Genomic DNA, 57,671 nt, shown 5'->3' with positions numbered 1-57,671 from the left:
ATAGGAAATGAATTTTATAAAGGACAATGGAATCTCAATACTTCTCTAAGACCGGATGTTTATGATGCTTATGTTACCGGCACCAGCACACCAGTAACCTTCATAAGCGACCGCGATTCGATTAGGTTTGACGTAAAACCTGGCCATTCATATCCCTTTGTTTTTGTAATAAATGGCAAAGACAGCGCTTTCACAGAGATTAAAGGTATCAAACTGGTACCACGTGCGGTTTTTTCGAATGAATATAAGAAAACGCATTTTGGTAAAACCTCCGTGGAAATTCCAATGGTGTATGAATTGCTAAACATTGTATTTGCTATCACTGAAACGGGTAAAAAGGACAATGGGCTTATATACAAAGACATGCCCTATTATCAGGAAGTCTTAAAATGGTTTGAACCGTTTGCAAAAGAACCGGTTGTGCAGAGGATTAATGCTGAACTTACAAACCCGGATGACATGTATCACGCATTAAAAATGGATGGGTATTCGTTTGAGTTTTCTAATCAGGGAAAAATAGAAAAAAGTAAGATTTACAATAGGATTGGCAGGGCCAACGTCAATTTTCTGGAACCTTTCATTGACGATCTGCAAACCTTTGCCACTAAGACTAATTTCAAGAAATTCTATCAGGATCATTCTCCTGTATATAAAAAGCAAATAGAAATTTATCGCGATTCAGTGGGTGTGCCTGTTATGCAAAAGTGGTTGACGCGTAATTTTCCATCGACCAGTTATGAATCGTTTAAGATTATCTTCTCTCCGTTAGTAGCTGGAAACCAGTCGGCAAGCTGGTTTGAGAATAATGATTTTCATGAAGCGCAGGCACATGTCAATTTTCCTTATGGAATTCATAATAGTCAGAAAAAGTGGTCAAAAGAGGCGTCATTTGTAATGGCAGGTAGCATTTTGTTTACAGAACTCAATCATGCATTTATTGGCCCGGAAGCAGATAAGCCACAATATCGCAGCAGAATTACCAAGGCATTTTCTGATTTAAACATTTGGAATGAAAAAGGAAAGCCTGCCGAATTGGGTTATAATGATCCGTCGTCGTCCTTTGATGAATACATGAATTGGGGTTTGGTAAGTTTGAGATATCTGGATTATGCACCAAAATCGGAGCAGGAAAAACTTATTGCGGGAATTGAAAAAATGATGGTGGAAGGACGCGGTTTCAAAAGGTTTGCGGAGTATAATCAGTTTTTGGTACAACTATATAAAAACAAAAAACAGGAACAAACCGTGGCCGATCTGTATCCTGAAATTGTAAGTTGGTTTGAAAACAGTGCTACCAGGTAAGCTTGATCAGCGAAACCGAGTGACGGGGTAAAAGTATGTTTTGATTAAAGTGAAAGCGTAACAATTATTGTAAAAGTGAGACGAGATATTCCTGGATTCATAAGCGATTTTGATACAGCGCACAAAGAGTTTTGTATACGCAATTACTTGGTTTTTCGCACCTTTGCGCCCGAAAACATTAATACGTTGAATGAACTCAACGTATTTAGCTAAATTCATTGAATGAACTCAGTGAATTAACAAAAAACCGTTATTTCTCCTCCTTCATCCAATAACTCAACCCTTCAAAATTGTTCTTATTCAGCAGTTTTAAAGCCATTAAACTTCTCAGTCCGCTACGACAGTAAAAAACAACTGTTTTATCGGCGGGCATGGTTGTAAGTTTCTCAGGCAAATCGGGAAGTGGGATGTTGATACCGCCGATAAAATCTTCTTCAAATTCATATTCCTCACGCACATCCACTAAAAAAATATCGTCCGGATCAGCTTCTATCATTTTTTCAAAGTCAGGGAATAATAACTGTTTCGGATCGACTTTTATAACTTCCACCATCGGCAGATCGTCTTCCTTTATTGTTATTTGAGAATCAAAATTTCTGTTGAAATGGAAAATGTTGGTTTGATTCGTCAGTGTATTAATGACCAGTAACTGACCAGATAATGTCTCGCCGATTCCACAAATTACCTTAATTGCCTCATTAGCCATGTAGCTCCCGATGATGCCTGGTAAAATTCCAATCACGCCAGCAACTTCACAATTATCGCCTTCTTCTGCTTCCGGAAATAAACAGCGGTAGGTAGGGCCGCCTTTGTAATTGAATACTGAAACCTGACCTTCAAAACGAAGTATGGAACCGAATATCAACGGTTTATTTAGTGCAACACAAACATCATTGGCAAGGTATCGGGTAGGGAAGTTGTCCGACCCATCTATGACCAGATCAAAACCGGAAATGATTTCAGCTGCGTTTTCTTCTGTCAGTCTCACGGGGAAAGGGATGTGACTGACAAATGGATTCATGATTGACAACTTTCCGGCGGCTGTGATTGCTTTTCCTTTGCCGACATCTGCGGTCGAATACAAAATCTGGCGATGCAGATTGGTTACATCCACAGTGTCATCATCCACAATACCAATTGTGCCTACGCCTGCTGCGGTTAGGTATTGCAAAACAGGACAGCCCAAACCGCCTGCACCAATTACCAAAACCTTTGCAGCCTTAAGTTTTTCCTGACCTGCCAATCCCATTTCAGGTAGCGTAATCTGGCGTATGTATCTTTTTCGTTCTTGTGGTTCCATAAAGTTTACGCAGAGTTACACGGAGTTTTAAGGAAGAGAGCCACAGAGTTTTTTAATTAACTCAGCACTTCATTTTCGTCTCCATGTAACCTAATAAAATATTCTATCCAATCTCCCCCCACAGGTTCATTTTTTCACTGTAGTTTAAAGAGAGTCACAGCGTTTTTTAAATTATCTCTGTGTAACTCTTTTTTCTCCGTGAATCTCTGTGTCACCTAACTAAATACCCTATCCCAGTCTTTCCAAACGGGTTCATATCCTTTTGATCTGATCATTTCTGCAATCGTCTCCGGACTTCTTTCGTCCGAAATTTCGAACTGTTCCAAAGATTCTTGCTCGACAGCATATCCACCCGGATTTGTTTTGGAACCTGCACTGATGGATGTAATTCCAAGCTGCACACAATGATTCCTGAATTTTTCCGATTCGCGCGTCGACAGAGAAATCTCTACTTCTTCATTGAACAAACGATAAGCACAAATGAGTTGCACAAGTTCGCGATCATTCATCTCCACCTTTGGTTCCAGTCCACCCGAAAATGGACGAAGCCTTGGGAATGACAAACTGTAACGGGTTTGCCAGTATGTTTTTTCGAGATAATTGAGATGTAAGGCAGTGAAAAAACTATCCGTTCGCCAGTCTTCCAACCCGATTAAAACACCCAAACCCATTTTGTGAATACCACCCTGTCCCAAGCGATCCGGTGTCTCCAACCTGTAATTAAAGTTAGATTTTTTTCCTTTGGGGTGATGCTTTTTATAGTCTTCTTTATGGTACGTTTCCTGATAAACCAAAACGGAAGTTAGTCCCAACGGAATCAATTCAGCGTATTCATCCGTATCCAATGGTTGTACTTCCATGGAAACCTGAGCAAAATGAGGACGGATCAGTTTGAGTACTTTTTTGAAATACTCGACGTGCACCGTTTGGTTGGCTTCTCCGGTTACCAGCAGCACATGTTCATAACCCAGTGATTTTATCACAGCGACTTCCTGCAAAATCTCAGCTTCAGTAAGGGTTTTTCTCCGCACTTTATTATCCAGACTGAATCCGCAATAAGTGCAAATGTTCGTGCATTCATTGGAAAGATACAACGGTATGTAAAGTTGAATAATCTTTCCAAAACGCTTTTGAGTCAGTTGCTGGCTTAGCTGCGCCATGGGTTCAAGATAAGCAGCGGCTGTGGGAGAAACCAGTGCCTTGAAATCTTCCAAAGTTCTTCTGGAAGCGTTCAGAGCATGTTCCACATCAGTTTTTGTTTTGGAATAAATGCTTTCCCTGACTTCATCCCAGCTGTGTGACTCGAATGTATCTTTAAAACTAGTCATCTAAAAACGCGGTTAACGGGCTGCTGGCAACAGCAAAGTTTCCATGTTTGGCAAGCCTCGCCTGATACGCCATTCTTCCGGCTTCCACAGCCATTTTGAAGGCAATCGCCATTTGAACCGGATCTCCTGCCACGGCAATGGCTGTATTCACCAATACCGCATCAGCCCCGATCTCCATCGCTTTTGCTGCGTCCGAGGGAGCACCAATTCCGGCATCGACAATCACCGGAATATTGCTTTGCTCAATAATAATTTCTAGAAAATCGATGGTTTTTAAACCTTTATTACTTCCAATGGGAGAACCCAAAGGCATTACTGCGGAAGCACCTGCATTTTCCAGTCGTTTACACAGAACCGGATCGGCATGAATGTATGGTAAAATGATAAATCCCAGTTTTGCCAGTTCTTCCGTTGCGAGCAACGTCTCAATAGGGTCGGGCATCAGGTATTTTGGATCGGGATGAATTTCCAGTTTGAGCCAGTTCGTTTCAAGCGCTTCTCTTGCCAGTTGCGCTGCGAAAATCGCTTCTTTGGCAGTTCTGACCCCAGATGTGTTGGGAAGTAAATTGATTCGGGGATGTTTGAGATGCAATAAAATGTCGTCGTCAACGCTGTGCATATCCACCCTGCGAAGGGCAACTGTTACGAGTTCGGAGCCTGAAGCGATCAGCGACTCTTCCATAACTTTCGATGAACTAAACTTCCCGGTCCCTGTGAAAAGCCGTGATGAAAATGCCTTATCTGCTATTTTTAACATAAGATTTGATTGATTAGAGAAACCAGGCTTTTGGGATTTTCCGAACGAATGATTGAGCCGGAAATGGCTACCCCGTGAATGCCTGTTTCGGTTATTTCAGCAATATCGGGGAGTGTAATTCCCCCAATCGCAATAACAGGAATGGATTGGCCTAGCTGCCTTAGTGTATACATAATTGCCTGGTATCCTTCCAACCCGACAATAGGGCTCAGGTTCTGCTTGGTTGATGTATATTGAAAAGGTCCCAAACCCACATAGTCTGCTCCTTCTTTGATTCGGTCCAAAATGTTTTCCAGCGTATTTGCTGTTCCACCAATGATGGTGTCTGGGGCAACAATTTTTCTTGCCTCACTAATCGACATGTCGGACAGTCCAAGGTGCAGTCCGTATGCTCCAACTTCTTTCGCAACATGCGGAAAATCGTTTATAATCAGTTTTGCCTGATATTCATCGCAAAGCAGTTTCGCTTCATTTGCCTTTTCTAATACATATTCATCTGGCTGATCTTTTATGCGAAGCTGAATCCAGCGGCATCCTGCATCCAAAGCAATTTGAATGCTTTCGAGATGGCTTAATCCGTTGGTCTGGTTTGATATGAATTGTAGCTTGTCGATCATGCTAATTTTTTGTCATAATGGTCCAATTATAATTGATCCCAGGGTAACAACCCTGGGGTAAGAGGTGTAGCCCTTTCAGAGCAAGGATCTTGATATTCACGCAACATTCTAAAAACCTCCAACGCCCTCGCCGGTTCCCGCCACAAAACTCCCAAAACCGCTGCTCCATCTAAATTCATATTTCTCACTTTTTGAATATTCGAAATATCAATCCCCCCAAGACCAATCACTGGTATTCTTTTAGATTTTTCTTGCATGAAAAAATCCACAGGCACAGCACTTTTATACCCCGATTTCGAAATGCTATCAAACACAGGACCGAAAAAGGTATAGCTGAAAGCGGTTGAAATATTCTTCAAATCAGTTAAATTATGGATGGAGGTACTCAGCATAAATCCATTTTCACATAACTTTTTCAGTTGCTCATCGGAAGTCGTTCTTCTATTATTTTCCGTAAAATGAAGTCTCCATATCCCGAATTTTGCAGCCAGTTCATGGTGCTGATGAATGGCGATTCTATCAAGAAAAACAGGCTCAATCTCGGATAGTAAACTGGCAAAATCCTCCGTTTTACTTTCAGGCTTCCTGATGTGCATACATTCCAATCCATCCCTGAAAAGACCGTTTATGATTACGGTCTCTCCGGGGATAAATTCAGGACTGGATATGGCTAATAGTTTCATTAGAGATAAATTTCGCTGCCTTTGTCTGCAAACTCCCTTGCTTTTTCCTGCATGCCTTCTTCGATAGCGGCGGTTTCCATTAAGCCATTTTCTTCTGCATAATCACGCACATCCTGTGTTATTTTCATGGAGCAGAAATTTGGTCCGCACATCGAGCAAAAATGAGCGATTTTGGCACCTTCGGCTGGCAGCGTTTCGTCATGAAATTCTTTGGCTGTGTCGGGATCCAGAGAGAGGTTGAACTGATCTTCCCAACGGAATTCAAACCTCGCTTTGCTCAATGCATTATCACGATATTGCGCTCCCGGATGACCTTTGGCAAGATCGGCAGCATGGGCAGCGATTTTATAAGTGATCACACCATCTTTTACATCCTTTTTGTTTGGCAATCCCAGGTGTTCTTTCGGCGTAACATAACAAAGCATCGCCGTTCCAAACCAGCCGATCATGGCGGCACCAATGGCTGAGGTAATGTGGTCGTAACCAGGCGCTATATCGGTGGTAAGTGGTCCCAAAGTGTAAAACGGAGCTTCACTGCAATGTGCCAATTGCTTCTCCATGTTCTCTTTGATCAAGTGCATCGGAACATGTCCCGGGCCTTCGATGATGGTTTGTACATCGTGTTTCCAGGCAATTTTTGTCAGCTCGCCTAATGTTTCCAGTTCAGAGAATTGAGCGGCGTCATTTGCATCGGCCATACAGCCCGGTCGTAGTCCGTCGCCCAGAGAGAAAGCAACATCATACGCTTTCATGATCTCACAAATCTCCTCAAAATGTGTGTAAAGGAAGTTTTCTTTGTGATGGGCAAGGCACCATTTGGCCATGATCGATCCGCCACGCGAAACAATTCCAGTGATACGTTTTGCTGTGAGCGGTATATATCTGAGCAATACACCTGCATGAATTGTAAAATAATCCACACCTTGCTCGGCCTGTTCAATTAAAGTGTCACGAAACAATTCCCAGGTAAGGTCTTCTGCTTTTCCATTCACTTTTTCCAATGCCTGGTATATGGGAACCGTACCGATTGGAACCGGTGAATTGCGGATAATCCACTCCCGTGTTTCATGAATATTTTTACCTGTCGAAAGATCCATAATCGTATCTGCTCCCCAGCGACAAGCCCAAACGGCCTTTTCCACTTCTTCCTCAATGCTGGAAGTCACGGCCGAATTACCAATGTTCGCATTGATCTTAACCAAAAAATTTCTTCCGATAATCATCGGCTCGCTTTCCGGGTGATTGATATTGACCGGAATGACAGCGCGGCCCGCTGCTACTTCCGAGCGGACAAATTCCGGCGTGATCAGGTTTTTCGGCGTGTTCGCTCCAAAACTATGTCCTGCGTGCTGATGGCAAAGCGGGTTGATTCTGCCATTCAACTCTTTGATCTGTTCCTCAATGCGTTGGTTTTCACGTATGGCGATGTACTCCATTTCAGCGGTGATAATTCCCTTTTTTGCATAATGAAGTTGGGAAACATTTTGTCCCGCTTTGGCGCGGAAAGGTTTGCTGATGTGCGCAAAACGAAGTATGTCCAGGCTTTTATCATTTTTACGCTGCATACCGTATTCCGACGAAATAGAATCCAGCTGTTCGACATCGCCACGGTTCATTATCCACGAAGCCCGGAGCGGAGCCAGTCCTTTTTTTACGTCAATATCAATCTCAGGATCAGTGAATGGTCCACTGGTATCGTAAACCGTAACAGAAGGATTTTTTTCTACCAACCCATTTTTTCCATGAACTCTGGTATCAGTAAGTGATATCTCGCGCATGGCCACAGAAATGTCATGTATTTCTCCTTTTACATAAATCTTACTTGACTTTGGAAAAGGGGTACGGGTGATAACTTCCGTATTCGGTGTTTTTTCGATTTTCATGTTGATAGCTTTTAGCCAATAATGGGTAAATTGTTGAGTGTTGTCTTATTAATTCCCCTCTTTGGAGGGACGGTCCGCCGTGCGGTGCCGAAGGCGGGGTGGGTGTAAGTGCCTTAGACTATCCGCCCTGAGTGGCTTTGATCAGGGTGATTTTATCATTTGGCGAGATGATATGCGCTGCCCATTTGGATTTGGGGACGACAGTTTGGTTAATGGCGACAGCTATTCCTCTTGAGGAATCGGCAAAAAGCGAAGCCAAAAGTTCTTCGACCGAAGAGCGCTCGGGAATTTCTGTAATTGACTGATTGATGGTGATTTCCATTCTGAATAACGTTTTGTAAATAAAACTTCAGGAATGGACCTTGCGAAAGATTCATTAAGATACGATAGCAGTATCTCTTACTTTTCCCTATCGGCAGTACGAACTGCATCAGGTTCAAAGGGTATTATCTCAGTCCGCATACGGGACACCCCTAAAGTTTCGACAAAGCTATTGGAAAAATTGGTGAATGGAAAATAAATTCTACAAACTTGAATGTGTGGACGAACGAATAATTTGAGTTTTAGTAATTTGGGCTAACTTTGGCTTATTAACATCACTTTTCTAAATCGACAGAGTTTTTTAATGGATATTATTATAAGAAACGCCACTCCAAGAGATTTACCTGTAATACTAGAAATTATCAACCAGGCTATTCTTACTACCACGGCCATATATGATTACGAAATACGGACCCTCGAAGAGCAGACTGCCTGGTTTGAGAAAATGATAGAGGATGGCATGCCTGTAATTGTAGCTGAACACGACAAAAAAGTGATTGGATACGGATCTTACAACATTTTTAAACCAAAAATAGGATACAGGTTTAGTGTAGAACATTCCATTTATCTGAATGAAAAATCCAGAGGTTTGGGCGTTGGTGGAAAGTTACTGAAAAGTCTCATTCAGCGTGCTGGAGAGTCCGGTCTGCATACCATGATCGGTGTGATAGACGCGTCAAATCGGGGCAGTATTGAATTTCATAAAAAATTCGGTTTCATTGAAAAAGGATATTTGCGTGAAGTTGGCTACAAGTTTGATCAGTGGCTTGATGTGGTTTTTATGCAATTGATTTTGGAGGAGGATTAAGGTTGTAAATAGATTAATTCCAGTACGTCTCTGCATTATACGGTGTTAAAATAGTTACAAGCCTGGGCTATTCTTCCACGATTTTCGGCAAGAAATACGATTCATTTGCTTGGAACGATTCTTTGAAATTATGTCGCAATTGATTGTTAATTAACTTTAAACAACAAATGTTATGGCACGTCAAAGAGGAGAACCAGCGATATTAGAGAGAAGCAAGGCTATTGGTGAACCGCCAGTGTTTCCGGATATACCGACGAATACGCAGCCGACTCGAAAACCTGCAGATGATCCGGATCTGATGAGGAATCAGAAAACGGATTCGGAAGATGAAAAAGAAGACGATGATATTGATTAAGTGAGATAAGAAATATACTTTATTGTAGTAAAAGCCTTTCGGATTAGTACCGGGAGGCTTTTTTTGTTGGCTGCCATGAGTATTGAACCATACATTATGCCTTATCCTGCTAAATAGGAAAATAGAAGTAACTTTCTGTATCCTGACAACATCTCAATCCCCCAATCCTGATAGAAATTTTACCAATGAGTTCAGACAAAAACAGTGCTACACAGAGTATTACCCAGGTTATTGCGGCATCGTCGCTGGGAACATTAATTGAATGGTACGATTTCTATATTTTCGGTAGCCTCGCCGTCATCATCGGGCAGCAGCTTTTTCCCAGCGATGCCGGGGCTTCGGCGCTCATTAATACACTTGCCATCTTTGCCGCGGGTTTCATTGTGCGTCCTTTCGGGGCTTTGGTTTTTGGTCGACTAGGAGATATTGTTGGTCGAAAATATACCTTTTTACTCACGCTTGTTTTAATGGGAGGCTCCACCTTTCTGATCGGGCTTATTCCTTCCTATTCAAGTATTGGTTACGCAGCGCCTATTCTGGTGCTTATACTGAGACTCGTGCAGGGACTTGCTCTTGGGGGTGAATATGGTGGAGCGGCAACCTACGTTGCAGAACATGCACCTGTGGGACGCAGAGGATTTTTTACGAGCTGGATACAGACGACAGCGACCATGGGATTGTTTCTTTCTCTGGGCATCATCGTTTTGACCAAGAACATGCTCGGCGCAGAAAAGTTTGCAGACTGGGGGTGGCGAATTCCTTTTCTTGTCTCCATTCTGTTGGTTGGTGTTTCGATATACATCAGGCTGAAAATGCACGAATCTCCCGTTTTTACGAAATTGAAGGCGGATGGCAAAGTTTCGTCCAATCCGCTCAAAGATAGTTTTCAGAAAAAGGCCAATTTTAAAATGGTGTTGCTGGCCTTATTTGGCGCTACGATGGGGCAGGGGGTGATCTGGTACACTGGTCAGTTTTATGCACAATCGTTCCTGGAAAATACCTGTAAACTGGATTTTAATGAATCCCGCTATATTTTACTATGGGCCATTCTACTGGCTACTCCGTTTTTTGTGATATTCGGATCATGGAGTGACAAGGTAGGGCGGAAGTGGATTATGCTAACGGGTATGTTACTTGGGATTATTTTTTACCGACCCATATACCAGTATTTTATTGATGCTACCAATGTGAAAGAGTTCCAGAAAACAGAGCTGAAAACATCGTCAGAGCCGGTTATCACCCGTGTTTTGATTGAAGGAAGCAAAGACTCTCTCATTACCATAAGCACATTGAAAACGCTGAACGACGGGATGACATTCAGAGAATCTGAGATCACAACCATTACCGACGATGTGTTGGCACCGCTTGAAAAGAAAACGGTTATTTCGGAGGTGACTTTATCCAGCCAGACTTATGTAATCATCATCCTTCTTGTATTTTTCCAGGTACTGCTTGTAACGATGGTTTATGGGCCCATTGCTGCTTTTCTGGTAGAGTTGTTTCCAACGCAAATCAGGTACACATCCATGTCGCTGCCCTACCACATTGGGAATGGGGTATTTGGCGGACTTGTTCCGTTTATTGCTACGCTGGTCGCCTCTTTCCCTGGCTCTACACCACTTTCCGGACTTTGGTATCCGATCGGAATTGCGGCATTGTCTTTTGTCATAGGAGCGGTTTATATCAATAACAGAGGTGATGAAAATGTGATGGACTAATTGTAGTTCTATAACATATCATCATTTATTAACTATAAAAAATACAGAAATGAACGCTTTAAAAAAGATATTGGGTATTGTCTGGATCGTACTTGGTCCGGTTATCATATTGTTTTTGTTTTCTCAGGCTTTCGAAAAAATTGCAGCGGCAGCGCAGGGGATAGACCGCACCAATACAACATTGCAGTGGTCAATCATTATCCTCATTTTTATTCCGATCTGTGCAGGTCTGGTGATCTTTGGCTTTTACAGTTTTAAAGGAGAGTATGACCGTTTACCGGGAAGTTCCGATGATCTCTAGCTGTTATTAGTTTAAGAATACCGTTGGTTAGGGTGATAGATTGAGAATACTTTCTATTTTTGAAGCCGTATATCATCAAACCTGAAACCATGAAAGACGACGTTTTTATCGTATCAGCCAACAGAACACCTATCGGGAGTTTTGGAGGAAACCTTGCCTCAGTTCATGCCTGTAAGCTGGGAGCGGCTGCAATAAAGGGCGCTGTTTCGAAAGCAGGAGTTGAGGCAGGAGCCGTTACAGAAGTGTTTATGGGTAATGTAATTTCCGCCAACCTTGGCCAGGCTCCTGCACGTCAGGCGGCAATTTATGCGGGTTTGAAGCCGGAAGTAATCTGCACCACGGTCAATAAAGTTTGTGCTTCTGGAATGAAAGCCGTGGTATTCGGAGCGCAGTCTATTCAGTTGGGTGATGCCGACGTGGTGGTTGCCGGAGGAATGGAAAATATGTCTCAAATCCCCTTTTATCTTCCCAAGGCGAGATATGGATACGGATATGGGAATGGAGAAATCCTGGACGGGCTTGTAAAGGACGGACTCACTGATGTTTACGATCAGGTTGGTATGGGTGTTTGCGGAGATAATACTGCCTCAAAATACAATATTTCACGTGAGCAGCAGGACGCATTCGCTATACAGTCGTATCAGAGAAGTGCTTCTGCTACTGAAAACGGATATTTCAAAAATGAGATTGTTCCGGTCGAAATTCCTTCTGCAAAAGGCGGAGATTCTGTACTGGTTGATTCAGACGAAGAATTTAAACGTGTGAAGTTTGATAAAATTCCAACGCTTAAACCCGTCTTTTCAAAAGATGGCACTGTAACGGCAGCAAATGCTTCCACCATCAATGACGGAGCGGCTGCGCTTCTTCTGGCCGGAGCCGATTTTGTTACTCAGAACAATTTAAAGCCTGTTGCTCGTATTGTCGCCTATGCAGATGCGGAACAGGAACCAGCCTGGTTTACCACCACACCAATTCTTGCAACCAAAAAGGTTTTGAAAAAGGCAGGTTTATCGCTTTCAGATATTGACTATTTTGAAGTGAATGAAGCATTTGCTGTGGTTGCCCTCGCTTACATTCAGGAACTTGGACTGGACAATGACCAAGTAAATGTATTTGGCGGTGCCGTTTCGCTAGGACATCCTTTGGGAGCGTCCGGAGCCAGAATTATCACCACGCTATTATCTGTTTTGGAACAAAAAAACGGGCGATATGGACTAGCCTCCATTTGTAACGGTGGAGGAGGAGCATCAGCAATAATTGTTGAACGATTGTAAAATCTAGCGGATCAGAACTTTCAGCCTGTTATAAAAACCGGTGCTTTTGAAAGTGAAGGTTTTGTGCAGAATGTAATTACTGATAAAGCTGAAACCCATTCCGACAGTGTAACAAACCATCTCATTTACGTTGACAGATTTCCCGGAGTTGGGAAGAAGAAACTCGTGTTCCTCAAAATAATTGTTTGAGATATAGTAGGCCGCGTTGGAAAAAATGTAGGTCACAAAACCAGAAAAAACGGCAACCATCAGAAATTTTACCATTTCTCGTCTGGTCTGGTTTGTTTTTCGGGCGTCGAAAGCGAATAGTTTGGTGAGTGCAAAACCTACGATAAATGAGGCTGCATAAGCTGGCATGATGGATTCCTGAAAAGTAAGACCAAACCAATCCTGAAATAAACTACTGCAAAGTAACTGAACCGCAGCGCCGGTACCTGCAACCAGGAAATAGGCAATTAAGTCTTTTGAATTAAAAATTTCACTCTTTTTACCTTCCGACACTGTATTGAAAATTAGTTTGTGATTTTGCAATGAGGGCGCAATATTAAGTAGAAAAAGATCTTGAAACAATTTCCGAAAATCAATTTGAGTCAATGGTAAAAGTCTGGCAGAATTTTGAAGTAAACTAAATGTGACCGATTAGATACTTCGGAGTCTTAAAATATCATCTTTGTTGATGACTCAGTTTTAATTGTTTTTTTGTTATTTGAAGTGCGCAAAGCACGATTTTAGTAGACATGAACAGGGATAACTCACCTGTTATTTTAAAATTATCTGTTATGAAAAAGTATTATCTAGCTTCTTTATTATTTCTCAGCGTTTTATCTGCAAATGCCCAAACTCAGAAATGGGCGGTTGGTTTCAAACTTGGGGAGCCGACTGGAATCAGTCTTAGAAAATATGGCGATCGCAATGGTTTAGATATCAGCGTTGGAACCTATACAGGTTTCCTGAAAAGTAAAAAAACTTACAAAACATCCAATGATGATTTAGGAGCTATCGGGATTGCATTCAACGGAACTTACTTATGGTATGTACCGATGATGAACGACCGAATGATGGCTTACGGTGGTGTCGGTGTGCAACTGAACTCACGTCGCTACTATCCGGATAAAAATGTAAAAAGTGTTCACACAACCAACATTTCAACCGGACCATCAGCAACGGCTGGTCTGGAATTCTTCTTTGCCGCCAAACCTACTTCGTTTTTTGTTGAAGGCGGTGGATACCTTGAATTGCTTCCAAAAGTATTTTACTTCAATCCGAACCTGAGTATCGGTTTGCGCCACAATTTTTAAACCCAGTTAAGTCATGAGACGTAAATCTATTTTGTTGTTTGCAGTGGCTTGTGGTTTGCTCGGTTTTTCCTGTTCGGGGGTTAAAAACATGTCGAGTACATTATCCAAATCGGATTCTCGTACGTCAACTGTGTCTGATACAAAGCACGGTGACTACCTGAACCAAAGTACGAAAGTAGACACTGTTTCGGCCCGGAAAGCTTATGTTCCTGCGACAAATCGCACAGAAGAAACATACAAAAGCAATGATACCTATAAGAAAGATTACGGGCGCTTAACGGATACCAAACCAGATAATGCGACTGGTGGAAATGTAGTTGCCGGAAATCCGGATGTCAACCAGAAGCTGGTAAATCTCTATTCCGAAATGGATAAACTTGGAGATGTGGTATTGTATGAAATAGACATTACAGAAAGACGATACAGCCGGTTGTTGGATCAGTTCAAAACCGCAAATGCGAATGACCGTGACCTGATTGCCAAAGATCTTGACAAACTCAGCGCCGACCAGCTTTTGTTATACAAAACCTACACACAGATTTATAAAAATGGCAAAGCCGACTGGCCCCGAGTTAAGGCTGATGTGGAAGCCACGCTGATGAATCTGAGAGGTGTTGACCGGAAATAGGTTTTTTTAAAAATATAGAACATGCTCCTGTTTGAATACACGGGAGCATGTTTTGTTTGTTTACCATCCTGCTCCGCTGGTACCAGTTTTGATCCGGCATATATATCCATCCACCGTCATATACAGTACCGTTCCGTCGTCTCCCCAGGCACAGTTGGATGTCAGTTCTCCCATTTCAATCCGGCCAAGAAGTTTTCCTGCGGGAGAAATAACCAATAAACCTCCCGGACCGGATGACCAGATATTTCCCGCCTTATCTATTTTAAAACCGTCAGGTAATCCCATTTTGCCTGCTTTTACCATATCGGTAGCGTCAAACAGCAGTTTGCCTTTGCCAATATTCCCATTCCTTTCCACAGGGTAGCTCATCCATATTGCCTTTTCAGGGTCGGATTGCGCCACATAGAGTATTTTGCCATCCGGTGAAAAAGCCAGACCGTTTGGTCGTGTTAGATCTCCGATCTGCAAAGTTGTCTTTCCGTCAGTGTCAATCCTGTAAACTCCAAATTGTTTTACTTCCCGGGAAGGATCATTTTGTTTCTTGGGAAGTCCGTAAGGCGGGTCGGTGAAATAAAAATTTCCGTTGCCTGCATGCTGAACTACATCATTGGGGCTGTTGAGACGTTTTCCTTCAAAATTATCACTCAATGTCACTTTTCCTCCGGTAGTCATAGGCATGGCCGATATCCGCCGGTCGCCGTGTTCACAGGATATCAGGCGTCCTTTGTTGTCAATGATCAAGCCGTTGCTGCCGCGCTCGTCGCTATATGTACCCAGTCCGGTGTAGCCCGAAGGAGATAAAAACACGGAGAGACCTGACTTTTCCTCCCATTTATAAATCTTGTTTTCGGGTACGTCGGAAAAAAGTAAGTAGCTGCCGTCTTTATTCCAAACCGGCCCTTCGGACCAGGTAAAACCGGAAGCCAGTACTTCAACCTGGGATGTTTTGGGTAAAAGCTTTTCAAAGGACGGATCTTCATAAATCACCTTTCCCATGGTTGGGTAAGTTTTTTGTGCCAATACATCAATACCTGATGAAGCCATAAAAGATATTAGTAGCAATAAGAAAAACTGTCGTTTCATACTTTTGGAATTTCAAAGCGAAAACACTTTGGTTTAAAAGAGGTTGTAACCACTTAAATTACTGAACCTCCCTGTTTTATTTGACTTATTGAGAAAGAACAACGGTGGAATAAGCAGTTAATACAAACTCTTTGGCGGACAAATTAACCGTATTGGTAAAGAGTGTTTTGGTAAATTCCATTTTGTCCTCAGGCAACTGTGTCGTTTTGGGATTTGCGGAAAGATTATGAATGATCAATATCGGCTCCTTGTCGTGTGGACGGGAATATGCCAGTATTTCATCGTCGTTCAGATCAACCTTTTCCAGATTAGGTGTAAGGATTTGAGAAAGCGCAGGATGCATTTTCCGAAGCGCGATCAATGTTTTGTAATGACTGAAAACAGATTCAGGATGATGCTTTTGCCTTGAAAGAGCTACCACGTTTTCATGTGTGGAAAATTCAGATTGGATCCACCTGACACTGTCAACGTTCTCTGCATTTTCGGTCCAGAGAAAAGGCTCTCTGATATAAGGATCTGGTTTGGTGCCTAACATGCCAATTTCTTCTCCATAGTACAAATAAGGCTGTCCGGGCAAAGTCAATAATATGGATGCGGCCAGTTTTATTTTCTCGATATTGTTCCCAACAACACTCCCGATCCTATCCTGATCATGATTGGTGAGCATCGTTGCATCGATAAACTTGGGATTGTATTTTGCAAAAAGGGTATAACTGTCCAAAAGTTTAGAAATCAGATCTTCATCTTTTTCCTGCAACAGTATTCGTTGCAAAGCAAAACTCAGGTCAAAGTGAAAAGCCGCATTCAGATTTTTGAAATAGGGTGCAACTTCATCCGCGGTAGCCCATATTTCACCTACCGTGTAAGTTTCTGGTTTGATGTTGCGAACGAAATAATCGAAATACCACCAGAAATTCTGATTGTTGTATTCAACCCAGGGTGGATAAATATGCCTTGCTGCATCGAGCCGGAAACCATCCACACCAATATCAATTAACCAGAAATAGATAATTTTTGAAAGTTCTATACGCAGGTTTTCGGAGTCGTAATTAAGATCCGGCATTCCTTTCCAGAACATACCGTAAAATTGCTCCGTATCTCCCGGGTTGTCGTGCCATGGATAAACTTCGTCGGAATCGCCTGAGGTTTCCCTTTTTCCAATTCCCATCTCCTCGATTTTTTCAGGTGACATCCACCAGAAAAAGTTTCTGAAAGGATTATCGGGACCTTTGCTCGCCTCTATAAACCAGGGATGTAGCGTACTGATGTGGTTTACGATCAGATCGAGATATACTGCAATGTTTCTCTCGTGAGCCTGACGGAGCAATTCTTTGAAATCATCCAGTGTCCCATATTCCGGATCGATTTCATAAAAATCGACCACGTCATACTTGTGATAACTTGGCGAAGGGTGAATGGGTGTGAGCCAGATTGCTTCTATGCCAAGATCTTTGAGATAATCCAGTTTGGAAATAATACCGTTTATGTCTCCAATACCGTCACCGTTTGAGTCGCAAAACGAGCGTACGAATATCTCATAACAAATGGCGGGGATTTTATCGGGAGTATCTGTAATCATTAAGTGTTGATGTGCAGTGTTAGCCTTTGTCAAATTGGCTCATATAAGGTTTGAGCAGCTGATACACGACATGTACCGGCAAGCCCATGATGGTATAGAATGAACCATGAATTTTTTCTATACCAACCATTCCGATCCATTCCTGGATGCCGTATGATCCGGCTTTGTCGAAGGGTTTGTATTGTTCAATATAGTGGTTTATTTCCGAATTCTCCAATTTTCTAAATGAAACAGAAGCAACATCAGATACGGTTGTAATTTCTCCGTTGACAAGAAGACTTACAGCCGTAACCACTTCGTGCTCCTTTCCGGACAGTTTGCTCAGTATATCGAAAGCGTCCTGGCTGTCCACGGGTTTCGTCAAAACTTCGTTTCCGAGAACCACCACGGTATCAGAAGTCAATATCAGTTTGTCTGCGAATTCTGCTCCTCTGAACATTTCAGCCTTTTGCCGGGAAATGTAACCTGCTACTTCGCCAGCTGGTAGGGTATCCGGATAAGTTTCATCTGTTGGTAGTACGCGAACTTCAAATGAAAAACCTGCTTCGTTGAGCAGTTGTTTTCTTCTCGGAGAATTAGACGCCAGGATGAGTTGCTTGGAAAGTGGGAGCATGATGTATTTGGAGTGAATTAATTAAGATTTAAGAGTTATGAATTCAGAATTAACCTAGGGCGCGTTCGACAAATTAAAAATTAAAGCCGAGTTAGGTGATAAGAATCAAAAGTTATATTCTAAAACAAACCCGAACCAAGAGTTTATTAATAATCAAAACTTATATAATGATCAACTTATTGATATACAGTTAATTGAATAACTAAATATTACTTTTTAACAAATACTTTTTAAGAATGTGAACCAAATTTCAATAAATACATGTTACTACATTAAATGTATATACATGGGTATTGCATTCTTTAACTGACGACGACCATGTCTATTGAAACTGATATTAAACAGAAAAAATTTCGAAGTGCTTACCAAAGGCTCGCGATTAATCTGACGTATACCAGCAATTGGTTGGGATACAAACAATTGGAGCTATTTAAGGAGCATGATATTACCTCTCAGCAATATAATGTGCTGAGAATTTTGAGAGGACAACAGCCCAATGCGATTAAGGTGAGTGATATAGCCGAACGGATGCTCGACAAAAATTCGAATACATCGAGGCTTATTGATAAGCTTTTGGCAAAGAATCTTGCCGAGCGGACGTCTTGCCCAAGCGACAGGCGTGCAGTGGACGTAAAAATTACAAGAGAAGGTCTGGATTTACTTTCGGTAATAGATCCGATCCTGGAAGAATGGGAAAACGGGATGAGCGCCGTGATTACAGAAGAAGAGGCCGAGCTTATGAGCAGATTGCTTGACAAAATGCGTGAATCAGAATAACAACCACAACAATAAAAACAAATAATAAACAATCAATTCTAATTAAATGAAAACTACAATGAACTCAGTGAAATCTTTTGTTGCCTCTTTGGCAGTAGCTCTTTTTGTTTCTTCAACTGTTTCAGCAGCGGATGGTGGCAAAGCAAAAGCAACTAACCTGAAAGTGAACACTGCGAAAAGTGAATTAACATGGCTTGGAAAAAAAGTTGCTGGTGAGCACACAGGCAAAATTACCTTGAAAGAAGGAACCATGACTTTGGATGGAACGAAGTTGACTGGTGGTAAATTTGTTGCAGATTTGAATAGCATCACTTGTACTGACATTACGGATAAAGAGTACAATGGAAAATTGATCGGACACCTTAAATCTGACGATTTCTTTTCTGTTGAAAAACACCCGACTGCAACGTTTGTGGTAACTAAGGCTGTTGCAAAAACTGCTGGTGTTTATGATGTAACCGGCGATCTTACGATCAAAGGAATTACAAAACCGGTGACTTTCCCTGTAACTGTTAAAACTACTGCGGCAGGTGCAGAAGCAACTGGTAAAATGGTTGTTGACCGTTCTAAATACGACATCAAATACAGTTCAAAATCATTCTTCGATAACCTTGGCGACAAAGTGATCAACGATGATTTCTTTATCGATGTGAAATTGGTAGCTGCGAAATAATCCGTAGTATTATCGACTATAAGTCAACAACAAATGGCCTGCCAGACAATCGTCCGGCAGGCCATTTGTTTATCTTTACTATTCTCAAATAGTTTTAAATCAACACGTAAGTACTGTTGACTTAGAACTTTGGCGCCGCAGTTTGTGCCCTCACAAACGGCTTTTGAGCATCGCATTGTGTCTTTACGGCGGTTCGCAGATCGTTTGTGGGGACACAAACGATGGCTAACTCAAATGGAATCCTGCTTCCCCGCTACGTTCCTATACGCTGGAAAATCATCCATGTAATGAATATGTCCATCAACGGCCTGAAAACAATAGTGGCTCATGCCGTTGGTCGCAGCCAGATAAGTAGGACGTAACGTGAAATTGTAACGGCTGATTTGTGCAAGAGCGGCTTCGCCAACAGAAATAAAAGGAGCTTTGCACTCCACCAATAAAAACGGGCTTCCGTCAGGAGCCAATATCATAATATCCGTTCGTTTGGCCATTTTGTTGTACTTCATACCCGTTTCTACTGCAAAAAGGGATTTCGGATAACCGTACTGATTGATAAGCAAATGGATAAAATGCTGCCGCACCCATTCCTCAGGAGTGAGCACTACGAATTTTCTTCGTATAATGTCAAAAATATATGGTTTCCCGTTTACCTGCTTAACTTTGTATTCAAATGCGGGAAGATTCAATGATTCCATATGCGAAGATAGCACATGGATAATAATAATGACGGGAACCTCTTACCCGTCTTTTTTAGTATATTCCCGGTTCAACAAACTCATACCACTATAAATTTTGTAAAAATGACTACGAAAGAACAGATCGTTGAAAACTGGCTCCCCAGATATACCGGCACGCCCGTAGAAGAATTCGGGAATTATATTTTGCTGACAAACTTTGTAAACTATGTTACAATGTTCGCCGATAAATTTGGCGTGGAAGTGAAAGGGCAGGGGAGAGCCATGCAAACCGCGACGGCCAATGATATCACCATTATCAATTTCGGAATGGGGAGCCCAATGGCGGCAACTGTAATGGACTTGCTTTCTGCAATCAGCCCCAAAGCAGTATTGTTTTTGGGTAAATGCGGGGGGTTGAAAAAAACACAAATCGGAGATCTTATCCTTCCAATAGCTGCCATCCGTGGAGAAGGAACAAGCGATGACTACATGCCTTCTGAAATTCCGGCGTTACCGTCATTCCGTTTGCAAAGTACGGTTTCGGCAAGTATCGCCAAGCACAAAATGGATTACTGGACCGGTACAGTTTATACCACCAACCGGAGAATCTGGGAGCACGACGACGCCTTCAAGGAATATCTTCGTCAGATTCGCGCAATGGCTATTGACATGGAAACGGCTACCATATTTATTGTTGGTTTTGCCAATTCCATTCCGCACGGAGCATTGCTGCTCGTTTCCGACAATCCGCTGGTTCCGGAAGGAGTGAAAACGGAAGAAAGCGACAAAAAGGTAACGAATGATTATGTGAATAAACACCTTGAAATTGGAATAGAAGCGCTTACCGAACTTGCCAAATCCGGAGAGTCGGTGAAGCACTTGCGGTTTGAAAGTTAAGAGGAGATTGATTAGATGAACGAAAATTTTTTAAAATGGAAAACGCTACGCTCTACGAACGCATTGGCGGCGACGAAGCATTAAGGTTACTTACCGATCGTTTTTACGACCTTGTATTTCAACATGAGTTGATTTCCAGGCTTTTCAAAAATGACAAAGAGGAAATAAAAGAAAAACAACGCCTTTTCCTGACCCAGTTTTTGGGTGGTCCGCAACTTTATTCTGATGTGCATGGGCATCCGATGATGCGGGCAAGACACATGCCGCATACCATAACCGAAGACGATGCCGTTGCCTGGCTTCAATGTATGTCGACAGCAGTTGGTGAGTTGCCGATAGACAAGTCTTTGAAAGACGAATTATTTGACCGGTTTCCCAGAACGGCATTCTTTATGGTAAACAGCTGATTTCATTCAGTCAAAAGTTTGCAGTTTTGAGTACACAGTTTTGCCAACTACTTCATTTTCTAAGGTGTTAAGTTAAAGTTTGGAAGCTTCTTTAACTTGACACCTTTGTTTTTAAAGATTATTTTTCCCCAAAAAATCAAAATAATAAAGGCCTCGCCGATCTAAAGGATACGCTGTGTCGTATATGCTTAAAATATCACAATTTTGTTGTATAATGTGATTTAATATACAAATATGATAAACATCCTTGTATACCTTCTTCGAATCGTCCTCGGCGCTGTCTGGTTGGCAGCGGCAGTTGTAACAGCTATTTTGCTTGCTCCGTTTAAGATATTTGCCATGATATCAACACACATCTGGCGGCCTCAAAATGTGCGGTATTGATTTTGAATGAGGTTGTTCAATCCGGACTTTTGCGCTGGAACCCCGGCTTTTCGCGGTAAGTTGAAACATAGGTCATCTGCCGGTCAGGATGATAATTTGTAAGCGTAGTTCGACTTTTGATGTCGTAAAGGAGAAGAAATTTATACCTTTGCGGCATGAATTTTAAAGAGCAGTTAATCCAATACCCTATTCTGGAAATCGTTGCACAGGCTTCCTCGAAGCTTGGTGTGGACGCATATATCATTGGCGGATTCGTTCGTGACCTGATATTGAAGAGGAACAGCAAGGATATTGATATTGTATCGATTGGAAGTGGAATTGAACTTGCTGAACTCGTTGCTTCTCAGCTGGGGCCGGATGTTCACGTAAGCATATATAAGACATTTGGAACCGCGCAAATCCGTCAGGGTGATCTGGAAATTGAATTTGTAGGAGCCAGAAAAGAGTCCTATAATCCTGATTCCCGCAAACCTGCTGTCGAAGACGGAACATTACAGGACGATCAGAACAGGCGTGATTTCAGCATCAATGCGATGGGGATCAGTCTGCATAAAAAAAACTTTGGAGAGCTTGTAGACCCATTCGACGGAGTTCGTGATCTCAGAAAAAAGATCATACGTACGCCGTTAGCACCAGACATTACTTTTTCCGACGACCCACTGCGGATGATGCGGGCAATACGTTTTGCTTCTCAGCTCAATTTTGATATTGAACCCGATACTTTTGATGCCATTGTGCAGATGAAAGATCGCATTGAGATTGTGTCCATGGAGAGAATTTCTGACGAACTCAACAAGATCATACTTTCGCCTACACCGTCGTACGGTTTCAAATTGCTTTATCACGCTGGGATTTTAGGTATCATTTTTCCTGAAATGGTGGAGTTACAGGGAGTTGAGACCAAGGATGGAAAAGGACACAAGGATAATTTTTACCACACCTTACAAGTACTTGATAATGTATCGCAACATACCGACGATCTCTGGCTCAGATGGGCGGCAATTTTGCATGACATTGCCAAACCGGCGACCAAGAAGTTTGACAAAAAAGTAGGCTGGTCGTTTCACAACCACGAAGAGATAGGAGCAAGAATGGTTCCGGTGATTTTCCGTCGGATGAAACTTCCGCTGAATGAGAAAATGAAGTTCGTTAAAAAGCTGGTACGTCTTCATTTGAGACCAATCGTGCTTTCCAAAGAACAGATTACCGATTCAGCCATGCGGCGTTTGCTGGTAGAAGCTGGTGAGGATATTGAGGCGCTTATGAAACTCTGCCGCGCTGACATCACTTCCAAAAACCCCGAAAAGGTAAAGCGCTTCCTGCATAATTTCGACATTGTGGAGCAGAAGCTCAAAGACCTTGAAGAGCGTGATACACTTCGTAATTTCCAGCCCGTTATTACCGGCGAGGTTATTATTGAAACCTTCGGGCTTAAACCATCGAAAGAGGTTGGCGTAATGAAAGAGATAATACGGGAAGCGATTCTGGAAGGAACGATCCCCAACGAATTCAACGCTGCTTTTGCATTTATGGTTGAGGAAGGGAAGAAAATGGGGTTGGTGCAGGTTGAGTAGTTTACACCTGAAATTTCCCTGTTCCAGTCATATTGTTCCAGCCGCTTGTATTTCATACTTTTGCAGTCCTAATTATCGGACAAATTATTATTCCCTCATGGAAGCTACACGTTTCAGACGTTTTTTTGGTGCTTTGCTTACGCTGCTTGGTATAGCCGTTTTACTTTTTGCCTGTGTTGCCTTTTTATCTGAAAAACCTGTTTTGGGTATGACAGTGACGAAATGGGAATCTGTTGTTCCGTTTTTGGTGGGCTCTGTATTTTTGTTGACGGGCGTAAATCTCGTGAGCCGCTCTTAACGTGACCGGATCAAAGACATTCCTACACTGCACTTCAAACATTGTTTTTGGGTGCAGTAACCGTTATACCGCTCTATCAGGGCCTGGGAGTCCGCGGCGGTTTTTACTTTCATTCCCAGTACTTCCCATTTACGTGTGATCTGATTATTCTCGGCGTGAATTTCTGAAAGCCATTTCATCGCTTTGTCGAGCAGTTCGGGTTGCTGGCGCTGTTTCGAATAAGCCACCAGCAAAGGTACAGCTGCGTTGATGATCAGTAAATTGGAAGCATCTTTACCCATAAACGGGACTTTTGTTTTTGATTTTTTGCCAAATAAAAAATGCGTTTGCCAATATTCGGACTGATGCAGGTTTAGCAACTGATGAAGCTGAGATACATCTTTGGTGCCTGTAAAAGTTGAAAATAATCCGTTGCTCTTGCTAATTAATACCGCCAATTGTGCGAGCCGGATGGTCGGGAAACCAGCGGGGCGCAACCGCATAAGTTTCCATTCGTGATGCTGCATTTGTGAAAGCTGATATTTCGCAGCCAGGAATTGAAATTCACGCCGCAGTTCACGAGGGTAAGCGCTTTCTTCCGTTATTTCTAAATCAGGTTTTATCTCGGGAATTAAACCCGCACAGCCAAACAGCAGCGCTTCCACCTGCAAGAGATTGTCTCTGTGTTTTAAAATTGTTTTTAGCGGGAGGATTTGGCTTAGTCTCAAAAATGCGGGATCGTTGAGCTTGAAACCAAAATGCTGGGTTAGCCACTGGTAGCTCGTTTCTTCCCAATCCTGATTATTTTCATTTAATAAGTCGATCACCAGTGAGCCTTTTCTGTAAAGGCGGTCGAGCAGGCTGCGATCCAGCATGGCGAGTTTGTGAATTTTGCTCACCTGATCAAATGATTTGGAACAGGGAATTTCGTCAGTCTCGCCAATCAGCTTGTTGTATCGCTCTATGACGGAGAGATGTACCAGACCTTTTAAAGTTAAGGTTGGGAGAAGTGAACCGTCTTTTCTGTATACAGGTTTATCATTTTCCCACACCACATGCAGTATTACCGTTTCATACGCATTGTCAGATTCATGCAGGTGCTGAAACCAGTCCGACGATTTGGTATGTATCTCGACGCTTCCCGCCCAGTTTACACCCGCTATGGTGACTCTTGATCCTGAAAAATCGGGACCGGCATTGGCATTTTTTAATCCCGGACGAACTACAGAAAGCAATTGCCCCTCATCTGTTTGCAGGCCGGACATTTCAAAATATTGGAAACGCCATATAAAACTGAGTATTTCTTCATTCATAGCATTCTGAAACAGAGTGTGAAGAAAAATAAGGCAGAGATTGATAACTATTTCTTTGCCTAAACCTGATTAGTTTCAGTTCTTTGTACGCTGTTTCGCACTTTAAGTATCTGTAAGGAAGAAAAATTATTTTATGCTCCGCCGTTTGTCGTTCATTGCCCTCAGAATCTTTATTTTATTTTTTGGTATTTCAATAGTTTGGGTCATCATACTTAAATTCTTGCCTGTTTGGATTACTCCTTATATGATCTCTTGTAAAATCAGCGCCATGAAAGCCGATGAAGACACTGAGATTCATCACGACTGGGAGCCTTATGAGAATATATCCAAGGAAGCTGCTTTGGCGGTGGTAGCCTCCGAAGATCAAAACTTTCCGAATCACTCGGGATTCGATTTTGATCAGATTTACGATGCCATGACCGAAGACCGGAAAAGGGCACGCGGAGCCAGCACGATATCGCAGCAGGTTGCAAAAAATGTGTTTCTATGGCATGGGAGAAGTTTTATCCGAAAAGGTCTGGAAGCTTACTTCACTGTTCTGATAGAGATTGTATGGGGAAAGGAACGCATTCTGGAAGTTTACCTCAATGTAGCCGAAATGGGAAAAATGACCTTTGGTGTGGAAGCTGCTTCACTGCGTTATTACAACAAATCGGCCAAACGCCTCACCCGAGCCGAAGCTGCCAGAATCGCAGCGGTTTTGCCTAATCCAATCCGGTTTTCGATTAAAAATCCGTCGGCATATGTGGTGAAACGCAGCGGACAAATATCCCGGCAAATGCGTGCCTTAGGAGGTCAACGATACATTGCTGATCTCTGATCACTTCCTAAACTGACCCTGGTCATATCAACACAATATAAAAGGCTTGATTTTTGTATTGATGTAGAACTTCAAATTAAATTTTTGGTCATGGGTATTTTATCAGGTAAAACGGCGATTGTTACAGGCGCTGGTTCGGGAATTGGACGTAGTGTTGCAGAGCTGTATGCACAGGAAGGTGCCAATGTGGTGGTATCCGATATAAATGAAAAAGAAGGAGGAGAAACCGTAAAGTTAATTATCGAAAAGGGTGGAGAGGCCACCTTCATAAAAGCAGATTCTTCGAGCCCTGCTGATAACGAGAAACTTGTTGCCGAAACCCTTGCCAAATACGGCGCTTTACATATAGCATGCAACAATGCGGGGATAGGCGGTCCAGCTGCCCCGACGGGTGAATATCCGGTCGAAGGCTGGGACAAAGTAATCGCTATCAATTTATCCGGTGTGTTTTATGGAATGCGTTATCAGATTCCGGCCATGCTGAAATCTGGTGGCGGAGCCATTGTTAATATGGCTTCCATATTGGGTAGCGTAGGTTTTGCCAACAGTGCTGCTTACGTAGCTGCCAAACACGGAGTGGTGGGAATGACCAAGAATATAGCACTGGAATACGGCACGCAGAATATCAGGGCCAATTCTGTGGGACCTGCATTTATTGCCACACCTTTGCTCAAAGATTTTGACGAGGCAACCATCAAATTTCTGGAATCCAAACATCCGATTGGTCGACTTGGAAAACCGGAAGAAGTTGCCGAGCTGGTACTGTTCCTAAGTTCGGATAAAGCGTCATTCATTACAGGATCCTATCATGCCGTTGATGGCGGATATCTGGCTCAGTAACATCATTATATATTTCGAAGCATTGCCAAAATGGCCGTTTGCAACAGCAGGCGGCCATTTTATATTTGGCATTAAAAAAGTGACTTGGAGTTACCTTTTAATAAGTTAGAGAATATCAATAAAATTTGATCTGTTTTAAATCTGGCAGTATTTACGGTTGTTGTGGTTACATATTGCGAAACTAAATATGCCATTTTGAGCATAATACTATTATTTTATTCAAACTAATTATTGCATATTTAAATATTGAAGTCATCAAAAAATATCAATTAACCAAATACTTATGATGAAAAAACTACTGCACACCCACATTTGGCTTGTGTTGCTCCTGGTGGTTTTCTGCACTCACACGCTTCTTGCCCAGCAGGTTATGGTGAGTGGTAAGGTAACCGAAGAATCGGGAGCAGAGATTCCTGGGGTGAACGTATCCATTAAAGGGACAGCACAGGGAACAACCACCGACGCACAAGGAAGCTACTCCTTAAATGCCGGCTCAGGCAGTACTTTGGTTTTTAGTTTTATTGGTTACAAAACGACAGAAGTCAAAGTTGGTAACCAAGGAATAATTAACGTAAGACTGGAATCGGATGTCTCCGTTTTGAACGAAGTGGTAGTTACCGCACTTGGACAGACACAGGAAAAACGTGCGCTCGGGTATTCGGTTCAGTCTGTGAGATCCGAAGAAATTAAGAACTCGGGAGATCCAAACGTGGTAGGCGCTTTGCAAGGGAAAATTGCCGGAGCTATTATTACAGGTTCAGGTGGAGCACCGGGATCTGGTGTTAACATTCTCCTTCGAGGAATAACATCCATCAGTGGCGATGCCAACAATCAGCCGCTTTTCGTGGTTGACGGAATCATCATCAGCAATGATACAAAAGGAGGAAATCCTTTGCCAAGCTCCGGTTCCAATGCATTCAACGCAAACGAACAGTTTGGGAACACCAACCGTGCAGCGGATATTAATCCTGATGATATAGAAGCAGTTTCTGTATTGAAAGGGCCAGCTGCTACTGCGCTTTACGGGCTTCGGGCGTCTAATGGAGCAGTAATTATCACCACAAAACGTGGGAAATCAGGAAAGCTTAACATTACCGTTTCGGCTTCTGCCGGAATGGACGTTCTGGGCAAATCGCCTGACATTCAGACCCGGTTTATTCAGGGAAGTTTTGGAGAGTTTATTTCACCAACAGAAAAAAGAGCCAGAACGCCATACCGTTCTCTCGGACCTTCCATCATTGGAAATACAACAGATCAGATATACGATAATTTCCGGGGTTTTTATAAGACTGGTTTCAGGACTAATAATAACATTTCTCTGACAAAAGGCAATGAAAAGGGTAACATCTACGTATCGCTTGGTCATAATTACCAAAGTGGAATTGTGCCTTCTACGGATTTTAGCAGGGCTTCCGGAAAGATTGCAGGGAGTTATAATCTTACAAAGAAACTCACTGCTTCGGCAACTTTCAATTACGTGAGATCGGGAGGAAAACGTCCACCCGCTGGTGACAAATCTATTTTCAGTGCATTGTCCTATTGGCCCAATACCTATGACGTCAATGATTACCTGAATGCGGATGGTTCGTACAAAAACCTGCTTCCAGGATTTACGGACAACCCGCGTTATCTGGTAGAAAAAAGTCCGCGTATCGACAAAGTAAACAGATACATTGCCGATGTGACTCTGGATTATAAAATAGCACATTGGCTTACTGCCAAATACCAGCTTACAATGGATACATACAACGAAAGAAGGAGTCGCCAGGTTGACAGTACTTTTGACGTAGGAACGGCTGTGAAAGGATTTTTGGTAAAAGAGGTCATCAATTTCAGAGAGGTTAACTCAAATCTTTATGTGACAGCCACAAAGCAGTTCAGCCCTTCGTGGAGCGGGTCATTGATGGTAGGTAACTCCGTGGTTGACAGTGAAACACCGGATAGTTACTGGGAAAGAGGAGAGCGGTGGAAGGCACCTTTTGGTAATGGTTTCGACAGTTATCTCAACTATCAGACGCGGCCTTATTCACCTGCACATTCCCGTATCGTAAGTTACTTTGCGGATGCCAAACTGAGCTATAAAGACATACTTTATCTGAACGTAACAGGAAGAAATGACAATGTATCTACACTGCCAAAAGCCAACAGGTCATTCTTTTATCCTTCATTCAGTGTAGGGTATGTGTTTACCGAGAATTTACCTAAAAATGATTTCTTATCATATGGTAAACTGCGGGCTTCATGGGCGCAGGTAGGGAAAGCGACTGTGCCATACGTGACTGGCGACTACTATGATGTAACATCCAATTTCCCTTTCGGGAATTCTGTTAAAGGTGTATTCCGCAGGGCAACTACTGCCGCGGAAGATTTGCAGCCGGAACGCACCACTTCGATGGAATTCGGTACGGAGCTTCGATTTTTCAAGAACCGGATCATGGTAGACGCTACTTATTTCACCATGGATAGTAAAAACCAGATTGTTCGTGCCCCGGTATCCAATGTTTCCGGCTACTCGTTTTACTATGCTAACCTTGGTCTGATCAGAAATCAGGGAGTTGAGCTTTTGATAAATGCAAAGGCCATTGAGACCAAAGATTTCTCATGGAATCTGGATCTTAACTTTTCCAAAATGTCTGGAAAGGTGTTGGAAATGCCGGAAGGAATTGAAGAAATCTCGTATTACGACAATGGAAGCAGAGGCGTTTTGAAAGTGGTAAAAGGAAGCAAAATAGGAGAGTTGTGGGGATTAGATTATCTGAGAGCTCCTGACGGTCAAAAGATTATTCAGTCTAACGGTTTCCCGCTTACAAGCATTGTTACAACGCCTTATGGTAATGCACTGCCGGATTTTACAGCCGGTTTGACCAATACATTCAGGTATAAAGGACTTGCTTTGTCATTGCTTTTTGAATGGAAAAAAGGCGGCGATGTGGTGGATTTAGGTGAAAGAAATGCGTTCAGAGCCGGATCCATTAAAGTGACAGAAACCAGAAATGAACGCGTGGTTTTCAAAGGAGTGGTAGAGCAGAAGAGTGCGGATGGTCAGGTAACGTACGTTCCGAATACCAGGGAAGTAGTGATAGACGATGCATTCTACAATCCGTCTACGGCCAGGTACATGGGTAACTCCGCTGAGTTTAATATTCAGGATGGTTCATGGCTGAGGCTGCGTACGGTAAGTCTGAATTACTCGTTGCCTAAATCAATACTTGCTAACTCAGCTTTTGAGGGAGTGAGATTCAGCGTTACAGGTACCAATCTTTTCCTGAGCACGCCATTCCGCGGCTATGATCCGGAGGCGCTTACTTTTGGCTCCGGTACCAACCTGATCGGTTTTGTAGGACGTAACAATCCATCAACGAGAAGTTTCCAGTTTGGAGTTACAGCTAACTTTTAACAGACCGGTAAATTAATATCGGTTTAAATCATTCAGCAATGAAAAGGATAAAATATATAAATGCATTATTTCTGGCTGTGCTGTTTTTGACAGTACCCGGATGCAGTAAGTTTCTGGATATTAATGTAGATCCGACTCTGACAGCCGATGCGACCATGCAGGAGCTTTTGCCAACGGCTGAGTTTTATACTGGTGAAGCCAGTTATTACCAGGCCTATGTTGTCTGCCAGTATGCACAGCAGCTAGGCAGTGCGCTAGGTGATAACGGAGCGGACAGTTATGCGGAAGCAGACAATACCCTGGGATGGTCCAACTTTTACTTATACGTGGTTCCTCAGTTAAAAACAATTCTTAAAAAGGCGGAAGCGGAAAATGCACCGATTTATACGGGAATTGCTAAAACGCTTTTAGCTTACAATTTAGGAATAGCCACAACCAACTGGGAGAATGTTCCGTACAAAGAAGCGGACAGCAAAGATTTTTCACCGACGTATGAAAGCCAGCAGGAAATATATACAACCATTCAGCAATTACTCGATGAGGCGATCATTGAACTGGCTAAGAATACAGGTACCAAACCAGCTGATGATGATCTGATGTACAAAGGCGATGTTGTAAAATGGACGAGGTTGGCGTATTCATTGAAGGCCCGCTATGCTTTGCATTTGTCAGGTAAAGACGCTCAGGGAGCTCAAAAAGCGCTTACTGCTTTGCAAAACGGAATGAAAAGCAATGACGATGATTTTCAGCTGCAGTACAACAGCAAAAACCTGAGTCCATGGTATAGCCGCGTGGCGCTTCCAAATACGACAAACAATCTTTCGGTAACTTTTGCCAATACACTGGTAGACATGATGAATGGAACAGTTCAGGGAATTGTCGACCCTAGAATCTCCAAAGTGCTTGCGTTAAGAAGTACGCAAACTGTCTACTCTGGTGTAATTCCAGGTACAGGCGCAGGTGCAACCGTGCAGCTTTCTGATCAGGCGTGGCATTCCAATATTAAATCACCGCTTGTTTTTATGACTTATTCAGAAACCAAGGCTATCGAGGCGGAAGCTCGCTTTCTTATAAATGGAGGTAACGCAAGTTCCGTGGGTACAACTGCGGAAGCTTATAATGCCTACAAAGCGATTGCATCTGAGAACATGAAGAAATTGGGAGTGACAGAGGCAGATATCAATGTTTATCTCAAAGCAGCGTCTGTGGATGTAGGAGCTACGAAGCTGACAATGAAACATGTGATCCAGGAAAAGTTTAAGTCGATGTTATTAATCGGCGATATCTGGACTGATATCCGTAAGTACGATTATCTCGACTTCCAAATGCCGACCAAACCCAATCCCGACCTACAGGGAAAACGGATTCAGCGCATGAAATACCCTGATACGGAGATAACCCGTAACTCCAAAACGGTGTTGGAAAATCAAAAGGATCCGGAAGTGAGCATGTGGATGTACACTAAATAATCTATTGTTCAGCTTTAAAATTTCATCAGAATGAAAAAGTATATAAAAGGTATTCTCGCTGTTTTGGCTCTTCTGACAACGCTGACGAGTTGTTATAAAGAACCTGATTTGTTTGAAGATCTTATTGATAGCAAGGGGAAGGTAGCGCAAATACCAGTGGTTTGGCTTGGAGAAACGAAGGTTTTCAATCCAGGAGGCGTTCTTCAACCCGGTGCAACAGTTGATGCGGGAAGCCAGGTTAAAGTTAATATTGAATACACTTCCGAAATCGGCGTAAAAGAGGTTAAAATCTATTCTGCTGCCACGGCGACAGGTACTCAAACTCTGGTATCTACAACCGCCGCGGGTGCCGAAAAGTACGATGCCGAATTACGTAATTATGTAATAAGTATTCCGGTGACTGCGCCTGCCGGAAAAAATGCAACGGTGGTCTTGTTTGCGGAAGTGATAACAGAAAACGGATTGGCTTCTTTGCAAAAGAATGTAACATTGCGAACGAACCCGTGAGCACATTGCGCTGAGCAGTTTGATTACAATAAATTTACCACCTGTTATTCGGTTAACAGGTGGTATTATTTTTGATGGAGACTGTAAATTAAACCCGGATTACGCAATAGGAATTTGGACGAAATATCATTTTGCAAAATTGGCGTGAACTTCGCTGTGATGGCAGGCCGGCTCCGAATATTTTACAGCCAATAAAGAACGCTTTTATGAATACGTTCCCTCAGTTTACATACGATTTGCCGCACTTTGCATACATCCGTTGTTTTCATCATGTCGAAATTTGCATCCTCAAACTTTTGTAGATTAGATATGAATAAGATGAAACTTGGAAGTCAGGGCCTGGAAGTGCCGGTGCTTGGTTTAGGTTGTATGGGTATGACTGGTTTTGAAGATGCTCATATGTATGGAGCTGCTGATGAAAAGGAGGCTATTGCCACCATCCATCGTTCCCTTGAACTGGGAGGCAACTTTCTGGACACGGCTGACCTGTACGGACCTTTAAAAAATGAGCAGCTGATAGCAAAAGCCATTGGCAATGATCGGGATAAGTATATTATCGCTACCAAATTTGGCTGGGAAATTGACGACAATAATAAAGTAACCTGGGCTATAAACGGGAAAAAGGATTATGTTAAAAAGGCTTTGGAGCGCTCACTCAAAAACCTTAAAACAGATTACATAGATCTGTATTACATGCATCGTCTGGACAAAAATACGCCGATAGAAGAAACCGTATTGGCTATGAGTGATCTTGTCAAGGAAGGAAAGGTCGGTTACATAGGGTTGTCGGAAGTTTCTTCGGAAACGATACGAAGGGCGCATGCGGTACATCCCGTAACGGCGGTCCAGAGTGAATACTCCCTGTTTGAGCGGACTGTGGAAGAACGTGGCATTCTCAATACCCTGAATGAATTGGGTATTGGCTTTGTTGCTTATTCTCCGCTGGGACGCGGGTTCCTTTCAGGGCAAATCCGCACAATAGATGATTTGCCGGAGAATGATTTCAGGCGCTCAATACCGCGTTTTCAGGAGGCTCATTTTTACAAAAATATCGAGCTGGTGAAGGCGATCGAGGTCATGGCAGAAGAAAAAAACATTACTGCTTCGCAACTGGCACTTGCCTGGATCATCAGCAAGGGAATGGTGGGGATTCCTGGTACCAAGCGCAGGAAATATCTGGAACAAAATATCGGCGCAGCGTCTGTTCAGTTAAGTGGTGCAGAACTCGCAGCATTGGAAAGTATTGTGCCGCTGGGTACCGACACAGGAAATTCTTATGATGAGTTTAGCATGGGTCTTATTGACTAATTTTACCAACGGCTGTGGTCTGTGATTGCAGCCGTTGCTTATTCCAAAATTAAATTATGAATGCTATAAAATCAATTTCTGAGTTTCATAGGCTACTGTGTTTACCTGAGCCCAGGCATCCGCTTGTGAGTGTTATTAATTTGGCAGAAAGCACATTTCTGGAAGACGATATCTGGAAGGGATTTGTAAACAGATTTTATTGCGTAGCATTAAAAAGAGATGCAAAAGGAAAGATCAGGTACGGGCAGCAGCACTACGATTACGACAAAGGTGTGCTAAGCTTTACGGCGCCTAATCAGGTGCAGCAGCTGGACTTACATACTACGGAATGTGGATCGGGTTATCTGCTTATCTTTCATCCCGATTTTCTCCTCAAACATTCGCTGGCATCGACGATACATACGTATGGATTTTTTTCCTACGCTGTAAATGAAGCATTGCATTTATCTGCACTGGAGGAAGAAGATCTCATCGGTATTCTTCTGAAAATTGACCGGGAATGCGAACGGATAGACATACACACGCAGGAGATTATTCTCTCCCATATAGAACTGTTGTTCAACTATTCGCGACGCTTTTACGAACGTCAGTTTATAACGCGGAAAAACAATAACCACCAGTTACTTGTCAGATTCGAACAATTGCTGGATCATTATTTTGATGATAATAATTCCGCTCAGCAGGGCCTGCTCACGGTTCAATACGTTGCAGAACTTATGAATCTTTCGCCCAGTTACCTGGGAGATTTGCTGCGGCTGCATACGGGGCAAAATACCCAGCAACACATTCATGAAAAGCTGATAGAAAAGGCAAAGGAGAAATTGTCTGCTACCAGTTTATCCGTAAGCGAGATTGCATACGCACTTGGTTTTGAGCATGCGCAATCGTTCAGTACGCTCTTTAAAAAGAAAACGCAGATGTCCCCGCTGGAATTCAGGCAGTCTTTCAACTGAGATAGCTGGTTAACAAAGTTGCAGCAAACTGACTTCAATGATGCTTATTGTGATTTAGCTGAATGCCGGACTCTTTGCTGACATATCCGTTATCAATATTGCTGCAAATTGTATTTCAGCTTAAAAGATGGTAAGAAAAGGAATGCTGCTGTTATCAACTCCAAAGTGCGGTAGTGGCCATAATGTAGGATGCGATTTCTTAAATTTAAAAATTATTGGGAGCAGCACACATCCGCCAGTATTCTATCATTACCCTGATGGTTTCTTTGGTTTCATCAAAACCGCTGGGCTTCACAAAAAATCCTTGCGCAGATGTGCTGTAAGCGTCAATTACTGCACGCTGATTTATTGCTGTTGTAAAATATACATACGGTATGCATTTGAGACTAAGTTCAGCATCGGTCTGAACTTTCTGCCGGAGTTCCAATCCATTCAGTTTGGGTAAATTTATATCTGAAATGATGATGAATGGACGATCCGGGGTAGAATGAAGATACTCCAGTGCCGATAATCCATCAAGAAAATACATTCTTTCATTTGTGTACCCCAATTCTTTAAAAACTTCTTCCAGTAAAAACTGATCATCTACGTCGTCTTCGATGATTACAATTGTTCCGTTTTTATCCATGAAAATAAAATATCAATGTCTCGAGGAGGTTTAAATAATAATGCCATTGGCAAAATTTAAACCAAATAATTTAAAAAAAATCAGAAGTTATTGGGGGCGGCGCATCTGGTCCAATATTCCATAATGACCCGAATGGTTAGCTCCAATTGATGGAAGGAGTTCTGCTTGATAAAAAATCCCTGTGCCGACATGCTATATGCATCAATCACCATTTTCTGATTCATTGCTGTGGAAAAGAATAGATAGGGTATACATTTGAGTTGCAATGCGGCGTCTGTATGTAATTTTTCTCTGAGTTGAAATCAATCCAACTTGGGCATATTTACATCGGACAGTATCAAAAAAGGTACAGTATCTGTCTTATACAGATAATCCAGTGCCTCCTGACCATCCGGAAAATATACTCTTTTATTTGGGTAGTTGAGAGAAGAAAAGACCTCTTCCAGTAGAAATCGGTCATCGGCATCATCTTCAATAATGACAATTTCGCCTTTCTTATTCATAGCGCCAACATTTAAGGGAAAAGTCGGCCTATGATACATTGCGCCAACGTAGTCAAATATAACCTTAATATCGTTAGTAACCTTTCTGTCTGGGGTAATAGAATATCTATTGAAGATATAGGGATAGTTCTATGCGATCATAAAATGTATAGTTAAAGTGAGTGTGTTCTGGTGTGAATGACAAAAGATGAAATTGCTTTGCCGGATTCATTAAAGTGTTGAGGCACGTACGAATAAACGCCACCTACAGATAGGAATTCAACATTGAACCTCTTTCCAGATAAAAATCTTCCATTTCGTTTGGAGAATACGATTTTTAATCATTTACTTTGCATTACAAAGTACTTTCAAAATATGATTAATCAGGATTAAATACTTCAAAAATGGAGACTGGTTTTGCTAATCCTGATTAATTCCCGAAAGCTTTGAAACATTGTAAAAACAACCTTTTAAACAAAACACCATGACACAGCAGCAAGGATTATCCACCGAGCCACTTCATTCCGCATCAGTAGCCAAACGTATGTTGCAAGGCGCAGGCGTCGCCCTGGTTCTGATCTCAATTTTTCTTTTTCCTATTGATGACGCAAATCCCGCATGGGGAAAATGGTGGATGATCCGTCCGCTACTCATGGTTCCGGCAGCGGGTGCAATGGGTGGTGTATTTTATTATGTCATGGATCATCTGCGGTATCAAGGTGGCTGGAAAAAGGCGGCTGCTTATCTGATAAGCCTTTTGGGATACATCGTTGCTCTTTGGCTTGGGACAGTGCTGGGGCTAAATGGTACCTTGTGGAATTAAAGATCCTGATTTTTTCATAAATTATAAGACCGAAACATTGAAACTATAAGCACATGAAAGACGATATAATTGCCCACTTGCAAGACGCCCGGCAGCTTGAAAAGTTGTACCGCGGCGATAAGACTGGTTTTAAACGGGAGTTCGGCGAGTTGTATTCGCAACTCAAAGGAAATGCAATCGCAGACTTTTGGAACGAAAGACTGAATTACGAAAGTGATGAGATCAATTGGGGTAGTGGCAAAGAACTTATTTTTGTGATTATTGCCGCGTTTATTGCAGGGTTAATCGCAAAAATTCCAGCCATTTTTTCTGTTAATGAAGAGTTCTTTTACCCGAGAAATATAGGCTTCATCGTTTTTCCGGCACTGATGACCTATTTCGCCTGGAAGAATAATTTGGCGATTGCAAAAATTGCTTTGATTGCTGCTTTTAGCCTGATCGGCCTTGTTTTCATCAATGTCGCTTTTCCTGATGTTAAGGAAACAGATACAATGGTTTTATCCTGCATTCATTTGGTCTTGTTTCTCTGGGCCCTGTTGGGTTTTACTTTTGTAGAAGGAAAGATAAACAGCGTAGATAAACGGCTGGATTATTTGAAATACAATGGCGATCTGATTGTAATAACAGCGCTAATCCTGATTTCGGGCGGTATCATGAGCGGACTTACAGTTAACCTTTTTCAGGTAATTGGCCTTGATATCGTTCCTTTCTATTCCAAATATGTAGTCGTTTTTGGGTTGGCTGCGGTACCGCTTGTAGGTACTTATCTTACACAAACGAACCCTCAGCTGGTAGGAAAAGTATCACCCGTAATAGCCCGCATTTTCAGTCCGCTGGTATTGGTGATGTTAGTAATTTATCTGGTTGCTATGTTTTTTTCTGGCAAGGATCCATATACCGACCGTGAATTTCTATTGATTTTTAACGCCTTGCTGGTTGGAGTGATGGCAATTATTTTCTTCTCCGTAGCTGAATCGTCGAAGACCACAAAAAGCAAAGCGGAGATCTGGGTATTACTGCTTTTATCAGCCGTGACCATTGTGGTCAATAGCATTGCGCTTTCAGCAATTTTATTCCGGATTTCAGAATGGGGGATAACGCCAAACAGAGCGGCGGTTTTGGGAGGTAATATGTTGATCCTGATTAACCTGCTCCTGGTAACAGCCAAACTTTTCAAAGTTGTTTCCAAAAAGGCAGACCTTGGCGAAGTAGGAAAAACGATCTCCTCTTTTCTACCCATTTACACCTTATGGACCGTGATCGTAACATTTTTGTTCCCGTTTATTTTTGGGTTTAAATAAAGCATATCTAAGTTGAACAAGGCAGCTGTTTCCATTTTGGGAATAGCTGTTTTTGTTTAAAATAAAAGTCTCTTCAAAAATTTCCTGATGCTCAAAATTTTACTTGCATGCTTAAAAAACTCACTAATAAAAACTGTTTTTGGGAGCACACCGGCCAACCTGTTTACTGTAAACTAAAAACTCCGAACTAAAAACTTCCCCTAACACCACCGCTTCGGCACTATCCATTTTGCATCATTCAAATAAATATTAAAATTTTTTGCGGTCAACAGGGTGGTTGCGTGACTGTATTATTGTCGTCTTTCTATTATTGCAGGTCGCGACAGTTGAGCATTCTCAGGCATGAATCCATTTTGGTGTGAAACATTTTATCAAAACAGCATTCTGTTTATTTCTTACAATTTTTTTATCCGGACACGGCTCGGCGCAGGAGCTTATCCATTTGTGGCCAAAAGGTAAAATGCCTAATTCCAAGGGGCTGAACGTGAAGGATAGTGTGAATAATGAACGCTTATTTGCGGTTACCAATCCACGTATTCATGCTTTTTTTACTTCTGTTCAGGAAAACAAAAGAGCAGCTGTACTGATTATTCCGGGCGGAGGTTACCATCACTTGTCTTTTAATATCAGTGGTTATCAGCTTGCGAAGTGGTTTAATACGATGGGAATCAGTGCATTCGTTCTCGACCATCGCCTGCCACTTTCGCCAGATCTGACAGAACGCGAAAAGGCACCGATTCAGGATGCGCAGCGAGCCATGCGTCTGATACGTGCGAATGTTGCCAGATGGGGAATTGATACCAATAAAGTTGGTGTGTTGGGTTCGTCGGCAGGAGGACATCTTGCTGCAACGCTCGGAACTTTTAAAACAGATTTTTCAAAGATTAAGGACAGTCTGGATCAATACACTTTCCGTCCAGATTTCATGGTTCTGATTTCGCCTGTTATTGATCTGGGTAAATATGCGCATACCGGTAGCCGGGACAATCTGCTCGGGCCGAAACCATCGGAAGCATTGCTCAAACAGTATTCACTTCAATATCAGGTGACCAAATCCACTCCGCCGTCTTTCCTGGCTCATGCATTTAATGACAAAGCGGTTTCGCCTCAAAACAGCATGCTTTTTTACCAGGCATTGCTCGACAATCAGATTCCTTCCAGTTTACATATTTTCAATCAGGGCGGCCATGCCATTGCACTCAGAAACAATCCGGGATCAACCAATCTCTGGACGGCTGTTTGTGAAAAATGGCTTACAGAAATCGGAATTATCAATGAAAACAAATAAATCGATGATGCTTAAAAAACTAAGCTGCCTGCTTGTGTGGCTTTTGGTATGCACGGCCGTTCAGGCACAGGTTCAGGTTGTTGAACAAAAATTTACCGTGGCTCAGGACGGCAGCGGCGATTACAAAACCATTCAGGAAGCGGTGAACGCGGTGCGGGATCACTCGGAGATCAAAGCCGTTATCAATATTAAAAACGGGACATATAAGGAAAAGCTGGTGATTCCGGCCTGGAAAAAGAACATTGCCCTTTTAGGAGAGAGCAAGGAAGGGACAATCATTACAGGAAACGATTATTCGGGAAAGGATTTGCCAGCAAAGGATTTTACCCAAAATACTAAATACAGTACCTACACTTCTTACACGGTTCTGGTTCAGGCAAGTGACTGTATTCTGCAAAACCTGACGATTGAAAACACGGCCGGCAAAGTTGGACAGGCCGTTGCGTTAGCGACCGAGGCCGACAGAATTGTTGTGAGCAACTGCAATATTTTGGGGAATCAGGATACATTGTATACTTCCAAAGACGGCTGTATCTACTTCAAGGATTGCTACATCACCGGAACCACCGATTTTATCTTTGGTGAAGCAACAGCTGTTTTCAGTAATTGCGTTATCAAAAGTCTGGCAGATTCCTACATCACAGCCGCATCAACAAGCCAGAAACAGGCATTTGGATATGTCTTTTTCAATTGCAAACTCATTGCATCCGACGATGCGAAAAAGGTTTACCTGGGAAGGCCATGGCGTCCGTATTGTCAGACCGTTTTCATAGATACGGAAATGGGGGCACATATTTTGCCGGCAGGATGGGATCCGTGGAAAGGGGACAAAATGTTTCCTGAAAAAGAGAAAACAACCTACTATGCGGAATACAACAGCTCTGGTCCGGGAGCAAGCCCAAAAACCAGAGTTGGCTGGTCGAAACAGTTGACAAAGGCTGAAAGAGCGAAGTATACACTAGAAAATATTTTTTCCGGCTGGACTCCCAAAACACTGTGATTCTGAACCGACCACAAAATTAACTTCTGAATATGTTCCGAAATTCTGTTTCATTGTGCGCTCTGGTTCTGGGTTGTACATCGGCATTTGCACAAATCCAGCCCACGGGTATTCCTGACACGAGCTTTACAATTAAAAGTTCTTATGAAAAGGAATTGAAATACCATCCGAACATCAAAGTGGCTAATCCCGCCGTACCTGCTTCGGTTACGGTATTGCAAAATGTGCCATACAGTACGGTGAGCAAGGATCGAAAGCTGTTGCTGGATATTTACAGAGATAAGGACAATAAGACCAAAGTCCCTGCTATCCTGATGATATTTGGCGGAGGCTGGCGATCGGGAGATCGAACGCACAATGCAACGCTGGGGAAGCAGTTGGCTGCCAAAGGATTTGTTACCCTAACAGCCGATTACCGGCTTTCAACAGAAGCATTGTTTCCGGCTGCGGTGAACGACCTCAAAACTGCTGTTCGCTGGATACGCGCCAATGGAAGCAAACATGGAATTGATACCTCACGAATTGCTGTATTGGGTTTTTCGGCAGGAGGCGAATTGGCTGCCTTTCTCGGAGCCACCAATGGAAACAAGAAATATGACGGTTCGCAGGAAAACGCCGGTTATTCCAGTGATGTGCATGCCGTGATTGATATAGATGGTACACTGTCATTTGTTCATCCGGAGTCGGGCGAGGGCAATGATTCAAAATCAATTTCTGCGGGCACATACTGGTTTGGTTATCCAAAAAAAGAGCGTCCTGATCTGTGGGAGGAAGCTTCGCCACTGAAACACGTGAGTGCCAAAACGCCACCCTATTTGTTTATCAATAGCTCGGTGGACAGAATGCATGCCGGCAGAGAAGATTTTATCAAAAAGCTTAATGAGTTTGGTACATATAGCACCATCAAATCTTTCCCTGATGCTCCGCACACATTCATGTTTTTCGATCCCTGGTTTGAGCCGACGCTGGTAGCCATCAATGGCTTCATGAACCATGTATTTCCGGTTTCCAAACCGGCAAAGTAGTGTTGTATAGTTTTGAACCACAAAGGGAACAAAAGTTAACAAAAGCTCCTTTTGATTCCTTTGTTGCTTTTGTGGTAAATTTTCCAAAGACCAAATCAATTTCGGGAGCAAAAACAGAACTGTTGAAACGCAGATACAAAAAACATCATCTGGATAAGTTTGTTGGAATTATTGTTTTGAACCACAAAAGGAACAAAAGTTAACAAAAGATCCCTTTTGATTTCTTTTGTTGCTTTTGTGGTAAATTTTAAACAGAAAAGTTGTCCTACTTTATAGCCTGCAAGGCACTGAGGTCCCCCCGTTTACCAGTCCAAAAATTATTTATAAATTTCTTTGAGTAAATAATTTACCATCTTGCTTTACTAGTGATCTTGACAATCACAACCCATACTTACATCCGGAAATCTTGCTTTAATTTTATAGATACCTCCGATAGTATAATTTTGTATCTTGAATGATGTTTCAGATACAGTGAGCAAAATGGATTACAAAAGCCTGAGTGACGCAGCATTATTCAATCTCCTGAGAGCAAACGACGAAGTTGCTTTCCAGGAAATATACCTGCGTCATTGGAAGCGATTGCTGACCATCGCTCGAAACAAATTGGCGCTCACAGACAGCCCGGAAGACGTTGTTCAGGATCTTTTTGTTAAACTCTGGGAAAACCGTCAGACACAGTTTGTAGAGAATCCGGCAGCTTATCTCACATCCGCGCTGCGCCACGCAATCATCAATGTATTTAGAAACCGCCTGGTGAGAGAGAAATATGTGGTGCATGTGCAGGCTAGCCCGGCAGCAGAATACAATACGGAAAATCAGGTTGCACTCAATGACCTGGTTTCGTCGGTGCACAGGCAGGTTGGCGAACTTCCTGAGAAAACGCGTGAAATATTTATGCTAAACAGATTTGAGTTTAAGTCGGCGAGGGAGATATCTTCGCAGCTGCATATTTCTGAGCGTACGGTTGAATACCACATCAGCCACGCACTGAAAACACTGAAACCTTACTTTACAGAGTACTTTCTTCTGATTCTTCTGATTTTGAGATTTAAATAAATTTTTGTTGGATAAAACAAAGATTATATAGCTAAGTCTTAAATTTTAGTATGAATTTTCAAATATTTATTTAAATCATTTGCGGTTGACTGCTGGCTTTGCTGTCATATAATCAGACGAACATCTATACCAATGAGCCGAAAGGAATTTTCCTATTTATTGAAGAAATACAACGAGGGAACTTGTACAGAAGAGGAGAGGGCTTTTGTGGAGCATTGGTATGCGGTTACCCAAAATGAAGAGCGTGAAGCACTCGCAGACTCGGATCTGGACGCAATGGAGCCGTTGATGTGGCAGGAAATACAAAACAAGATTCAGGCAGGCAAGGAGGATAATGAGTTGCCTTTACATCCCGAAAAGAAACTGCATACTTTCAAATGGCTGGCTGTTGCTGCTTCGGTGATTATTTTGATAGGTGTTTTTTTGAAGTTGGAGAACAACAGCATTTCTTTTAAAGAATACAGTTTTGTATCAGGAAAGGATTTTTTGCAAAGGGCAAATACAACATCCGGGAAGCTGACGGTAAAACTTGCTGATGGCAGCGAAATAATCCTGTCTCCGGGAGCATCCGTGAAGTATCAGATTTCATCTGATAAAGACAAACGTGAGGTTTATTTGACTGGTGACGCGTTTTTCAATGTTTACAAAATGCCATCCAAACCGTTTTACGTATATACAGGTAACGTTGTGACGAAAGTATTGGGTACAAGCTTTTTTGTGAGAGCTGCAAATACGACGCATCAGGTTTCGGTAGAAGTGGTAACTGGTAGGGTTGCGGTTTACCAGAAATCGGAAGAAAAGGAAGGCAACGCTGAAGTTATTCTGACGCCAAATCAGAAAACAACTTTTAAGGAAGACAACAAGGAATTCACAACAAGCCTTGTTGATGTTCCGAAGCTGGTTGCTTCGAAAGAAGATAACCAGCAACCTGCTTCTTTCCAGTTTGATGAAGAGCCTCTCGCCCGGGTTGTGGAACGTCTTAAAAGTGCATACGGAATAGATATTCAACTTGAAAATGAGAAGCTGAAAGATTGCCCTCTGACAGCCAATCTCTCAGAATTTACCCTGTACGAACAGCTGGACATGATTTGCGCAGCAACAAAATCGCATTACACCCTCAAAGGTACTGCCATACTGATTGATGGGAAAGGATGCGCCAACATGCAATGAGAATACGAAACCGCCTAATTGATACGCCTATGTAGTCACTATCCTTATTTACCAAAAAAGCTGACCATGTTGCCCCATGATCAGCTAATGTTCCCTTGACTTTTCCGCTATACTTTGCCCGTAAGCAGAAGGGGTTATTTTGTCAAAACTCGTTGGATTAACAAAACATTTAAAGGTATGAAAAAAATTGACTCAGCCCAAACTGATTGGGCGGATGATCCCTACGTGAATATTTGTTTGAGGCTTATGAGGCTTTCGGTATATCAGCTTTTTATTTTGATTGTTTTTGCGGGCGTATCCAAGGCACACGAGGGTACTGCGCAAGAGCTGCTCAATATGTCGGTTTCCATCCGTTCGGAAGGTGCTTCGTTGCGTACGGTTCTGGGCAGTATAGAAAAACAGACCGGAATTAAATTCGTTTACAGCTCCCGGAATATCGGTTCAGATAGACCTGTGAGCATTCAGATTAAAAAAGCCAAACTTTCCGAAGTACTGGAAGAGCTGCTTCCACCGCTGCATTTGACCTACAAGATCATTAATGGACAAATTATTCTTGACAGCAAATTGGTGGGTGAAGCGACTCAAAATACACCAGAAGTTGAGCAAATGCTGCGCCGAATTTCCGGCGTGGTGAAAGATGAAAAAGGGGAGGTGTTACCCGGTGTGAGTGTGATTTTGAAAGGAACCCAAACCGGAACAATAACCGATGACAAAGGAGAATTTAAACTGGGCGTTGAGGATGAGAATGCCATTCTCACTTTTTCATTTGTGGGCTACAACACCTATGAGTTGACTGTTGGCAGCCAGTCGGTTTTGAACATCATGCTTCAGCCTGATATCAGTAAACTCGAAGAGGTGGTCGTGGTGGGATATGGTCAGGTGCGGAAAGCGGATTTGACGGGTTCGGTTGTGTCCATCAAAGAATCGCAGATCACATCTACGCCTGTTACCAACGTTTTGGAAACATTACAGGGTAAAGTTGCCGGAATGGATCTTACGCGTGCAAGTGGCGAAAGCGGTGCAGCCATGAATTTTAACATCCGCGGTAATCGTTCTCTTAATGCTTCAAACCAACCGCTGATTCTTGTAGATGGAGTGCAGTATGGTTCTTATATCGATATTAATCCCAATGATATTGCGTCCATCGAAGTTTTGAAAGACGCATCTTCAACTGCCATTTATGGGTCAAGGGGAGCGAATGGGGTGATTCTGATCACATCTAAAACAGGAAAAGCAGGGAAAACGAAAATTGAGTTTAATAACTATTTCGGCGTCAATAACCCGACAAATTATCAGCGTGTTACCAATACATCGCAGTTTGTAGCTATGAACCGCGAAGCTTACCGTGCCAACGGACAATGGAGCAGTCCGGCAGACGATGCCACAATTTTCAATGTAGCGATGGACAACATCAATGCAGGAATAGACACCGATTGGGCAGGATTGATGCTGCACAACGGAACGGTTCAGCGCAACCACATTGCCATTTCGGGCGGTAACGAAAAAACGAAATTCAGACTTTCATCCGAATACTTTAATGAAAAAGGTTCGCTGAAACACGATCAGCTGCGTCGGTTTGTACAACATTTAAATCTGGATCACCAGGTGCTCGACAATGTTAAACTGGGTATGGTTCTGAACTTCAACTCATCGACACAGCAACGTCGTAATACCAGTTTTTGGAACCTGATCAAGAACTCGACCCTCGGAATCCCGTACAATGAGGACGGTTCGATTAACAAATTTCCTTTTCCGGGATCGTTTGTGTTCAATCCGTTACTGGACGAAACCCTTGAAAACTATACCAATAAAACCAGCAGCAGCAGAATCTTTATGTTGGGTTTTGCGGAATGGTCTATACTTAAAAATCTGTCGGTAAGAAGCAGCTTTGGTCTTGACCTTGCCAACAGTCAGCAGGGAATTTTTGAAGGAAGTAACACCACGCTTGCCGGTGTGAACAATGGTTTTTCCCGTTCGGCATTATCAGATGTTAAAAACCGCAGCTGGACCTGGGAGAATGTGATTAACTATTCCACTACACTCGGCAATCACTCGTTTAATGCCATGGCTGGTACGAGTATGATCAGCTACAAAACCATGAATTTTTCAGGAGAAGGAAAGGATCAGCCGTTTTCGTCTTCCTTGTTTTACAACCTGGGGACCAATACCAAAGACATTATCACCAACAGCAGTCTCACGGAAAGTGCGCTCGGCTCGGTGTTTGGGAGGATCAATTACAAGTTTAAAGATCGTTATCTGTTAACCGCTTCCTTGCGTTCTGATGGTGCGTCGGTTTTGGCCGACGGACACAAATGGGCTTACTTCCCATCGCTTGCTGCCGCCTGGCGAATCATTGATGAACCCTTTATTTCGAACTCGACCAATTTTCTTTCGGATCTGAAATTGCGTGCAAGCTACGGCGTTTCGGGAAACAGTGCCATCGGTGCATATCAAACACAGGGCGGGCTGAGCAAGGTGGCTTTCTCGTTTGATGAAACACCTGCTTTCGGTTACTGGCCAAAATTACTGGCGAATAAGAATCTGAGTTGGGAAAAAACGAGTACAGTAAATCTGGCCGTGGATTTCGGATTTTTCTCCAATCGTATAGTGGGTTCCGTTGATGTATATCGCACCAATACCAAAGATCTTTTGATGGATAGGATTCTTCCTTCTTTAACGGGATTCAGCAAGACCGTCGACAATGTGGGCAAGACCAAAACCAGAGGTATTGACATCATTGTTTCAACCAGAAATCATACATCGAAGAATTTTTCCTGGACTACTGACCTGAACTTCGCCACCTTCAAAGAGGAGATTGTGGAACTGAGCGCGGGCGGCGATGATGTATCCAAAGCATGGTTTGTAGGCAAGCCATTACGTGTATTTTACGATTATGAAAAGATAGGAATCTGGCAGACTGCCGAAAAAGATCAGGCGCAGGCTTACGCCAAATTGCCTGGAGAAATCAAAGTAAAAGATCAGAATAACGACGGTAAAATAACGGCCAGCGATGATAGGGTGGTACTTGGTCAGGCTTCGCCAAAATGGAGTGGGGGAATTACCAATAATTTTTCATACAAAAACCTGAGCCTGTCTGTATTGATTTATGCCAGAGTCGGACAAACCATTGCGAGTGATTATCTGGGATACTATTATCCTGGAGGAACAACGGCGGTGGTAGACTATTGGACACCCGAAAATCCGACGAATGATTATCCAAGACCGTGGATCAGCAGAACGGATCAGTTCCTTTCAACTTTGAAATATGTGGATGGCTCATTCTGGAAAATTAAAGATATCCGGCTGGCGTACAGTCTGCCTTCGTCCATCCTGAAAAAGACGGTGCTGAGCGGCGTAACCTTGTATGGAACAGCTAAGAACTTTGTGACTTTCAGTAAGATTGATAATTACGATCCTGAGCGAGGTGGCTCGGTCGAATTCCCGCTTACGAAACAGCTTATTGTTGGATTAAACGTGAGTTTTTAACGTAAAAAGGTCTGTGAAAACAGCAAAATTTTTAATTACTATCGCTATGAAGCTTACTAAATATATATCCGTAACGGTTGCTTTACTCATCGGTTTGGGTTTGTTTTCCTGCTCCGATTTTCTTGAAGAAACCAACAAGAATACCGTCACCGGCGATTCGTTTTACACCACTGCGGAAGGCATGGAAAGCCTGGTGAATGCCTGCTATGCGCCAACAAGAATCTGGTATGGAAAGGTAATCGGGCACCTGCTCACAGAGGCCGGAACCGACGAAATGCTCTATGGAAATACAGCAGCAGGTTCTTATCCTTTTTATGATTACAATTCCAATTTGCAGGCAACCAACGACGGTCTTTTCTTTGTCTGGAAGAGTTTTTACAAAGGAATAAACACCTGCAACATTGCCATCAACCGTATCAATGAGTCGGCACTTTCAGCTGAAATTAAAGCAAAAAGAGAAGGTGAAGCGCGGTTTCTCAGAGCGTTTTATTATTACCATCTGGTAGAAACATTTGGCGATGTTCCCTTGCGTACACAGGAAACAACCAGCCCGGAAATGACTGCTTTACGTGCACCGGTCGACGAAGTATACAAGCTGATTTTTGCCGATCTGGAAACGGCTCTTGTGAAGCTGAAAGGTGTAGTGACGCCACAAGGAGGCCGTATTACAGAACCAGCTACGGCTGCTTTTCTGGCGCGCCTGTATCTGACGAGAAACATGAATACAGAAGCACTCGCAATGGCAGACCGTGTGATCAAAAATTACAATTACAAGCTGATGAGCGACTATGCTGCGCTTTGGGATATCAACAACAGCAATGGGAATACGAACAGTGAAGTGGTGTGGTTTGTGAATTATTCCGAAAACAATACCCTCAATGACTACGGAAGATACGACGACCTGGGTTATTTCTGGCTTTGGGAAGGTGGAAATCATGGTCATTTGTTGTATCTGCCCATTTTTGTTGGCTTGAAAGGATGGCAGTATAATCTGGAAACAGGCCGACCGTTGACACAATACATGCCTTCCAAATATCTGGTTGATCTTTATGATGAAACCAAAGATTCACGTTGGAAAGGCTCTTTTCGTACCGTTTGGTGGGCCAATGATGAACCTACTTTACCAGCGGGTGTGGCACTGGGCGATACGATTGCTGTGGTTTCAAAAGGTGCTGTTACAGAAGCACATAGAAAGTCGAAACCTTACACGATTATTGATATAAATGACATTTACCAGCCAAACGGCGTTCCCAATATTCCACGCCATCGCTTTGCTGCGCTACGCAAATTTGCTGATCCTTCTCGTGCCGGAAAAGATGTTGTGGTGAGCAAACGCGATGCTTTTGCAATCCGTTTGGCTGAAATGTATCTCATTGCAGCGGAAGCCAGCATGAAGCTGAACAACAATGCCGCTGCGGTAACCTATGTGAATATTTTGCGGGACAGAGCGGCACTTCCTGGCAAAATTCAGGATATGAAAATCGCAGCTTCTGACATAACGCTTGATTTTATATTGGACGAAAGAGCACGTGAATTTGCGGGCGAACAACTGCGCTGGTTTGATCTGAAAAGAACGGGGAAATTGCTGGAACGTCTGAGTAAGTACAATCCGGATGCGGCAGTTAATGTAAAAGCATTTCATCAGCTGCGCCCTATACCCAGGGTGGAAATTGATGTGCTGCAAAACAAAGCAGAATTTGTACAGAACCCAGGATACAATTGATGTCTGGAATTGCTGTAAACTGATTATTCCTAAACGCTGAAATACAGGATTTACATCCGGAGAATACCCCTGCTCGTAAAGCGCAAGGGTATTCTCCGATTGCAGACTGTTGCCTGGTAAAGTCTTTCCGGGCAGGATTTAAATCTCTGCAATATCTTAAATAGCATTTATCTAATAATAAAATAAGTTTTTCAAATTTTTCAGTTAGCCTTTTTGTATGATTTCAGTGAGCATTGCCAATTTTCAAACACCAGTTTTTTCTCAATTATCCAATTATTTTAAAGCGCAGTAAGTATGAAAATACCAATTCTACATTTTCTTTTAAGCCCCAACAGATCCTTTCTGCTGATCTTTTGGGCTTTTTGTGCGTTGCCATCCTTTGCCCAGCACAGGGTTTCCGGAATCGTGAGTTCCGTTACCGATAAGGAAGGACTTCCCGGAGCTTCGGTCCGCGTAAAGGGCGGAACACTAGGTACTACAACGGACGCAAAAGGAGCATATACTATCAGCGCGCCTTCTGATGCGGTTCTGGTTTTCAGTTTCATCGGTATGCTCAGCAGTGAAGTGCCGGTGAACGGCAAATCCAAAATCGACATTGTGCTGGAAGATGACGCCAACAAACTGGAAGAGGTGGTTGTGGTGGATTACGGATACGGTACCGTGAAAAAGACGGATATGACGGGTTCTGTTGCGACCATGTCGGGACGTGATCTTAAAAATATACCTGTTGCCAATGCCGCCCAGGCCATGACTGGTCGTATGCCCGGTGTGAGCGTACTCACGTCCGACGGTTCGCCAGATGCGGAAGTTGTAATTCGTGTACGTGGTGGAGGTTCTATCACACAGGATAATTCACCGCTTTATGTTGTGGATGGATTTATTGTGAGCAGTATTCGTGACATTCCGCCGTCGGATATTCAGAGCATCAACGTTTTGAAAGATGCATCGGCTACGGCTATTTATGGTGCACAGGCATCGAACGGGGTAATCGTAATTACTACCAAAAACCCAACGGCTGGCAAAGTGTCGGTTTCATACAACGGTTTCATGCAGTACAAACTTTTGCCAAAAAATCGTAAATATGAAGTGCTTTCTCCATACGAATACGTGTTGGTAAATTACGAAAGAGCCAAACTCAGATCAGCTACGGACGTACGGAGCTTTGAGAAATTCTTTGGTAAATATGATGACTACGATTTGTACCAAAGCAAAAAAGGAACCGATTGGCAGGAAGAACTTTTCGGTAGTCCGCGTACTTCGCAATACCACAATGTGAGCATCAGCGGCGGTAGCGAGAGCACCAAAGTGAGTTTGAGTCTTACCAATAATACAGACCAGGGTTTGCTGACCGGATCGGCGTTTAAAAGAAATGTTTTGAATTTTAAACTGAACCAGAACATTTCTAAAAAGTTGAAATTTGAAGGGATGACACGTATCACAAGTACTGTTGTGGATGGTGCGGGAACCTCAGGAAATGCGCAGATCAACATCAAAGACGCTGTACAAACCCGACCAACCAACGGTATTGCTGACGAACTGGATATTGACCTGACAGCAATTGGAAATGATGACGATTTTCAGTCATTCCTGTTGAGTCTGGTAAGTCCGGTGAAGTTGGTAAAACAGGATTGGCGCAAACGCTCCACCAATGATTATGTATTGAGCGGTGCGGTTGCCTGGTCAGTACTGAAAAATCTGGATGTGAAGTCTACGTTTACAGGATCACTTTCTGTTGATAAAAACCTGCGTTTCTACGGACCACTTACGGGTGAATCTTTCAACAACGGTAGCAGTCTTCCTATCGGTGAAAAAACCAATCAGGACAATAAATCTTATCGTTTGCTGAATACGCTGACTTACCGCCCGGAATCATTTGGAATTCACAAACTTGATTTCCTGCTTGGTCAGGAAATTTACTCGACTGGCGGTAATTACGCTTTCATCCGTTCAGAAGATTTTCGTGAATCGATCAACCCGGAAGAACTTTTTGCCAACATGACTTTCGGTCGTACGGACAGACATGAAACGCGCGAGTTTACTCCATCCAACAGGTCGTCTGGTTTTGGGCGTATCAATTACGCGCTGAAAGACCGATACCTGCTTACCGGTACATTCCGTATGGATGCTTCCAGCAAATTTTCAGCTGAAAACCGCGTTGGATTTTTCCCGGCAGCAGCTTTGGCCTGGAAACTTTCCGAAGAACCATTCCTTAAAAGTGTAGCTGCGGTTGACGAATTGAAACTGAGAGTAAGTTACGGATCTACTGGTAACGACCGGATTGACGCGACTGCGACTCAATTCCTGTTTCAGGGTTCTACGCTTCGTGGACCGGGTTTTGGAAACTTTGATAATACTTATTACACCCCATCCGGCAGCACGCTTTACAATCCAAATCTTGTTTGGGAAACAACGATCAACCGCAACGCCGGTGCGGATTTCTCGTTCTTCAAACACAAACTGGAAGGATCTTTTGATGTATATCACAACACAACAAAAGATCTGTTGCTGAGATCAGTGATTCCTTCAAGCACTGGTTTTGTTACACAATGGAACAATGTGGGCCGCACATCAAACAAAGGTATCGAACTTGGTTTGACTGCCTATATGATTGACAAACCAGATTTTTCTCTTTCTGCCAACTTCAACATAGGTCGCAATACAGCCAAAATTGAAGAGCTGGATGGTACCAACGAACGTTTTTTTCAGTCCAACTGGGCAAGTACGGATCTTCGTGATCAGGATGACTTTTTCCTGAAAGTGGGTGGCACAATTGGTGATGTGTATGGTTATGTAACGGATGGTTTTTACAGCACTTCTGACTTTGCGAGCTACGATGCCGTTACGAGTAAATACATATTGAACGACGGAATCCCTAATTCCGGTGCAGTGTCTGGTAACGCCAACCTTCGTCCGGGTTTCCTGAAATTGAAAGATCTGAACGGTGACGGACTGATCAACAGTCTGGATCGCCAGGTAATTGGGAATACACTTCCAAAAGCACAAGGCGGTTTTGGTTTGAATGGCCGTTACAAAGGTTTTGACCTTTCGGTGTTCTTCAACTGGTCGTATGGAAATGACGTTTACAACACAGGCAAAATCCAGTATAACCAGTTCAGAAGGGTTACGAACGGAAACTTGCTTTCGATGATGTCGATGGACAACCGCTTCACCTATCTGGATGTAGATGGTTCATACACAGGAACAGCTGGTGGTATTGTTACCGATCTTGAACAACTGTCGCAAATGAATCAGGGCAAAAACATCTGGTCTCCGCATGGCTTGGGCGATGCTCAAACAGTGATCCACTCCTGGGCAGTCGAAGATGGTTCATTTATCCGTCTCAACAACCTGAACCTTGGATACTCTTTCCCGAAAGAACTGATCTCAAAGCTTAAAATGTCTCAGTTCAGGATTTACGTGACCGGTAACAACCTTCACCTTTTTAGCAAATACACAGGATACGACCCTGAGGTGAGTACATCACGCAGTTCCGGATACCAGGGACTTACGCCGGGTGTGGATTACTCGTCGTTCCCGCGCAGCCGTTCTTACACTTTCGGTATTAACGTGACATTCTAATTCTAAAACAGCTATTGAACATGAAAAGGATATATATATTAATCTGTGTTCTGTTGGGAATGAGTTCCTGCAAGGACTTTCTCGAACCGGAATCGCTTTCAACTTTTGACACCAATTACATTTATTCCAACGTGGAAGATGCACGTAAAGGCGTAAATGCAGCCTACGTTTCGTTTAGCACGGACGGTTTCAGGTCGAGGCTTTCCAATAACATGACGGGCAATACGGATATTGAACGCCAGAGCGGCTGGGGTGCAACTGCGGATCGCCATCAGATCTGGAACCTGGATGCCCTTCCCGGAAACGGAGATTTGAGACAATTCTGGAACGCTGCCTACACTTCCATTCGTGATTGTAACATCGCAATTGAGGGAATTGAGGCGAGCAAGGTACTGACATCGACTGATGTAGCCAGTAAACGCCAGTTGTATCACATGCTTGGGGAGGTATATACCATCAGAGCATACTGGTACAGCATGTTAACGTATTACTTTGGCGATGTGCCCAATGTACGTCTTGCACCAAAGGCAGGTCAGGATTTTTACCTTTCCCGCGAAGACCGTAACCTTATTCTGAGCCAGCAAATAGAGGATATGATCAAGGTTGAAAGCCAAATGCTTTGGGCAGACCAGATTAATTTTGGTATAGAGCAGGTGAGCAGGGAGTATACTTTGGGTATGATTGCGCGCCTGGCTTTGCAGCGCGGAGGTTACTACCTGACGCCGGAACTGACCATGGAGCGCAAAACAGATTTCAAAGATTATTATGAAATCGCCCGTACTTACACCGAAAAGCTGATCACGCTCAAAGACCGTGAACTTCCTGCGGATTACCGCCAGGTGTTTATGAACCAGAACAAATTCATCAGCCCGGTCAATAGCGATGTATTGTTCGAAGTGCCTTTCGCGCTTGGTAGCGGGGATGTTGCCTGGAATATCGGAATTACCGTAGACGGTGGAACGACGGCTTCGCACAGCTATGGTTCAGGAAACAACTACATGTCCATACCGCCAAATTATTACTTTTCTTTTGACTCAACAGATATAAGAAGAGACGTAACCTGTGCGCTATACAAGATCAATACCAGTTTTCAGAAAGTTTTTGTTTCGGGTGTGAATAACATTGCGCAGGGAAAATGGAGTCGTCATTTCCTAACTACGCCTCCCGGGCCTTCTACCGCAAAAGGTACAGGTATCAACTGGCCGATGTTACGTTACTCTGATGTTTTGCTGATGTATGCAGAGGCAGAAAATGAAATCAGTGGTCCGACTGAAAAAGCACGCGAAGCACTTAGCAGAGTTCGCAGAAGAGCATTCCCGCAAGCACAATGGCCTGCCAAGGTGGATCAGTATGTTACAGGTATTTCAGGTTCAAAAGATGCATTCTTCAACAGTATTGTGAACGAACGTGGATGGGAATTTGGTGGTGAGATGATTCGTAAGTATGAATTGATCCGTTGGAATCTCTATGCCAAGAAAATGCAGGAAACGTCGGAAGAGCTTAAACAAATGGCAGACGATGCATTCAACATCACTGGTAAATACGCTCAGTATCCCGACTACATGTATTGGAGAAGAAATGCGAGTGGTGAGTTTGAAGTTCTGAACCCGAACCGCAAGTATTTGGGTGTTCCTGATGCGACCTGGACACGCGTACCGTTCCTGATAGCGCTGCATAACAACCTCACTACCTATGCGGAGTGGATCACCAAAGACTGGGCCAACCACTACAATGGACCGCAGCCGGGAGTGGCCCGTTACGTATTTCCGATTCCCTCTGAGGCTATAACCAACAGTCAGGGAAAGCTGGATAACAAGGGATACAGATTTCAATAATATTTAAAGTGAATCAGAAAATGAAGAATATACAACTGATCAAATCCATCGTGTTTTGCATGGTCATGATGTCCATGGTGGTGGCCTGCAAAGAAGAGTTGCCGGATCCGGTTACGAGGCTTTTTATGCCGGTTTTGAGCAAAGATCTGACGGCAGAGCGGAATACCGTTATCATCAATATGGGTAACATCAAACTCGCCGATTCGTACACCATTGAAGTGAGTCGTGATACTTTCAAAACGGTGGATTACACCCTAAAAGTGGATACGAATTATGTGGTTTTGGATGAAATAACCCTGAATGGTGATCCGCTGTTCTGGAATATGCTTTACCAGGTTCGTGCCAAAGCGCACGCCTCCGATCCTCAGTACGACAGCAAAGTATCCGACCTGGGTAGTGTCATGACGGAAAGGTTTCCGAGTATTCAGCTCACACCGGCCAGAAACGACGTGACCGACGTTGCTTTGAAAGTAAAATGGCAACCGGGAGGCGCAACTCCTGTTACCAAAATCAAGCTGTTTGCAGGTACGGATCTCAAACTGCTAAAACCACTGAAAGAAGTAGCAGTAAATGCAGCTTCCCAGCAGTCGGGCACAGCCATTGTTGATGGTCTGACACCTTTGACCGCCTATCAGGCTGCCATTTATAGCGGAGAAGAGTTACGTGGTTGGCAGGTTTACAATACACTGAAAGCGGGCGTTGATCTTACTGCTCCCGGAGTGATCAACCTCACCAAGAGCGAAGACCCTACTGCACTGGCAACAGCTCTGGCTGCTGCGCCTTCGGGTTCTACCATTGTATTGAAAAAAGGAGTGGATTACAACACGCCAACCGTGGCTTTGGATAAATCCATCACGATTGCATCGGCTCTGGGATTTGAAGAAAAACCTGCAACACTGATCAACTGCAACTGGAATATTGCCAATGGCGTTACGCTGGATCTGGTTAAATTCTCCGGCGTGCACATCATCGGTTCTGGTATTGCCAGTGCCTATGTTTTCAATCCTGCACCGGCCGCTCTTACCACTGTGAAAGAGCTGATCTTCGAAGATTGTGTAATTTCAGAAGTGAGAGGTATTTTGCGTATCGGTACCCAGGCGTTCATTAACAAATACATCATCAGAAATTCCCTGGTCTATAACATTGGCGGATATGGCGTGCTGACAACCGATACAGACGGTGAAAATATGGCTGCCGTGGATGAGATCACTTTGGAAAACACTACGTTCAGCAAAGTAAATTCCTTCCTTACATCTCGTCAGAATTCTCAGAAAGTGACGATTGAAAGCTGCACATTCAGTGAGTTTTTGATTTCGGGAGGAACACTGTTCAACTGGCGTGGAACTGCTGGTCAGCGTAGCAATGTAAAAGATGGTATTTCGGTGAGAAACTCTGTTTTCGGGCATGCGTGGGACGAAGCCAAAACGGAATCTTTTGCAATAAGAGGTTATGCTGGTCTTGAAGCATCGAGTTTCAGCTTCATTAATTCCTTTGTGACATCGGATTTCGCTTTTGTAGCCGGCGGAGAAATTCCCGGATTCCCGGTTGGAACTTATACGAAGAAAGCGGCAGATTTATGGGTTAGTCCTTACACCGCGTTGAACTTCAATTTTAAAGATGCAGCCTTTGCGGGCCGCAGAACCGTTGGCGATACAAGGTGGAGAGTTAAATAATCAGCATTGCTGATGTGTAAATGTAAAACGGCTGTTCCATCACTTTGGGGCAGTCGTTTTACATTTTTTGTAAATGAAAATTTTGAAAATGAATGGCTATAATTAATAACTTGAACGAAATTGAGTGTTGCGTGCACCATATTTTTAGTCAGCAATATCTTTCGGAAATAATGTAAACATTGGAGTTATGGATTCTAAAAGTACAACACGGTTTAGCAATAGGGTAGAGGATTATGTGAAATACAGACCGGGTTATCCAAAAGAAATTGTCGAATATCTGGAAACAGGTTTTGGTCTTAAAAAGGGAAGCACGATCGCAGATGTCGGTTCCGGTACGGGTATTTCTTCGGAGCTGTTTCTGGATCATGGATACAAAGTAATTGGTGTTGAACCAAATAAGGAAATGCGTGACAAATCGGTGGAGCTTTTGGGCGATAATCCGGCGTTTTTTGCCATGGATGGCAATTCTGACGACACCAATCTGGACGCACAAAGTGTTGATGCCATCATTGCCGGTCAGGCGTTTCACTGGTTCGACCGCAAAAAAGCAAGTGTGGAATTCAGCCGTATCCTGAAACCAAAAGGATTTATAGCGTTGATCTGGAATGAAAGGTTAACGAAGAGCAACTTTGAAAAAGACTATGATGCGCTGATCGTAAGGCATTCCACTGACTACGTGCAGGTGGATCATCGGAATATTGACATTGACAAAATCTCAGAATTTTTCAACGGCGCTCCGGTTGAGCAACAGATATTTGACAATCAGCAAATATTCGATTTCAACGGACTGGAAGGCAGGCTCCTTTCTTCTTCCTATATGCCTTCCAAAGGTGACGCCGGTTATCAAGCCATGTCCGACGATCTGAAAGTGCTCTTCGATCAGTATCAGGAAAATGGTGTAATCAGGATCAACTATGCGACCAAGATTTTTGTAGGGCGGGTCAGCGAGTTCTGATCAACAAAAACGTCCCAATCGGGACGTCTTGTCGGTAGCAATGGTTTGATACAGGGAAACAAAGACGTTCCATAGGAACGTTTTGTGAAAACGGCACAAATTGGAGTTATGCGCTTTCTAATAATTCCACTAAACCAATTACGTCACAATCTGAATATTGAATTTGCGCCAATACTTTTCAATGGCGCAATTCAATATTACACAACGGATTTTCAATGCGCAGTTTTGGAGAAAAAATTCATAATCACCACACCAGCAACGATGAAGACAATGCCAATAATCCCAGCTAAATCCATTTTTTGCTTGAATATAATCACTGAAACAGCAGCAGTAAGTACAATGCCAAGTCCTGCCCAAATCGCATACGCTACACCTAATGGGATGGTTTTAAGCGCCAGCGACAGAAAATAAAAACAGGTAATGTAGGCTATAATAACAATGGTCGAAGGCAACCATTTGGTGAATCCGTCAGATGCCTTCATGAAGCTGGATCCAATCACTTCGAGTACAATTGCTAAGCCAAGAAACAGGTATTTCATTTTTTTAGATTAAAAAGATTTCCTTCAAACACGTTCTCAAATCGGTTGGTCAATGTCCAGGTAGCCGTTAACCACATCAGCTCCATTTACATTGTATTCATCGTTTGCATGATGCCTGCAAATAGGGATGAGAGTCGGATATCACTTTCGATTTGGTTGATTGAATTTGATGATGCAAAGAAACTCAATAATCTAACCGGCCATTTTGACTCGAAGAAGCCTGACCTTTTTGAAGGAAGAAATCACCCTTCTGTCTGATCTGAGACTTCACTTTTTTAGCCAGCTCTTTTTCGATTTCAGGTTCTATATATCCGTATTCTTTGAATTTGTTGATCAGGGGATTCATTTTGGCAGGCGCTGAATGGTCGGTGAAAGGTCTGCATTTATAGGTTAAATTAAAAGCGATCGTTGTGAGTGGAATCTAACCTGGCAAAGTCTTTGACTTTCCCTATCCACCTTTGCCTGTCATGTTCATCGAATTCGTATAGAGGGCCAATGAAGTTGTTTTGAATTGAAGAAACTCCGCAATATTCCAAAATCCCTTGTTTTAATTGGACCAGTCCGCTTGACTTGTACATATCTTTATAAACGTCCTCATGTAAGTCACCGGCGGTTGTAATTATTCGCCCTGTCTTACCTGTTAACAATCCCTCGCTAATTCCGCCCTTATTGCTTTTAAAAGTAATGCCAGGAAGGAACGCTCTGTCAAAAAAACCTTTCATAATAGCTGGCATACCAAGCCACCACATTGGGTGTATCCATACCTGATGTTCACTCCATTTTATATCTTCCAATGCGTTTAACAAATCAGGCTCCAGCTCCATTCTCTGCCTGTATCCGAACTGCAAATTGGGATTGAAATTCAACTCTCCTAGGGCAATGTTTCTTACTTCCGAACCGGCATCACTTGCAGATTTAGTGTAGGAATGGGCAATTACGCTGTTGAAGCTTTCTTTGTCCGGATGTCCGTTAACAACCAATATCTTT

Annotated in this window: 52 protein-coding genes and 1 riboswitch (2 of these 53 cut by a window edge); of the genes, 34 read left to right on the top strand and 18 right to left on the bottom strand. The window is 43.0% G+C overall.

Annotated features, from left to right (window positions below):
- A protein-coding gene (locus tag LZG71_RS04660; protein WP_233817493.1) for a DUF4932 domain-containing protein crosses the window boundary here: on the top strand, positions 1-1,302 show its 3' portion. Its footprint begins 111 nt before the window's first position; the window shows 1,302 of its 1,413 coding nt (coding positions 112-1,413); its start codon lies beyond the left edge, outside the window; it ends in the stop codon at positions 1,300-1,302.
- Between the two features lie 250 nt (positions 1,303-1,552).
- Here LZG71_RS04660 and moeB read toward each other — a convergent pair whose 3' ends face one another.
- The 7 genes from moeB to thiS all read right to left on the bottom strand — a co-directional run bounded on the left by moeB (position 1,553) and on the right by thiS (position 8,192).
- The gene (gene moeB, locus LZG71_RS04655) at positions 1,553-2,602 is read right to left on the bottom strand and encodes a HesA/MoeB/ThiF family protein (protein WP_233817491.1); all 1,050 of its coding nucleotides are present in this window, start codon (positions 2,600-2,602) and stop codon (positions 1,553-1,555) included.
- Between the two features lie 215 nt (positions 2,603-2,817).
- On the bottom strand, positions 2,818-3,930 hold the full coding sequence (gene thiH / locus LZG71_RS04650) for a 2-iminoacetate synthase ThiH (RefSeq protein WP_233817489.1): 1,113 nt from the start codon (positions 3,928-3,930) through the stop codon (positions 2,818-2,820).
- The gene (locus tag LZG71_RS04645) at positions 3,923-4,687 is read right to left on the bottom strand and encodes a thiazole synthase (protein WP_233817487.1); all 765 of its coding nucleotides are present in this window, start codon (positions 4,685-4,687) and stop codon (positions 3,923-3,925) included. Before LZG71_RS04645 ends, thiH begins: the two co-directional genes overlap by 8 nt.
- Entirely contained in the window at positions 4,681-5,304 is a 624-nt protein-coding gene (locus tag LZG71_RS04640; RefSeq protein ID WP_233817485.1) for a thiamine phosphate synthase, read from the bottom strand. The genes LZG71_RS04645 and LZG71_RS04640 overlap by 7 nt, the downstream gene beginning before the upstream one ends.
- A gap of 26 nt (positions 5,305-5,330) precedes the next feature.
- Positions 5,331-5,987: a thiamine phosphate synthase gene (locus tag LZG71_RS04635; RefSeq protein WP_233817483.1), complete on the bottom strand. Its 657-nt coding sequence runs from the start codon at positions 5,985-5,987 to the stop codon at positions 5,331-5,333.
- Positions 5,987-7,870, bottom strand: a complete 1,884-nt coding sequence (thiC, locus tag LZG71_RS04630; protein ID WP_233817482.1) for a phosphomethylpyrimidine synthase ThiC — start codon at positions 7,868-7,870, stop codon at positions 5,987-5,989. Before thiC ends, LZG71_RS04635 begins: the two co-directional genes overlap by 1 nt.
- 118 nt (positions 7,871-7,988) lie before the next feature.
- Positions 7,989-8,192, bottom strand: coding sequence for a sulfur carrier protein ThiS (gene thiS / locus LZG71_RS04625; protein ID WP_233817480.1), 204 nt, complete (start codon positions 8,190-8,192; stop codon positions 7,989-7,991).
- Positions 8,193-8,259: 67 nt separating this feature from the next.
- A riboswitch (TPP riboswitch) is annotated at positions 8,260-8,355 on the bottom strand.
- Between the two features lie 140 nt (positions 8,356-8,495).
- Between thiS and LZG71_RS04620 the strand changes: the two genes are divergently transcribed.
- From LZG71_RS04620 to LZG71_RS04600, 5 genes are all read left to right on the top strand, one after another.
- Complete coding sequence (locus tag LZG71_RS04620) at positions 8,496-8,999, top strand: GNAT family N-acetyltransferase (protein WP_233817478.1); 504 nt, start codon at positions 8,496-8,498, stop codon at positions 8,997-8,999.
- A gap of 172 nt (positions 9,000-9,171) precedes the next feature.
- Entirely contained in the window at positions 9,172-9,354 is a 183-nt protein-coding gene (locus LZG71_RS04615; RefSeq protein WP_233817476.1) for a hypothetical protein, read from the top strand.
- A 185-nt stretch (positions 9,355-9,539) separates the two neighbouring features.
- Entirely contained in the window at positions 9,540-11,072 is a 1,533-nt protein-coding gene (locus LZG71_RS04610; protein WP_233817474.1) for an MFS transporter, read from the top strand.
- Positions 11,073-11,121: 49 nt separating this feature from the next.
- The gene (locus LZG71_RS04605; RefSeq protein WP_233817472.1) at positions 11,122-11,373 is read left to right on the top strand and encodes a DUF6814 family protein; all 252 of its coding nucleotides are present in this window, start codon (positions 11,122-11,124) and stop codon (positions 11,371-11,373) included.
- 89 nt (positions 11,374-11,462) lie between these two features.
- Entirely contained in the window at positions 11,463-12,647 is a 1,185-nt protein-coding gene (locus LZG71_RS04600) for an acetyl-CoA C-acyltransferase (RefSeq protein WP_233817470.1), read from the top strand.
- Between the two features lie 3 nt (positions 12,648-12,650).
- Here LZG71_RS04600 and LZG71_RS04595 read toward each other — a convergent pair whose 3' ends face one another.
- A complete protein-coding gene (locus tag LZG71_RS04595) occupies positions 12,651-13,178 on the bottom strand; it encodes a GtrA family protein (protein ID WP_233817468.1) in 528 nt (175 codons plus the stop codon).
- A gap of 248 nt (positions 13,179-13,426) precedes the next feature.
- Here LZG71_RS04595 and LZG71_RS04590 point away from each other — a divergent pair, with 248 nt between their 5' ends.
- Together LZG71_RS04590 and LZG71_RS04585 are read left to right on the top strand one after the other, a co-directional pair.
- Positions 13,427-13,945 carry a hypothetical protein gene (locus tag LZG71_RS04590; protein ID WP_233817466.1) on the top strand — a complete coding sequence of 173 codons (519 nt, stop codon included), beginning with the start codon at positions 13,427-13,429 and terminating at the stop codon, positions 13,943-13,945.
- Positions 13,946-13,958: 13 nt separating this feature from the next.
- Complete coding sequence (locus LZG71_RS04585) at positions 13,959-14,573, top strand: hypothetical protein (protein WP_233817464.1); 615 nt, start codon at positions 13,959-13,961, stop codon at positions 14,571-14,573.
- Between the two features lie 60 nt (positions 14,574-14,633).
- Here the strand turns inward: LZG71_RS04585 and LZG71_RS04580 are convergent, their stop codons facing one another.
- The 3 genes from LZG71_RS04580 to LZG71_RS04570 all read right to left on the bottom strand — a co-directional run bounded on the left by LZG71_RS04580 (position 14,634) and on the right by LZG71_RS04570 (position 17,848).
- On the bottom strand, positions 14,634-15,656 hold the full coding sequence (locus LZG71_RS04580) for an SMP-30/gluconolactonase/LRE family protein (protein WP_233817462.1): 1,023 nt from the start codon (positions 15,654-15,656) through the stop codon (positions 14,634-14,636).
- Between the two features lie 85 nt (positions 15,657-15,741).
- Positions 15,742-17,235, bottom strand: a complete 1,494-nt coding sequence (locus LZG71_RS04575; RefSeq protein ID WP_233817460.1) for an alpha-amylase family glycosyl hydrolase — start codon at positions 17,233-17,235, stop codon at positions 15,742-15,744.
- A gap of 19 nt (positions 17,236-17,254) precedes the next feature.
- A complete protein-coding gene (locus LZG71_RS04570) occupies positions 17,255-17,848 on the bottom strand; it encodes a Maf family nucleotide pyrophosphatase (protein WP_233817458.1) in 594 nt (197 codons plus the stop codon).
- Positions 17,849-18,166: 318 nt separating this feature from the next.
- On the opposite strand from LZG71_RS04570, the gene LZG71_RS04565 reads away from it, so the two are divergent.
- Both LZG71_RS04565 and LZG71_RS04560 read left to right on the top strand, forming a co-directional pair.
- On the top strand, positions 18,167-18,625 hold the full coding sequence (locus tag LZG71_RS04565) for a MarR family winged helix-turn-helix transcriptional regulator (RefSeq protein ID WP_233817456.1): 459 nt from the start codon (positions 18,167-18,169) through the stop codon (positions 18,623-18,625).
- Positions 18,626-18,683: 58 nt separating this feature from the next.
- Entirely contained in the window at positions 18,684-19,298 is a 615-nt protein-coding gene (locus LZG71_RS04560) for a YceI family protein (protein WP_233817454.1), read from the top strand.
- A gap of 230 nt (positions 19,299-19,528) precedes the next feature.
- Here LZG71_RS04560 and LZG71_RS04555 read toward each other — a convergent pair whose 3' ends face one another.
- Positions 19,529-19,993, bottom strand: a complete 465-nt coding sequence (locus tag LZG71_RS04555) for a type I restriction enzyme HsdR N-terminal domain-containing protein (RefSeq protein WP_233817452.1) — start codon at positions 19,991-19,993, stop codon at positions 19,529-19,531.
- A 105-nt stretch (positions 19,994-20,098) separates the two neighbouring features.
- Between LZG71_RS04555 and LZG71_RS04550 the strand changes: the two genes are divergently transcribed.
- The 4 genes from LZG71_RS04550 (at position 20,099) to LZG71_RS04535 (ending at position 23,535) form a co-directional block, all read left to right on the top strand.
- The gene (locus LZG71_RS04550; RefSeq protein WP_233817451.1) at positions 20,099-20,872 is read left to right on the top strand and encodes an AMP nucleosidase; all 774 of its coding nucleotides are present in this window, start codon (positions 20,099-20,101) and stop codon (positions 20,870-20,872) included.
- Positions 20,873-20,907: 35 nt separating this feature from the next.
- Positions 20,908-21,279, top strand: a complete 372-nt coding sequence (locus LZG71_RS04545; protein WP_233817449.1) for a globin — start codon at positions 20,908-20,910, stop codon at positions 21,277-21,279.
- 539 nt (positions 21,280-21,818) lie between these two features.
- Positions 21,819-23,237 (top strand): CCA tRNA nucleotidyltransferase, encoded by a 1,419-nt coding sequence (locus LZG71_RS04540; RefSeq protein WP_233817446.1) that lies wholly within the window; start codon positions 21,819-21,821, stop codon positions 23,235-23,237.
- Positions 23,238-23,334: 97 nt separating this feature from the next.
- Positions 23,335-23,535, top strand: a complete 201-nt coding sequence (locus LZG71_RS04535) for a hypothetical protein (protein WP_233817444.1) — start codon at positions 23,335-23,337, stop codon at positions 23,533-23,535.
- On the opposite strand, the gene LZG71_RS04530 is transcribed toward LZG71_RS04535, so the two are convergent.
- A complete protein-coding gene (locus LZG71_RS04530) occupies positions 23,532-24,827 on the bottom strand; it encodes a DUF2851 family protein (RefSeq protein ID WP_233817442.1) in 1,296 nt (431 codons plus the stop codon). The two genes, LZG71_RS04535 and LZG71_RS04530, sit on opposite strands and share 4 nt — an antisense overlap.
- A gap of 133 nt (positions 24,828-24,960) precedes the next feature.
- Here LZG71_RS04530 and mtgA point away from each other — a divergent pair, with 133 nt between their 5' ends.
- From mtgA to LZG71_RS04495, 7 genes are all read left to right on the top strand, one after another.
- Positions 24,961-25,647, top strand: coding sequence for a monofunctional biosynthetic peptidoglycan transglycosylase (mtgA, locus tag LZG71_RS04525; RefSeq protein ID WP_233817440.1), 687 nt, complete (start codon positions 24,961-24,963; stop codon positions 25,645-25,647).
- Positions 25,648-25,737: 90 nt separating this feature from the next.
- The gene (locus LZG71_RS04520; protein ID WP_233817438.1) at positions 25,738-26,487 is read left to right on the top strand and encodes an SDR family NAD(P)-dependent oxidoreductase; all 750 of its coding nucleotides are present in this window, start codon (positions 25,738-25,740) and stop codon (positions 26,485-26,487) included.
- A 283-nt stretch (positions 26,488-26,770) separates the two neighbouring features.
- Positions 26,771-29,884 (top strand): SusC/RagA family TonB-linked outer membrane protein, encoded by a 3,114-nt coding sequence (locus tag LZG71_RS04515; protein WP_233817436.1) that lies wholly within the window; start codon positions 26,771-26,773, stop codon positions 29,882-29,884.
- A gap of 38 nt (positions 29,885-29,922) precedes the next feature.
- Complete coding sequence (locus tag LZG71_RS04510) at positions 29,923-31,353, top strand: SusD/RagB family nutrient-binding outer membrane lipoprotein (RefSeq protein ID WP_233817434.1); 1,431 nt, start codon at positions 29,923-29,925, stop codon at positions 31,351-31,353.
- Between the two features lie 30 nt (positions 31,354-31,383).
- Complete coding sequence (locus LZG71_RS04505; RefSeq protein WP_233817432.1) at positions 31,384-31,860, top strand: hypothetical protein; 477 nt, start codon at positions 31,384-31,386, stop codon at positions 31,858-31,860.
- 309 nt (positions 31,861-32,169) lie between these two features.
- Positions 32,170-33,168, top strand: coding sequence for an aldo/keto reductase (locus tag LZG71_RS04500; RefSeq protein ID WP_233817430.1), 999 nt, complete (start codon positions 32,170-32,172; stop codon positions 33,166-33,168).
- Between the two features lie 56 nt (positions 33,169-33,224).
- Complete coding sequence (locus tag LZG71_RS04495; protein ID WP_233817427.1) at positions 33,225-34,121, top strand: AraC family transcriptional regulator; 897 nt, start codon at positions 33,225-33,227, stop codon at positions 34,119-34,121.
- Between the two features lie 205 nt (positions 34,122-34,326).
- Here LZG71_RS04495 and LZG71_RS04490 read toward each other — a convergent pair whose 3' ends face one another.
- Positions 34,327-34,749: a response regulator gene (locus LZG71_RS04490; protein ID WP_233817426.1), complete on the bottom strand. Its 423-nt coding sequence runs from the start codon at positions 34,747-34,749 to the stop codon at positions 34,327-34,329.
- A gap of 302 nt (positions 34,750-35,051) precedes the next feature.
- Positions 35,052-35,252 (bottom strand): hypothetical protein, encoded by a 201-nt coding sequence (locus LZG71_RS04485; protein ID WP_233817424.1) that lies wholly within the window; start codon positions 35,250-35,252, stop codon positions 35,052-35,054.
- A 463-nt stretch (positions 35,253-35,715) separates the two neighbouring features.
- Here LZG71_RS04485 and LZG71_RS04480 point away from each other — a divergent pair, with 463 nt between their 5' ends.
- From LZG71_RS04480 to LZG71_RS04420, 13 genes are all read left to right on the top strand, one after another.
- Entirely contained in the window at positions 35,716-36,054 is a 339-nt protein-coding gene (locus LZG71_RS04480; RefSeq protein WP_233817422.1) for a potassium transporter KefB, read from the top strand.
- A gap of 53 nt (positions 36,055-36,107) precedes the next feature.
- On the top strand, positions 36,108-37,355 hold the full coding sequence (locus LZG71_RS04475) for a hypothetical protein (protein WP_233817420.1): 1,248 nt from the start codon (positions 36,108-36,110) through the stop codon (positions 37,353-37,355).
- Positions 37,356-37,713: 358 nt separating this feature from the next.
- A complete protein-coding gene (locus LZG71_RS04470; RefSeq protein ID WP_233817418.1) occupies positions 37,714-38,643 on the top strand; it encodes an alpha/beta hydrolase in 930 nt (309 codons plus the stop codon).
- Complete coding sequence (locus LZG71_RS04465) at positions 38,630-39,643, top strand: pectinesterase family protein (RefSeq protein ID WP_233817416.1); 1,014 nt, start codon at positions 38,630-38,632, stop codon at positions 39,641-39,643. Before LZG71_RS04470 ends, LZG71_RS04465 begins: the two co-directional genes overlap by 14 nt.
- Before the next feature lie 32 nt (positions 39,644-39,675).
- Positions 39,676-40,668 carry an alpha/beta hydrolase gene (locus LZG71_RS04460; RefSeq protein ID WP_233817414.1) on the top strand — a complete coding sequence of 331 codons (993 nt, stop codon included), beginning with the start codon at positions 39,676-39,678 and terminating at the stop codon, positions 40,666-40,668.
- 480 nt (positions 40,669-41,148) lie between these two features.
- Positions 41,149-41,724 carry an RNA polymerase sigma-70 factor gene (locus LZG71_RS04455; protein ID WP_233817412.1) on the top strand — a complete coding sequence of 192 codons (576 nt, stop codon included), beginning with the start codon at positions 41,149-41,151 and terminating at the stop codon, positions 41,722-41,724.
- A 132-nt stretch (positions 41,725-41,856) separates the two neighbouring features.
- Entirely contained in the window at positions 41,857-42,894 is a 1,038-nt protein-coding gene (locus tag LZG71_RS04450; RefSeq protein WP_233817410.1) for a FecR family protein, read from the top strand.
- Positions 42,895-43,071: 177 nt separating this feature from the next.
- The gene (locus LZG71_RS04445) at positions 43,072-46,380 is read left to right on the top strand and encodes a TonB-dependent receptor (RefSeq protein WP_233817408.1); all 3,309 of its coding nucleotides are present in this window, start codon (positions 43,072-43,074) and stop codon (positions 46,378-46,380) included.
- A gap of 46 nt (positions 46,381-46,426) precedes the next feature.
- Positions 46,427-48,103 (top strand): RagB/SusD family nutrient uptake outer membrane protein, encoded by a 1,677-nt coding sequence (locus LZG71_RS04440; protein ID WP_233817406.1) that lies wholly within the window; start codon positions 46,427-46,429, stop codon positions 48,101-48,103.
- A gap of 294 nt (positions 48,104-48,397) precedes the next feature.
- On the top strand, positions 48,398-51,682 hold the full coding sequence (locus LZG71_RS04435) for a TonB-dependent receptor (RefSeq protein WP_233817404.1): 3,285 nt from the start codon (positions 48,398-48,400) through the stop codon (positions 51,680-51,682).
- Between the two features lie 20 nt (positions 51,683-51,702).
- Positions 51,703-53,517 carry a RagB/SusD family nutrient uptake outer membrane protein gene (locus LZG71_RS04430; RefSeq protein ID WP_233817402.1) on the top strand — a complete coding sequence of 605 codons (1,815 nt, stop codon included), beginning with the start codon at positions 51,703-51,705 and terminating at the stop codon, positions 53,515-53,517.
- Positions 53,518-53,537: 20 nt separating this feature from the next.
- Positions 53,538-55,190, top strand: coding sequence for a DUF4957 domain-containing protein (locus LZG71_RS04425; RefSeq protein WP_233817400.1), 1,653 nt, complete (start codon positions 53,538-53,540; stop codon positions 55,188-55,190).
- A 187-nt stretch (positions 55,191-55,377) separates the two neighbouring features.
- Positions 55,378-56,145, top strand: coding sequence for a class I SAM-dependent methyltransferase (locus LZG71_RS04420; RefSeq protein ID WP_233817398.1), 768 nt, complete (start codon positions 55,378-55,380; stop codon positions 56,143-56,145).
- Positions 56,146-56,357: 212 nt separating this feature from the next.
- Here the strand turns inward: LZG71_RS04420 and LZG71_RS04415 are convergent, their stop codons facing one another.
- From LZG71_RS04415 to LZG71_RS04405, 3 genes are all read right to left on the bottom strand, one after another.
- The gene (locus LZG71_RS04415; protein ID WP_233817396.1) at positions 56,358-56,684 is read right to left on the bottom strand and encodes a multidrug efflux SMR transporter; all 327 of its coding nucleotides are present in this window, start codon (positions 56,682-56,684) and stop codon (positions 56,358-56,360) included.
- Positions 56,685-56,868: 184 nt separating this feature from the next.
- Positions 56,869-57,030: a hypothetical protein gene (locus LZG71_RS04410; RefSeq protein WP_233817394.1), complete on the bottom strand. Its 162-nt coding sequence runs from the start codon at positions 57,028-57,030 to the stop codon at positions 56,869-56,871.
- A gap of 49 nt (positions 57,031-57,079) precedes the next feature.
- Positions 57,080-57,671, bottom strand: the 3' portion of a protein-coding gene (locus tag LZG71_RS04405) for an NAD(P)H-dependent oxidoreductase (protein WP_233817393.1). Its footprint extends 5 nt past the window's final position; the window shows 592 of its 597 coding nt (coding positions 6-597); the start codon falls outside the window, past its right edge — the gene reads right to left on this strand; it ends in the stop codon at positions 57,080-57,082.

This window comes from Dyadobacter sp. CY312 (genome assembly GCF_021390535.1).
GTDB lineage: Bacteria > Bacteroidota > Bacteroidia > Cytophagales > Spirosomataceae > Dyadobacter.
The sequence above is the reverse complement of the archived record's forward strand: the minus strand, read 5'-3'. Positions and strand labels throughout refer to the sequence as shown.

Coding starts and splice junctions, on each gene's coding strand:
- moeB (WP_233817491.1), bottom strand. CDS start 2,602: ATGGAACCACAAGAACGAAAAAGATACATACGCCAGATTACGCTACCT.
- thiH (WP_233817489.1), bottom strand. CDS start 3,930: ATGACTAGTTTTAAAGATACATTCGAGTCACACAGCTGGGATGAAGTC.
- LZG71_RS04645 (WP_233817487.1), bottom strand. CDS start 4,687: ATGTTAAAAATAGCAGATAAGGCATTTTCATCACGGCTTTTCACAGGG.
- LZG71_RS04640 (WP_233817485.1), bottom strand. CDS start 5,304: ATGATCGACAAGCTACAATTCATATCAAACCAGACCAACGGATTAAGC.
- LZG71_RS04635 (WP_233817483.1), bottom strand. CDS start 5,987: ATGAAACTATTAGCCATATCCAGTCCTGAATTTATCCCCGGAGAGACC.
- thiC (WP_233817482.1), bottom strand. CDS start 7,870: ATGAAAATCGAAAAAACACCGAATACGGAAGTTATCACCCGTACCCCT.
- thiS (WP_233817480.1), bottom strand. CDS start 8,192: ATGGAAATCACCATCAATCAGTCAATTACAGAAATTCCCGAGCGCTCT.
- LZG71_RS04620 (WP_233817478.1), top strand. CDS start 8,496: ATGGATATTATTATAAGAAACGCCACTCCAAGAGATTTACCTGTAATA.
- LZG71_RS04615 (WP_233817476.1), top strand. CDS start 9,172: ATGGCACGTCAAAGAGGAGAACCAGCGATATTAGAGAGAAGCAAGGCT.
- LZG71_RS04610 (WP_233817474.1), top strand. CDS start 9,540: ATGAGTTCAGACAAAAACAGTGCTACACAGAGTATTACCCAGGTTATT.
- LZG71_RS04605 (WP_233817472.1), top strand. CDS start 11,122: ATGAACGCTTTAAAAAAGATATTGGGTATTGTCTGGATCGTACTTGGT.
- LZG71_RS04600 (WP_233817470.1), top strand. CDS start 11,463: ATGAAAGACGACGTTTTTATCGTATCAGCCAACAGAACACCTATCGGG.
- LZG71_RS04590 (WP_233817466.1), top strand. CDS start 13,427: ATGAAAAAGTATTATCTAGCTTCTTTATTATTTCTCAGCGTTTTATCT.
- LZG71_RS04585 (WP_233817464.1), top strand. CDS start 13,959: ATGAGACGTAAATCTATTTTGTTGTTTGCAGTGGCTTGTGGTTTGCTC.
- LZG71_RS04580 (WP_233817462.1), bottom strand. CDS start 15,656: ATGAAACGACAGTTTTTCTTATTGCTACTAATATCTTTTATGGCTTCA.
- LZG71_RS04575 (WP_233817460.1), bottom strand. CDS start 17,235: ATGATTACAGATACTCCCGATAAAATCCCCGCCATTTGTTATGAGATA.
- LZG71_RS04570 (WP_233817458.1), bottom strand. CDS start 17,848: ATGCTCCCACTTTCCAAGCAACTCATCCTGGCGTCTAATTCTCCGAGA.
- LZG71_RS04565 (WP_233817456.1), top strand. CDS start 18,167: ATGTCTATTGAAACTGATATTAAACAGAAAAAATTTCGAAGTGCTTAC.
- LZG71_RS04560 (WP_233817454.1), top strand. CDS start 18,684: ATGAACTCAGTGAAATCTTTTGTTGCCTCTTTGGCAGTAGCTCTTTTT.
- LZG71_RS04555 (WP_233817452.1), bottom strand. CDS start 19,993: ATGGAATCATTGAATCTTCCCGCATTTGAATACAAAGTTAAGCAGGTA.
- LZG71_RS04550 (WP_233817451.1), top strand. CDS start 20,099: ATGACTACGAAAGAACAGATCGTTGAAAACTGGCTCCCCAGATATACC.
- LZG71_RS04545 (WP_233817449.1), top strand. CDS start 20,908: ATGGAAAACGCTACGCTCTACGAACGCATTGGCGGCGACGAAGCATTA.
- LZG71_RS04540 (WP_233817446.1), top strand. CDS start 21,819: ATGAATTTTAAAGAGCAGTTAATCCAATACCCTATTCTGGAAATCGTT.
- LZG71_RS04535 (WP_233817444.1), top strand. CDS start 23,335: ATGGAAGCTACACGTTTCAGACGTTTTTTTGGTGCTTTGCTTACGCTG.
- LZG71_RS04530 (WP_233817442.1), bottom strand. CDS start 24,827: ATGAATGAAGAAATACTCAGTTTTATATGGCGTTTCCAATATTTTGAA.
- mtgA (WP_233817440.1), top strand. CDS start 24,961: ATGCTCCGCCGTTTGTCGTTCATTGCCCTCAGAATCTTTATTTTATTT.
- LZG71_RS04520 (WP_233817438.1), top strand. CDS start 25,738: ATGGGTATTTTATCAGGTAAAACGGCGATTGTTACAGGCGCTGGTTCG.
- LZG71_RS04515 (WP_233817436.1), top strand. CDS start 26,771: ATGATGAAAAAACTACTGCACACCCACATTTGGCTTGTGTTGCTCCTG.
- LZG71_RS04510 (WP_233817434.1), top strand. CDS start 29,923: ATGAAAAGGATAAAATATATAAATGCATTATTTCTGGCTGTGCTGTTT.
- LZG71_RS04505 (WP_233817432.1), top strand. CDS start 31,384: ATGAAAAAGTATATAAAAGGTATTCTCGCTGTTTTGGCTCTTCTGACA.
- LZG71_RS04500 (WP_233817430.1), top strand. CDS start 32,170: ATGAATAAGATGAAACTTGGAAGTCAGGGCCTGGAAGTGCCGGTGCTT.
- LZG71_RS04495 (WP_233817427.1), top strand. CDS start 33,225: ATGAATGCTATAAAATCAATTTCTGAGTTTCATAGGCTACTGTGTTTA.
- LZG71_RS04490 (WP_233817426.1), bottom strand. CDS start 34,749: ATGGATAAAAACGGAACAATTGTAATCATCGAAGACGACGTAGATGAT.
- LZG71_RS04485 (WP_233817424.1), bottom strand. CDS start 35,252: ATGAATAAGAAAGGCGAAATTGTCATTATTGAAGATGATGCCGATGAC.
- LZG71_RS04480 (WP_233817422.1), top strand. CDS start 35,716: ATGACACAGCAGCAAGGATTATCCACCGAGCCACTTCATTCCGCATCA.
- LZG71_RS04475 (WP_233817420.1), top strand. CDS start 36,108: ATGAAAGACGATATAATTGCCCACTTGCAAGACGCCCGGCAGCTTGAA.
- LZG71_RS04465 (WP_233817416.1), top strand. CDS start 38,630: ATGAAAACAAATAAATCGATGATGCTTAAAAAACTAAGCTGCCTGCTT.
- LZG71_RS04460 (WP_233817414.1), top strand. CDS start 39,676: ATGTTCCGAAATTCTGTTTCATTGTGCGCTCTGGTTCTGGGTTGTACA.
- LZG71_RS04455 (WP_233817412.1), top strand. CDS start 41,149: ATGGATTACAAAAGCCTGAGTGACGCAGCATTATTCAATCTCCTGAGA.
- LZG71_RS04450 (WP_233817410.1), top strand. CDS start 41,857: ATGAGCCGAAAGGAATTTTCCTATTTATTGAAGAAATACAACGAGGGA.
- LZG71_RS04445 (WP_233817408.1), top strand. CDS start 43,072: ATGAAAAAAATTGACTCAGCCCAAACTGATTGGGCGGATGATCCCTAC.
- LZG71_RS04440 (WP_233817406.1), top strand. CDS start 46,427: ATGAAGCTTACTAAATATATATCCGTAACGGTTGCTTTACTCATCGGT.
- LZG71_RS04435 (WP_233817404.1), top strand. CDS start 48,398: ATGAAAATACCAATTCTACATTTTCTTTTAAGCCCCAACAGATCCTTT.
- LZG71_RS04430 (WP_233817402.1), top strand. CDS start 51,703: ATGAAAAGGATATATATATTAATCTGTGTTCTGTTGGGAATGAGTTCC.
- LZG71_RS04425 (WP_233817400.1), top strand. CDS start 53,538: ATGAAGAATATACAACTGATCAAATCCATCGTGTTTTGCATGGTCATG.
- LZG71_RS04420 (WP_233817398.1), top strand. CDS start 55,378: ATGGATTCTAAAAGTACAACACGGTTTAGCAATAGGGTAGAGGATTAT.
- LZG71_RS04415 (WP_233817396.1), bottom strand. CDS start 56,684: ATGAAATACCTGTTTCTTGGCTTAGCAATTGTACTCGAAGTGATTGGA.
- LZG71_RS04410 (WP_233817394.1), bottom strand. CDS start 57,030: ATGAATCCCCTGATCAACAAATTCAAAGAATACGGATATATAGAACCT.